The sequence below is a fragment of the Arthrobacter sp. ZGTC212 genome (assembly GCF_002929255.1).
Classification (GTDB): domain Bacteria; phylum Actinomycetota; class Actinomycetes; order Actinomycetales; family Micrococcaceae; genus Arthrobacter_B; species Arthrobacter_B sunyaminii.
Map to the genome: position 1 here is coordinate 224874 of NZ_PJIJ01000001.1, position 55525 is coordinate 280398.

Annotated in this window: 56 protein-coding genes (2 of these 56 only partly in view); 40 read left to right on the top strand and 16 right to left on the bottom strand. The window is 65.8% G+C overall.

What is annotated here, in order from left to right:
• The 6 genes from CXQ89_RS01145 to CXQ89_RS01160 all read left to right on the top strand — a co-directional run.
• Positions 1-290: the 3' end of a CCA tRNA nucleotidyltransferase gene (locus CXQ89_RS01145; RefSeq protein ID WP_104160011.1), read on the top strand. 1273 nt of this gene lie to the left of the window's left edge; 290 of the gene's 1563 nt are visible here — the last part of the coding sequence; its start codon lies beyond the left edge, outside the window; it ends in the stop codon at positions 288-290.
• Between the two features lie 17 nt (positions 291-307).
• Entirely contained in the window at positions 308-964 is a 657-nt protein-coding gene (locus CXQ89_RS01150; RefSeq protein ID WP_104053457.1) for a histidine phosphatase family protein, read from the top strand.
• A 191-nt stretch (positions 965-1155) separates the two neighbouring features.
• Complete coding sequence (locus tag CXQ89_RS18275) at positions 1156-1332, top strand: hypothetical protein (protein ID WP_181032192.1); 177 nt, start codon at positions 1156-1158, stop codon at positions 1330-1332.
• Positions 1333-1919: 587 nt separating this feature from the next.
• Positions 1920-2042: a hypothetical protein gene (locus CXQ89_RS18720; RefSeq protein WP_258059776.1), complete on the top strand. Its 123-nt coding sequence runs from the start codon at positions 1920-1922 to the stop codon at positions 2040-2042.
• 189 nt (positions 2043-2231) lie between these two features.
• Positions 2232-3455 (top strand): D-inositol-3-phosphate glycosyltransferase, encoded by a 1224-nt coding sequence (gene mshA, locus CXQ89_RS01155; protein WP_374952965.1) that lies wholly within the window; start codon positions 2232-2234, stop codon positions 3453-3455.
• 64 nt (positions 3456-3519) lie between these two features.
• Entirely contained in the window at positions 3520-5205 is a 1686-nt protein-coding gene (locus CXQ89_RS01160; protein WP_104160644.1) for a formate--tetrahydrofolate ligase, read from the top strand.
• A gap of 35 nt (positions 5206-5240) precedes the next feature.
• Here CXQ89_RS01160 and CXQ89_RS01165 read toward each other — a convergent pair whose 3' ends face one another.
• Positions 5241-6326: an inositol-3-phosphate synthase gene (locus tag CXQ89_RS01165; RefSeq protein ID WP_104160013.1), complete on the bottom strand. Its 1086-nt coding sequence runs from the start codon at positions 6324-6326 to the stop codon at positions 5241-5243.
• A 175-nt stretch (positions 6327-6501) separates the two neighbouring features.
• On the opposite strand from CXQ89_RS01165, the gene CXQ89_RS01170 reads away from it, so the two are divergent.
• The 4 genes from CXQ89_RS01170 to CXQ89_RS01185 all read left to right on the top strand — a co-directional run bounded on the left by CXQ89_RS01170 (position 6502) and on the right by CXQ89_RS01185 (position 11143).
• Positions 6502-7977, top strand: a complete 1476-nt coding sequence (locus CXQ89_RS01170) for a glycosyltransferase family 87 protein (RefSeq protein WP_181032193.1) — start codon at positions 6502-6504, stop codon at positions 7975-7977.
• Positions 7974-9419, top strand: a complete 1446-nt coding sequence (locus tag CXQ89_RS01175; RefSeq protein ID WP_104160014.1) for an NAD(P)/FAD-dependent oxidoreductase — start codon at positions 7974-7976, stop codon at positions 9417-9419. Before CXQ89_RS01170 ends, CXQ89_RS01175 begins: the two co-directional genes overlap by 4 nt.
• Positions 9420-9486: 67 nt before the next feature.
• A complete protein-coding gene (locus CXQ89_RS01180) occupies positions 9487-10794 on the top strand; it encodes a hypothetical protein (RefSeq protein ID WP_104160015.1) in 1308 nt (435 codons plus the stop codon).
• Between the two features lie 79 nt (positions 10795-10873).
• Positions 10874-11143 carry a hypothetical protein gene (locus CXQ89_RS01185; RefSeq protein ID WP_104053452.1) on the top strand — a complete coding sequence of 90 codons (270 nt, stop codon included), beginning with the start codon at positions 10874-10876 and terminating at the stop codon, positions 11141-11143.
• A 24-nt stretch (positions 11144-11167) separates the two neighbouring features.
• On the opposite strand, the gene CXQ89_RS01190 is transcribed toward CXQ89_RS01185, so the two are convergent.
• Positions 11168-11488, bottom strand: coding sequence for a putative quinol monooxygenase (locus CXQ89_RS01190; RefSeq protein ID WP_104053451.1), 321 nt, complete (start codon positions 11486-11488; stop codon positions 11168-11170).
• Positions 11489-11601: 113 nt separating this feature from the next.
• Between CXQ89_RS01190 and CXQ89_RS01195 the strand changes: the two genes are divergently transcribed.
• From CXQ89_RS01195 to CXQ89_RS01265, 15 genes are all read left to right on the top strand, one after another.
• Positions 11602-13284, top strand: coding sequence for an ABC-F family ATP-binding cassette domain-containing protein (locus CXQ89_RS01195; RefSeq protein ID WP_104102438.1), 1683 nt, complete (start codon positions 11602-11604; stop codon positions 13282-13284).
• A 14-nt stretch (positions 13285-13298) separates the two neighbouring features.
• Positions 13299-14525: an MFS transporter gene (locus CXQ89_RS01200; RefSeq protein WP_104160016.1), complete on the top strand. Its 1227-nt coding sequence runs from the start codon at positions 13299-13301 to the stop codon at positions 14523-14525.
• 85 nt (positions 14526-14610) lie between these two features.
• On the top strand, positions 14611-15687 hold the full coding sequence (locus tag CXQ89_RS01205; protein WP_104160017.1) for an ATP-binding cassette domain-containing protein: 1077 nt from the start codon (positions 14611-14613) through the stop codon (positions 15685-15687).
• Positions 15684-16529: an ABC transporter permease gene (locus tag CXQ89_RS01210; RefSeq protein WP_104160018.1), complete on the top strand. Its 846-nt coding sequence runs from the start codon at positions 15684-15686 to the stop codon at positions 16527-16529. Before CXQ89_RS01205 ends, CXQ89_RS01210 begins: the two co-directional genes overlap by 4 nt.
• A gap of 45 nt (positions 16530-16574) precedes the next feature.
• Positions 16575-17522 (top strand): ABC transporter ATP-binding protein, encoded by a 948-nt coding sequence (locus CXQ89_RS01215; RefSeq protein ID WP_104053447.1) that lies wholly within the window; start codon positions 16575-16577, stop codon positions 17520-17522.
• Entirely contained in the window at positions 17519-18370 is an 852-nt protein-coding gene (locus CXQ89_RS01220) for an ABC transporter permease (RefSeq protein WP_104053446.1), read from the top strand. The genes CXQ89_RS01215 and CXQ89_RS01220 overlap by 4 nt, the downstream gene beginning before the upstream one ends.
• A gap of 187 nt (positions 18371-18557) precedes the next feature.
• Complete coding sequence (locus CXQ89_RS01225) at positions 18558-19526, top strand: ATP-binding cassette domain-containing protein (protein WP_104102430.1); 969 nt, start codon at positions 18558-18560, stop codon at positions 19524-19526.
• A 2-nt stretch (positions 19527-19528) separates the two neighbouring features.
• The gene (locus CXQ89_RS01230; protein WP_104160019.1) at positions 19529-20407 is read left to right on the top strand and encodes an ABC transporter permease; all 879 of its coding nucleotides are present in this window, start codon (positions 19529-19531) and stop codon (positions 20405-20407) included.
• 179 nt (positions 20408-20586) lie between these two features.
• Positions 20587-21861, top strand: a complete 1275-nt coding sequence (locus tag CXQ89_RS01235) for a M18 family aminopeptidase (RefSeq protein ID WP_104053443.1) — start codon at positions 20587-20589, stop codon at positions 21859-21861.
• Positions 21862-22066: 205 nt separating this feature from the next.
• A complete protein-coding gene (gene rpsF / locus CXQ89_RS01240) occupies positions 22067-22420 on the top strand; it encodes a 30S ribosomal protein S6 (protein ID WP_104053442.1) in 354 nt (117 codons plus the stop codon).
• Between the two features lie 33 nt (positions 22421-22453).
• Positions 22454-23023: a single-stranded DNA-binding protein gene (locus CXQ89_RS01245; protein WP_104053441.1), complete on the top strand. Its 570-nt coding sequence runs from the start codon at positions 22454-22456 to the stop codon at positions 23021-23023.
• 147 nt (positions 23024-23170) lie between these two features.
• A complete protein-coding gene (rpsR, locus tag CXQ89_RS01250; RefSeq protein ID WP_003800144.1) occupies positions 23171-23410 on the top strand; it encodes a 30S ribosomal protein S18 in 240 nt (79 codons plus the stop codon).
• 18 nt (positions 23411-23428) lie between these two features.
• The gene (gene rplI / locus CXQ89_RS01255; protein WP_104053440.1) at positions 23429-23878 is read left to right on the top strand and encodes a 50S ribosomal protein L9; all 450 of its coding nucleotides are present in this window, start codon (positions 23429-23431) and stop codon (positions 23876-23878) included.
• Between the two features lie 588 nt (positions 23879-24466).
• A complete protein-coding gene (dnaB, locus tag CXQ89_RS01260; protein WP_104053439.1) occupies positions 24467-25849 on the top strand; it encodes a replicative DNA helicase in 1383 nt (460 codons plus the stop codon).
• 86 nt (positions 25850-25935) lie between these two features.
• On the top strand, positions 25936-26571 hold the full coding sequence (locus CXQ89_RS01265; protein ID WP_104053438.1) for a hypothetical protein: 636 nt from the start codon (positions 25936-25938) through the stop codon (positions 26569-26571).
• A gap of 48 nt (positions 26572-26619) precedes the next feature.
• Here the strand turns inward: CXQ89_RS01265 and CXQ89_RS01270 are convergent, their stop codons facing one another.
• The gene (locus tag CXQ89_RS01270) at positions 26620-28605 is read right to left on the bottom strand and encodes an APC family permease (protein ID WP_104160020.1); all 1986 of its coding nucleotides are present in this window, start codon (positions 28603-28605) and stop codon (positions 26620-26622) included.
• Between the two features lie 376 nt (positions 28606-28981).
• Here CXQ89_RS01270 and CXQ89_RS01275 point away from each other — a divergent pair, with 376 nt between their 5' ends.
• Positions 28982-29701 (top strand): transglycosylase family protein, encoded by a 720-nt coding sequence (locus tag CXQ89_RS01275; RefSeq protein WP_104160021.1) that lies wholly within the window; start codon positions 28982-28984, stop codon positions 29699-29701.
• A gap of 127 nt (positions 29702-29828) precedes the next feature.
• Here CXQ89_RS01275 and CXQ89_RS01280 read toward each other — a convergent pair whose 3' ends face one another.
• Positions 29829-30122 (bottom strand): MoaD/ThiS family protein, encoded by a 294-nt coding sequence (locus tag CXQ89_RS01280; protein ID WP_104053435.1) that lies wholly within the window; start codon positions 30120-30122, stop codon positions 29829-29831.
• Positions 30119-31225: a glycosyl hydrolase gene (locus CXQ89_RS01285; RefSeq protein WP_104160022.1), complete on the bottom strand. Its 1107-nt coding sequence runs from the start codon at positions 31223-31225 to the stop codon at positions 30119-30121. Before CXQ89_RS01285 ends, CXQ89_RS01280 begins: the two co-directional genes overlap by 4 nt.
• 84 nt (positions 31226-31309) lie before the next feature.
• On the opposite strand from CXQ89_RS01285, the gene CXQ89_RS01290 reads away from it, so the two are divergent.
• The 5 genes from CXQ89_RS01290 (at position 31310) to CXQ89_RS01310 (ending at position 36081) form a co-directional block, all read left to right on the top strand.
• The gene (locus CXQ89_RS01290; RefSeq protein WP_258059777.1) at positions 31310-32236 is read left to right on the top strand and encodes a DUF4031 domain-containing protein; all 927 of its coding nucleotides are present in this window, start codon (positions 31310-31312) and stop codon (positions 32234-32236) included.
• Between the two features lie 38 nt (positions 32237-32274).
• Positions 32275-33579 (top strand): MFS transporter, encoded by a 1305-nt coding sequence (locus CXQ89_RS01295; protein ID WP_104160023.1) that lies wholly within the window; start codon positions 32275-32277, stop codon positions 33577-33579.
• A gap of 9 nt (positions 33580-33588) precedes the next feature.
• Positions 33589-34947 carry an MATE family efflux transporter gene (locus CXQ89_RS01300; RefSeq protein WP_104160647.1) on the top strand — a complete coding sequence of 453 codons (1359 nt, stop codon included), beginning with the start codon at positions 33589-33591 and terminating at the stop codon, positions 34945-34947.
• Positions 34948-35005: 58 nt separating this feature from the next.
• The gene (locus tag CXQ89_RS01305; protein ID WP_104160024.1) at positions 35006-35602 is read left to right on the top strand and encodes a hypothetical protein; all 597 of its coding nucleotides are present in this window, start codon (positions 35006-35008) and stop codon (positions 35600-35602) included.
• A gap of 65 nt (positions 35603-35667) precedes the next feature.
• Positions 35668-36081, top strand: a complete 414-nt coding sequence (locus tag CXQ89_RS01310; RefSeq protein WP_181032194.1) for a hypothetical protein — start codon at positions 35668-35670, stop codon at positions 36079-36081.
• Positions 36082-36095: 14 nt separating this feature from the next.
• On the opposite strand, the gene CXQ89_RS01315 is transcribed toward CXQ89_RS01310, so the two are convergent.
• The 4 genes from CXQ89_RS01315 to CXQ89_RS01330 all read right to left on the bottom strand — a co-directional run bounded on the left by CXQ89_RS01315 (position 36096) and on the right by CXQ89_RS01330 (position 40770).
• Entirely contained in the window at positions 36096-36506 is a 411-nt protein-coding gene (locus CXQ89_RS01315; RefSeq protein WP_104053431.1) for a hypothetical protein, read from the bottom strand.
• A 91-nt stretch (positions 36507-36597) separates the two neighbouring features.
• A complete protein-coding gene (locus CXQ89_RS01320; RefSeq protein ID WP_104160025.1) occupies positions 36598-37269 on the bottom strand; it encodes a hypothetical protein in 672 nt (223 codons plus the stop codon).
• Between the two features lie 90 nt (positions 37270-37359).
• Positions 37360-40002 carry a VCBS domain-containing protein gene (locus CXQ89_RS01325; protein WP_181032195.1) on the bottom strand — a complete coding sequence of 881 codons (2643 nt, stop codon included), beginning with the start codon at positions 40000-40002 and terminating at the stop codon, positions 37360-37362.
• A 210-nt stretch (positions 40003-40212) separates the two neighbouring features.
• Complete coding sequence (locus tag CXQ89_RS01330; RefSeq protein WP_104053428.1) at positions 40213-40770, bottom strand: CGNR zinc finger domain-containing protein; 558 nt, start codon at positions 40768-40770, stop codon at positions 40213-40215.
• Positions 40771-40907: 137 nt separating this feature from the next.
• Here CXQ89_RS01330 and CXQ89_RS01335 point away from each other — a divergent pair, with 137 nt between their 5' ends.
• A complete protein-coding gene (locus tag CXQ89_RS01335; protein WP_104053427.1) occupies positions 40908-41879 on the top strand; it encodes a DMT family transporter in 972 nt (323 codons plus the stop codon).
• Between the two features lie 39 nt (positions 41880-41918).
• Here CXQ89_RS01335 and CXQ89_RS01340 read toward each other — a convergent pair whose 3' ends face one another.
• From CXQ89_RS01340 to CXQ89_RS01360, 5 genes are all read right to left on the bottom strand, one after another.
• Positions 41919-43472, bottom strand: coding sequence for a long-chain fatty acid--CoA ligase (locus tag CXQ89_RS01340; protein WP_104160027.1), 1554 nt, complete (start codon positions 43470-43472; stop codon positions 41919-41921).
• Positions 43473-43633: 161 nt separating this feature from the next.
• Positions 43634-44482: a glycosyltransferase family 2 protein gene (locus tag CXQ89_RS01345; protein ID WP_104160028.1), complete on the bottom strand. Its 849-nt coding sequence runs from the start codon at positions 44480-44482 to the stop codon at positions 43634-43636.
• The gene (locus CXQ89_RS01350) at positions 44479-45498 is read right to left on the bottom strand and encodes a glycosyltransferase (protein WP_104160029.1); all 1020 of its coding nucleotides are present in this window, start codon (positions 45496-45498) and stop codon (positions 44479-44481) included. Before CXQ89_RS01350 ends, CXQ89_RS01345 begins: the two co-directional genes overlap by 4 nt.
• A complete protein-coding gene (locus CXQ89_RS01355; protein ID WP_104053423.1) occupies positions 45495-46562 on the bottom strand; it encodes a glycosyltransferase in 1068 nt (355 codons plus the stop codon). Before CXQ89_RS01355 ends, CXQ89_RS01350 begins: the two co-directional genes overlap by 4 nt.
• Positions 46559-47656, bottom strand: coding sequence for a glycosyltransferase (locus CXQ89_RS01360; protein ID WP_104160030.1), 1098 nt, complete (start codon positions 47654-47656; stop codon positions 46559-46561). The genes CXQ89_RS01355 and CXQ89_RS01360 overlap by 4 nt, the downstream gene beginning before the upstream one ends.
• Positions 47657-47803: 147 nt before the next feature.
• On the opposite strand from CXQ89_RS01360, the gene CXQ89_RS01365 reads away from it, so the two are divergent.
• On the top strand, positions 47804-48283 hold the full coding sequence (locus CXQ89_RS01365) for a CinA family protein (protein ID WP_104160031.1): 480 nt from the start codon (positions 47804-47806) through the stop codon (positions 48281-48283).
• A 13-nt stretch (positions 48284-48296) separates the two neighbouring features.
• Here the strand turns inward: CXQ89_RS01365 and CXQ89_RS01370 are convergent, their stop codons facing one another.
• Complete coding sequence (locus tag CXQ89_RS01370) at positions 48297-49181, bottom strand: dihydrodipicolinate synthase family protein (RefSeq protein WP_104160032.1); 885 nt, start codon at positions 49179-49181, stop codon at positions 48297-48299.
• Positions 49182-49470: 289 nt separating this feature from the next.
• Between CXQ89_RS01370 and CXQ89_RS01375 the strand changes: the two genes are divergently transcribed.
• From CXQ89_RS01375 to CXQ89_RS01400, 6 genes are all read left to right on the top strand, one after another.
• Positions 49471-50964, top strand: coding sequence for a SulP family inorganic anion transporter (locus CXQ89_RS01375; RefSeq protein WP_104160033.1), 1494 nt, complete (start codon positions 49471-49473; stop codon positions 50962-50964).
• Positions 50965-50981: 17 nt separating this feature from the next.
• Positions 50982-51491, top strand: a complete 510-nt coding sequence (locus CXQ89_RS01380; RefSeq protein WP_104160034.1) for a methylated-DNA--[protein]-cysteine S-methyltransferase — start codon at positions 50982-50984, stop codon at positions 51489-51491.
• Positions 51492-51588: 97 nt separating this feature from the next.
• Positions 51589-52104, top strand: coding sequence for an RNA polymerase sigma factor (locus tag CXQ89_RS01385; RefSeq protein WP_237688628.1), 516 nt, complete (start codon positions 51589-51591; stop codon positions 52102-52104).
• Between the two features lie 74 nt (positions 52105-52178).
• Positions 52179-52748 carry a methylated-DNA--[protein]-cysteine S-methyltransferase gene (locus CXQ89_RS01390; RefSeq protein WP_104053751.1) on the top strand — a complete coding sequence of 190 codons (570 nt, stop codon included), beginning with the start codon at positions 52179-52181 and terminating at the stop codon, positions 52746-52748.
• Positions 52745-53431, top strand: coding sequence for an alpha-ketoglutarate-dependent dioxygenase AlkB (locus CXQ89_RS01395; RefSeq protein ID WP_104160036.1), 687 nt, complete (start codon positions 52745-52747; stop codon positions 53429-53431). Before CXQ89_RS01390 ends, CXQ89_RS01395 begins: the two co-directional genes overlap by 4 nt.
• The gene (locus CXQ89_RS01400; protein ID WP_104160037.1) at positions 53431-54348 is read left to right on the top strand and encodes a DNA-3-methyladenine glycosylase; all 918 of its coding nucleotides are present in this window, start codon (positions 53431-53433) and stop codon (positions 54346-54348) included. Before CXQ89_RS01395 ends, CXQ89_RS01400 begins: the two co-directional genes overlap by 1 nt.
• A 19-nt stretch (positions 54349-54367) precedes the next feature.
• On the opposite strand, the gene CXQ89_RS01405 is transcribed toward CXQ89_RS01400, so the two are convergent.
• On the bottom strand, positions 54368-54751 hold the full coding sequence (locus CXQ89_RS01405; protein ID WP_237688627.1) for a DUF1304 domain-containing protein: 384 nt from the start codon (positions 54749-54751) through the stop codon (positions 54368-54370).
• A 249-nt stretch (positions 54752-55000) separates the two neighbouring features.
• On the opposite strand from CXQ89_RS01405, the gene pstS reads away from it, so the two are divergent.
• Positions 55001-55525, top strand: the beginning of a protein-coding gene (gene pstS, locus CXQ89_RS01410; RefSeq protein ID WP_237688626.1) for a phosphate ABC transporter substrate-binding protein PstS. Its footprint extends 591 nt past the window's final position; the window shows 525 of its 1116 coding nt (coding positions 1-525); its start codon is at positions 55001-55003; its stop codon lies beyond the right edge, outside the window.

Below are 55525 nucleotides of genomic sequence, written 5' to 3' on the forward strand. Positions count from 1 at the left end.
GCCAGCAGATCATGGCCCTGCTGGGCATCCGGCCGGGCCCCGTGGTGGGCCGCGCCTACCGGTTCCTGCTGGAAGAACGGATGGAAAAGGGGCCGTCCAGTGAGGCTGAAGCGGCGGATCTGCTGCGCAGCTGGTGGGCTTCCCAGCCCGAGAATCCCGACAATTCCGCGGCCGCCGCCGCCGGAGACGCCGATACTGCCGCGGCGCCCGCAGAGCCTTCCGCTGACAGCTCCGGCAATGCCGCTGCCCGCGGCGGTGCCAAAATGGAGTCGGACGGAAATCCGTCCTGACAAGCGGAAGGAAGTAAATGAGTAACGCTGAGGACTTCGGTCCCGCGGTTCCGGATACGACGCCGGCAGGTACCCGGCTGCCGCGCCTGTGGCTGCTGCGCCACGGTGAAACGGAGTGGTCCCGGGAGGGCAACTACACCGGTCTGACGGACATCCCCCTGACGGAGGCGGGCGAGGCCCAGGCCAGGGCCGCCAGGGAAAAGATCGGGGCCGTGGACTTTGATCTTGTCCTGTCCTCTCCGCTGGCCCGGGCGCGGCGCACCGCCGAACTGGTGGGCTACCCCAATCCTCAGATCCTTCCGCACGCCCATGAATGGGACTACGGAGACAACGAGGGCCGAAAGAGCACCCAGGTCCGTGCCGAGAACCCCGGGTACCTCATCTGGAATGACGGCGTACCCAACGGTGAAACCCTGGACCAGGTGGCGGAGCGGGCCGACCGCATCATCTCGCTCGTCCAGGCCGGCTGCGGAACACCGATGGACCGCACGCCGGACGCCACCCCGGTGGAGAAGGTCCTCCTCGTGGCGCACGGACATTTCCTGCGAATCCTCGCCGCCCGCTGGCTCGGTCTTCGGGCGGACCAGGGACGGCATTTTGTCCTCGGAACCGCTGCGGTTTGCACACTGGGCTGGGACAAGCACACTCCCGCGATAGTGCGCTGGGACTATTAGTCGCAAAAAGAATGTAAAAAAGTTTCCGTAAATGTCTTGGCAGGGAACGGAAACCTGTTGTATGTTTTTCCTGCGGCCACCTTTCTTACAGGTGGATACCGCACCAGCCAGTGAATACGTGTTATTCCGGTCCGCAGCTCTGTGACCGGTCCATCCGCAAGTCCATGCACTCATGAAAGGGAGGTGGGGTAATGAACATCCACAAATTCCTCACTGCCACGACGGTTGCCTGCCCGCAGGCCCGCACGTCCATCCCTTCGACTGCAGGGCCGCTGATGCGGCCCCTTGGACGGCGGGTGGCCGGCACCGGCACGGCGGGTTTTGGAGTGTCCTGGCGACGGCCCCCGTTCGACGGTGGCCGCGGGTAATCCCTGGCCGATCATCCTGCGGGTAACCGCAGGCTGACTGCCCCGCCGCTGGCTGCCGAGTCTTTGGTAGCCGCAGTTCGGCGGCTCCAAGCGTGTGCACGCCACCGCCCTGGCTTTGCGCCGGACGGTGTGCGGCGCTGATCCTTCCATCGACAACTCACTGAACTTCCCGGCGTCCGCTGCGCGGTGCTCGTGGTGCGGCCCTGCCGTGAAGCTTCACGTGATGCGCTCGCTGTGAGGAACCGCAGGTGCCCGGCCGGCCGGGGAGGCAGCGTTCCCGTGTATGGACTCCCATTTCCCGCACGTTCTTTTTCAGGGTAATTCTCTTCATTTCCCTGCGGCCTCATTGGGTCATTCCTTCTTCCATTGTTTCCTTTTGCGCACCCAAAAACATGCGCCATTTTCCGGAGTTTACTGTGCCTAAATCCAGCCTGCCCTTTTCAGTTCCGATAAAACCCTTCGCGTCGCCTGAAGCATGCGAAGCAGCTCAAGCACTCGATGCCGCCGACGCACCTAACCCCACCGAGGTGCGCGAATCATCCGGTCCGGCCCGCGTCCCAACACCGCTGCGAAAGGAGGTGTCCGCCATGTTTTTCCGACTGTTAGCGTCCTTCGCCCGTTCCGATGCCGTGCATCAGGCACGCCTGGACCAGTGCTGGAACGGTCCGCACCGGTATCTGATGGCCCACAACACCTGGTCGGCGAAGTAGCCACCCGAACCGACGGGAACAAAACCGGGGGAGTCCGCGCTGCACTGCAGTGCGGACTCCCGTTTTATGTGGTGGGCGCAGCCTGCCTGGAAACCATGCTCTGCGCCGTGTCGTTATAAAGTCAGTAGGGGACAAGGACAGCGGCCGGCCAGGAAGGGAGAGCTGTTGCTTCAGGTAAAGCGTGTCGCCATGCTCTCCCTGCATACGTCACCGTTGGAGCAGCCAGGCTCCGGTGATGCCGGCGGCATGAATGTTTATGTGCGCTCCGTGGCCGTGGAGTTGGCTGCCACAGGCGTTGAGGTGGAGATTTTCACCCGGGCAACCGACCGGCACCAGCGTCCGTCCGTGGAACTTGTTCCCGGTGTGACGGTGCGCCACGTTGAAGCGGGACCGCGCCGAAAGATTGCCAAAGAAGCTCTCCCCGGGCTGGAAGCTGCCCTGGCAGCATCCGTGACGGGCAGCCATCCATTCCCTTCCCACCGGCACTTTGACGTCATCCATTCGCACTACTGGATCTCCGGCACAGCCGGCCTGGCTGCGGCCCGTGCCTGGGACCTTCCCCTGGTGCACACCATGCACACCATGGCCCGGGTGAAGAACCTGCGTCTGCAGGCCGGAGAGAAGCCGGAGCCCCGGGTGCGGATTGACGGGGAACAGGACATCGTGGGCGGTGCCACCCGCCTGATAGCCAATACAAGCACTGAAGCCGCCGAGCTGGAATCGCTGTACGGAGCCAACCCCCGCGCCGTGGACGTCGTCGCGCCGGGAGTGGACCTGCAGGTTTTCTCGAGCCGGAACTCCGGCGCGGCCCGCGCCCGGCTGGGCGTGCCCCGCGGCGTGTTCCACGTCGTCTTTGCCGGCCGTATCCAGCGGATGAAAGGCCCCCAGGTGCTGATCCGGGCCGCCGCGGAACTGCACGCCCGCCGTCCGGACATCCCGCTGCACGTCACCGTGCTCGGCGCCGGCAGCGGCGCCGATGTTTTGGACCTGGCGCCGCTGGCGGATTCGCTGGGGCTGCACGGACAGGTGACCCTTCATCCGCCAGTGGAGGCCGCCGTGCTGGCCGACTGGTTTAGGGCCGCCGACGTGGTTGCCGTGCCCTCCTTCAGCGAATCCTTCGGCCTCGTGGCCCTTGAAGCCCAGGCCTGCGGCACTCCAGTGCTGGCTGCCAACGTGGGTGGGCTGCCAAAGGCTGTGGAACACGGCCGCACCGGGCTTCTGGTGGACGGCCATGAGAGCGGGCGCTGGTCCGCCGAGCTGGAACGGCTGTACGACGAGGAGGGTATGCGGCGGGCGCTGGGCTACGGCGCCGCAGTGCACGCTGCCGCGTTTGGCTGGAAGCGCACAGCCACACTCACGGCGCAGAGCTACCTGCAGGCCGCCGAACAGTTCTCGGCGCACTCCGTGCGCTGATAGCTTGGTGATACGCCACCACCGTCGATGAAGACCACCGGCGGGAACCGGAAGGACCGCAATGATGCGCGCAGCCGCTGACATGTCCAGCGATTTGGAAATCTCCCGCCGGGCCGTGATGAAGCCCATTACGGACATCGCCCGTGCAGCCGGCATCCCCGAAGATGCCCTGGAACTGTACGGACGGTACAAAGCCAAGATTGACCCGGCACTGGTGCCCGCACGCAGCACCCGCGGGAAGGTGGTTCTGGTCACCGCCATGAGCCCCACCCCGGCCGGAGAAGGCAAGTCCACGGTCACCGTTGGACTGGGCGATGCACTGGCCAAAGCCGGAGCAAACACCGTCATAGCCCTGCGCGAACCTTCACTGGGGCCGGTACTGGGCATGAAGGGCGGAGCCACGGGCGGCGGCTGGTCGCAGGTGGTGCCCATGGAGGACATCAACCTGCACTTCACCGGCGACTTCCACGCCATCACCACCGCCAACAACGCGTTGACGGCGTTGCTGGACAACCACATCTACCAGGGCAACGAGCTGGGGATCGATCCGCGCCGGATCACCTTTCGCCGCGTCATGGACATGAATGACCGCTCGCTGCGGGACATTGTGATCGGCCTGGGCGGCCCGGTGCAGGGTGTGCCGCGCCAGGATGGTTTCGACATCACCGTGGCTTCGGAAATCATGGCCGTCTTCTGCCTGGCCCGCGACCTCGCCGACCTCAAGGAGCGGCTGGCCCGCATCACAGTGGGATACACCTACGACCGGCGGCCGGTCACGGTGCGGGATCTGGGCGTGGAGGGCGCACTGACACTGCTGCTCAAAGACGCCGTGAAACCGAACCTGGTCCAAACCCTCGCCGGGACGCCGGCGCTGGTCCACGGCGGCCCGTTCGCCAACATCGCACACGGCTGCAACTCCGTGATTGCCACCGAACTGGCCCGCACCGTCGGTGACATCGTGGTCACCGAGGCGGGCTTCGGCGCCGACCTTGGCGCCGAAAAGTACATGGACATCACCTCGCGGGCCGCGGACGTGGCCCCGGACGCCGTCGTCCTGGTGGCAACGATCCGTGCCCTGAAGATGCACGGCGGCGTGCCGAAGGACCGGCTGAGTGAGCCGGACTTCGCCGCCCTGGAGGCGGGAACGGCCAACCTGCGCCGGCACATCCGCAACATCGCCAGGTTCGGCCTGAGCCCCGTCGTGGCGGTGAACACCTTCACCACGGACACGCAGGAAGAGGTGGACTGGCTGCTGCAGTGGTGTGCAGGCGAAGGCGTCGCCGCGGCCGCAGCCGATGTCTGGGCCAACGGCGGAGGGGAAAGCGGGGGTGATGCGCTGGCCGCCAAGGTCCTGGAAGCCCTGGAGGAACCGGCGGATTTCCACCATCTGTACCCGTTGGACATGCCGGTTGAGGAGAAAATCCGGACGGTGGTCCAGGACATTTACGGAGCCGACGACGTGGAGTTTTCCCTGCCGGCCCTGCGCCGGCTGGAGGAAATCAAGGCCGGGGGATGGGATTCGCTGCCGGTGTGCATGGCCAAGACCCAGTACTCCTTCTCGGACAACGCGGACCTGCTCGGAGCACCGACCGGTTTCACCGTGCACGTGCGGGACCTGATCCTGAAGACCGGAGCCGGATTCGTCGTCGCACTCACCGGTGCCGTAATGACCATGCCCGGACTGCCGAAGGCTCCGGCAGCAATGCGCATGGACGTTGCCGCGGACGGCACGCCCTCCGGCCTGTCATAGCCGGCGGGCGTGCCGAAGCGGGGAAGGCGCGGGGCTTAGCGCTCCACCTCGCCGCGGATGAACTGCTCCACCTTTTCCTTGGCAATGTCATCGTTGTACTGCTCCGGCGGGGACTTCATGAAGTAGCTTGACGCCGAGAGGATGGGTCCGCCCACACCCCGGTCCAGGGCAATCTTGGCGGCCCGGATGGCATCGATGATGACACCGGCGGAGTTGGGGGAGTCCCAGACCTCCAGCTTGTATTCCAGGGACACCGGAGCGTCGCCGAAGTTGCGGCCCTCAAGGCGCACAAAGGCCCACTTGCGGTCATCGAGCCAGGCAACGTAGTCCGAGGGGCCGATGTGGACGTCGTCGGCCTTCAAATCGGCTGAGGTATTGGAGGTGACGGCCTGCGTCTTGGAAATCTTCTTGGACTCCAGGCGCTCACGCTCAAGCATGTTCTTGAAGTCCATGTTGCCGCCGACGTTCAGCTGGTAGGTGCGGTCCAGCACCACACCGCGGTCCTCGAACAGCTTGGCCATCACGCGGTGCGTAATGGTGGCGCCGATCTGGCTCTTGATGTCGTCACCGATGATCGGCACGCCGGCAGCAGTGAATTTATCCGCCCACTCCTTGGTGCCGGCAATGAAAACGGGCAGGGCATTCACGAAGGCAACACCGGCGTCGATGGCGCACTGGGCGTAGAACTTGGCAGCCTGCTCGGAACCGACGGGCAGATAGCAGACCATCACGTCAACGGCGTTGTCCTTCAGTGCGGCAACAATATCCACCGGCTCGGCATCGGACTCCACGATGGTCTCGCGGTAGTACTTGCCCAGGCCGTCGAGGGTGTGGCCGCGCTGCACGGTGACGCCGGTTTCCGGAACATCAGCGATCTTGATGGTGTTGTTCTCGCTGGCGCCGATGGCGTCGGCCAGGTCCAGGCCAACCTTCTTGCTGTCGACGTCAAAGGCGGCGACAAACTGCACGTCATTGACGTGGTAGCTTCCGAACTCCACATGCATCAAACCAGGGACCGTCAGGTCCGGATCTGCATCGCGGTAATACTGCACGCCCTGCACCAGCGATGCCGCACAGTTTCCCACACCAACGATTGCGACCCGAATGGGGTTCTTAGCCACGGTTCTCCTTTGAAGACGAGTTATCAACCGCCGCACCTGCGGCGGCAAGACCGGGCCCAGTCTACGGCCTCTACCCAAGCAATTAGTGTTTGGCATCACAGCTTCGCGCAGCAGCGGAGACTGCGGTGCCGTCCGGCACCCGGAGAAGCCGGGGCGGAGCGGCATACTGGTAACCATGGAGCCCAAGCCCCGACGCCAGCCGCTGCGGATAGTGGTGCCCAGCCGCAATGACCCGCTGCTGCGCGAACTCACCGAGGGCATTGGCGGTCCGTTGGGCCGCCACACCGCCCCGGGCATCGTGACGCCCGGGTTCTTTACAGTGGAGCGGGTCCTGATCCTGCTCACCACGGCAGCAGCTCTGCTGGCGGTGCTGGTGAAAATGCCGTGCCGCACCGGCGGATGGACCGCACCGACCCACTTCTATCAGGCCTGTTACTCGGACTGGCCGGTCCTGTTCGACTCCCGCGGTCTGGCGCAGGGCGTTTTTCCCTTCCTGACCCCGGACGCCGCCTTCGAATATCCCGTGCTGCTGGGGCTGCTGGCGGGCGCCGTTGCCCTGCTGGTGCCCGACGGCGGATCGCAGGAACGCGCGCTGGCCTACTTTGACATCAATGCGGTCCTGGCGGTCCTGGCCTGGATCGGCACGGTCATCGCGACTATGCGGATGGCCAACCGCAGGCCCTGGGACGCTGCCATGGTGGCGCTGGCCCCCGCCATGATCCTGTCGGTGTTCATTAACTGGGACATTTGGGCCGTGCTGCTGGCGGCGCTGGGCATGCTGGCTTTTGCGCGCAGCCGCCCGGTCCTAGCCGGAGTGCTGCTGGGCCTGGGGGCGGCGCTGAAGCTCTATCCGGTGCTGATCCTCGGCGCAGTGCTGGTTCTGGCACTGCGGACCGGGCGGCTGCGCCCGGCCTTCCAGGCAACGGGCGCAGCTGCGGCCGCATGGCTGGTGGTGAACGTTCCGTTCATGGTTGCCGACTTCACCGGCTGGAAGTTCTTCCTGACCTTCACCGGGGAGCGGCCTGCGGGGTATTCCTCCGTATGGTTTGCGTGGAACGTGCTGGCGGAGCGGTGGGGGCAGCCGCAGGCGGATTCAGGGTTCATCAATTTTTGGGCCTATTTCCTGTTCGCAGCGGCCTGCGCGGGCATTGCACTGCTGGGACTTGCCGCTCCGAGGCGGCCCCGGCTGGCGCAGCTGGCGTTCCTGATTGTTGCCGCCTTCATCCTGACCAACAAGGTGTATTCGCCCCAGTTTGTCCTGTGGCTGATTCCGCTGGTGGCGCTTGCCCGTCCCAGGTGGAGAGACTTTTTGATCTGGCAGTTCTTCGAAGTGCTCCACTGGTGGGCCATCTGGATGTATCTGGGCGCGCAAACCTCCGGCGGCTCCGCCCAGAACAATATCGACGCCGCCTACTACGTGTGGGCCGTGGCCGGGCACGTGCTGGCCACGGCCTGGCTGATGTCCCAGGTGGTCAGGGACATCCTGGTGCCCGCCCGCGATCCGGTGCGTCGGCTGAACATCGATGATCCGCAGGGCGGGCCCTTCGACCACGCACCCGACCGGTTCCGGCTGCGCCGCAGGATCAGCGGCACGGCAGCTGGGGAAGCCGGCCCCCGGACATCCACTCCGAAGGAAGCAGGAACACCATGACCGATGTCGCGGTGGTCGGTTCCGGGCCCAACGGTCTGGCGGCTGCGGTCATTATGGCCCGTGCGGGGCTGTCGGTGCAGGTTTTCGAAGCGGGGCCAACGGCCGGCGGCGGCAGCCGCACCAAGGAACTGCTGGAGCCCGGCCACCGGTACGACGTGTGCTCGGCCGTGCATCCCATGGCCCTGGCGTCCCCCTTCTTCCGCCGGTTTGAACTGGCGGACCGCATCAAGCTCACGGTGCCGGAGATCTCCTATGCGCATCCTTTGGACGGGGGCGACGCCGGACTGGCCTACAAGGACCTGGAACGCACCGTCGAGGGGCTGGGGGCGGACGGGCCTGCCTTCCGTAAGCTGATGTCGCCGCTGGTCCGGCGCAGCGAAGCCATCACCGAGCTGTTGATGTCCCCGCTGATCCGGGGCTACCGGCAGCCCGGTGCGGCACTGGCGTTCGGCCGCGCCGCCCTGGACCAGGGCACCCCGTTGTGGAACACGCGGTTCACCGCCGACAAGGCGCCGGCCCTGCTCACCGGAGTCGCCGCCCACCCGGTGGGACGCATGCCCTCACTGCCGTCGGCCGGCGGCGGCCTGCTCCTGGCCCTGCTCGCCCACACCGTGGGCTGGCCGGTGCCCGACGGCGGATCCCAGGCAATTGCCGATGCCATGGTGAAGGATCTGCAGGCACACGGAGGAGAGCTGGTCACGGACCACCGGGTGTCCTCACTCGATGAGGTCCGCGGTGCCAGGACCGTCCTGCTCGATGTTTCCCCCAGGACCCTGCTGGAGCTCGCCGGGCCGGAGCTGCCGGGACGGTATGCGGGAGCGCTGGGCCGGTTCCGGTACGGCAACGCGGCCTGCAAGGTGGACTTCATCCTCTCCGGCCCGGTGCCGTGGGCCAACCGGGAAGTGGGACGGGCCGGAACGGTGCACCTGGGCGGGCGCCGCGCCGAACTTGCCGCCGCCGAGGCGCAGGTCGCGGCGGGAGAACATCCGCACAAGCCCTACGTCCTGCTGTCCCAGCCCAGCACCTTTGATTCCTCCCGGGCACCGGCGGGCCGCCATATCCTGTGGACCTACTGCCACGTTCCGGCCGGTTCCACGGTGGACATGACCGAAGCCGTCACCGCGCAGATTGAACGGTTCGCACCCGGCTTCCGCGACGTCGTCGTGCGCTCGCAGGTGACGACGGCGGCGGACCTGGAGCGCTACAACGAGAACTATGTGGGCGGTGACTTTGGCGGCGGTGCAGTGAACCTGTGGCAGATGGCGGCGCGCCCCGTACCGGCAGTGAATCCATGGCAAACGCCGCTTCCGGGGATCTATCTCTGCTCGGCGTCCACGCCGCCGGGACCCGGGGTCCACGGTATGGGAGGCTTTCATGCCGCCGGGCTGGCACTGCGCCGGCGGCATGCCCTGCCGATGCCGGACCTAGGGGTAAACAGCTGACGCCGCTGCAAGCTTGTATGTTTAAATCCAGCGGAACCCCGCTCACGCTCTGCAGAGGGAATGGACCATGCACAACCAGGACAACGGGGAGCCGGCGAATCCGGACACCCTCGTCCCGCCTCCCGTAACCGGGCGCCTGAGCCCGCGCTGGTGGCTGGCAGTGCAGTCGGCACTGATTGCCTACGGCCTGACCCTGGGCGCCGCCCTGGTGACCATGGCGCTGCTGGTCCTGGGATTCTTCCTGGGCGGGGCAGGTGCCCTGAACGCCATGAACGATTCGGCCGGCAGCATGGGGGCCAGGCTTGACGGCCCCTCGGCCCTGGCGATCTATCCCTTTTTCCTGGCCGCGATGGCGCTGGGCGGAACAACGGTCCTGACAGTGTCCTCCACCGTAACTGACTTCGGCGCGCCGCTGGTCAGCGTGTGGGTGGGGGTTCTTCCCCTGGCGCTGACAGCTGTGGCAACGGCAGCACTCTGGCGTCTTGGCCGCCGCGCGGAACGTAAGGCGGCACTGGAATCAGACGGGGCCCGCTGGCTTTACGCAGGACTCACGGGACTGGCGCTGGCTGCCTTCTCCGTGCTGCTGAGCCTCCTGGTTTCACTGCGCGGAACCACTGACACGGGTGACGCGTTCCTGACCGCTGCCTCACCGAGCCTGGTGGCCGGCGCCGTGCTGCTGGGGACGGCGGCCAGCTGGGCGGGACGGAAACGCGAGGCCGGTACGGAGCTTCGCTGGTTCAGGCGGGCTGAAGCAGCGCTGCCGGGGCTCCGGCCGGCGCTGCGCCTGGCCGGCTGCCACTATCTGGCCTACACCTGCGTGATCGGCCTGGCGCTGCTCGTCACGGCCCTGGTGCACGGCGGGGCTGCGGTGGCCTTCGCCGCACCGCTCTGGCTGCCGACAGCGTCGGCCTGGGCCTTCACCACCGGCCATCTGTCCGCTGTGGCGAACCTGGGGTTGCCGCTGTCGGGACTCTTTCCGCTGACCGTGGGCGACCTGCCCGTCTGGGCCAGTGCCGCCGTCGGAGTCCTGGTGCTGCTGCTGGCCACGGCGGCGGCAGTCCTCTGGTCCCTCAGCCGGGGCCGTAACCGGGGGGAGCCGGCAGGGCGGGAATCATGGCTGACCCTGCCGGCGGTTTTCGGTCTGGGCGGCGCGGTGCTGTCCGTCATCAGCCTCGTGGCGGCGGGACAGGGCACCGCCGGGGGCAGCGGCTTCGGCCCGGGAGCGGGAACCGTTGGCCCCGCCTGGTGGACGTTCCTGGTCATGGCCGCCTGGGGTTTGGTGATCGAAGCGGGCTCGCGGACACTGGCCCCCCAGCTGGGGCACCTGGTGCCGCGGCGGATGGCCGCATTCTTCAGCGGGACCCCCGGGAACTGACACCGTCCGCCCGTGACCTGGCCTGCATCCCTTGCGCTCAGGACCCCGGCATGGGCAACTGGAACCAGGAGGTTTACCGATGACCGTGCACCTGAACAACCACCACCGGGACACCCTGGACGAGATCCTGCGGCATCCCACCAGTTCCAACATTGAGTGGAAGCGAGTCCGCTCCCTGCTGGAGGCCGTGGCCGACACCACGCGGGAACACAACGGCAAGTATGAGGTTACCCTCGCCGGTGAAACCGACTATCTGGAGCCTCCGCGGGGCAAGGACATTGACGAGCAGACCGTTGTGGACCTGCGCAAAATGCTGACCCGGGCCGGATACACGCTGGACACCAAGTAGGATCCGCCGGCCCGTGGCCGGTGGCTACTCGACGGTCAGTTCACCCATCCGGGACCAGTCTTCGCCCTCGATGACCGTGTTGATGATCTTCGGAGTCTCGACCAGCGCCTGGACCATATCCTTCATGGCCTGCTGGAAGTGGTCGCTGCCCACGTGAGCCTCGGCGGCGTCGTCCTTGAAGGCTTCCACGAGGACAAACTCGTTGGGGTTTTCCAGGCTGCGTGACCAGTCGAACCACAGGTTGCCGGGCTCGGCACGGGTGGCGGCGGTGAAATCTTTGGTCAGTTCCGGCCAGCGCTCCACCCATTCCGGCTTGACGTTGAACTTGACGGTAATGAAGATCATCTTCGCTCCTTAGCGGGGTATTTCCGGCGTGTCCCGGGCGGAGACACGCGGCCTTCATCCTAGGCACGTCAGGGCCGCGGCTGTCCATCCCGGCGGGATGGGAGGATGGAAGTGTGGCACACCTCGACGTATCCAACATTGACTATTTCCTCTCCGACGGCAGGCAGCTGCTCAACGGCGTCAGCTTCAAGGTGGGGGACGGGCACAAGACGGCCCTGATCGGCCCCAACGGCACCGGCAAGACCACCCTGCTGCGCATCATCGCCGAGGACATCAAGGCCGACGAGGGCACCGTGTCCAAATCCGGATCCATGGGCATCATGCGCCAGTTCGTGGGCCAGGTCCGCGATGACAGCACGGTCCGGGACCTTTTGGTCTCTGCCGCCCCGCCGGCGCTCGCCGCGGCCGCCAAAGCCGTGGATGATGCGGAGCTGGCGATGATGGAGCACGACGACGAGCCCACCCAGATGCGCTACGCCACCGCTATTGCCGACTGGGGAGACGCTGGCGGCTACGAGCAGGAAACCGTCTGGGACGAGGTCACCATGGCGGCCCTGGGCATGCCCTTTGACCGCGCCCAGTACCGCAAGGCCTCCACCCTGTCCGGCGGCGAACAGAAACGCCTGGTCCTGGAGGCACTGTTCTCCGGCCCGGATGAGCTGCTGCTGCTGGATGAGCCGGACAACTATCTGGATGTTCCCGGCAAGCGCTGGCTGGAAGCCAAACTCGCTGAGTCCAAGAAATCCGTCCTGTTTGTCAGCCACGACCGGGAGCTGCTCGACAACGCCGCCACCCGCATCGTCACCCTGGAACCGGGCATCAACGGCGCGTCGGCCTGGATCCACGGCGGCGGCTTCAGCAGCTATGTCACGGCGCGCGAGGACCGCAACGCCAGGTTCGAGGAACTGCGCCGGCGCTGGGATGAGGAGCACCTCAAGCTCAAAGAGCTCGTGAACATGTACAAGAACAAGGCGGCGTTCCGCTCCGACATGGCCAACCGGTACCAGGCCGCCCAGACCCGGCTGGCCAAGTTCCTCGAAGCGGGTCCGCCCGAGGCCCTGCCGATTGAACAGAACGTCAAGATGCGCCTGCGGGGAGGACGCACCGCCAAACGGGCCGTCGTCGCGCAGAAACTGGAGCTGACCGGGCTGATGAAGCCGTTCAGCACGGAAATCTGGTTTGGCGACCGGGTGGGCGTGCTCGGCTCCAACGGGTCCGGAAAGTCCCACTTCCTGCGCCTGCTGGCCCTGGGCGGCACCGACCCGGACAAGGAACACGAGCCGGTGTCCGAGGTGGAAATCTCTCCCGTTCCGCACGAGGGTTCCGTCAAGCTCGGTGCCCGCATCCGGCCGGGGTTCTTCGCCCAGACCATGATGCGCCCGGACCTGCTCGGAAAAACCCTGCTGGACATCCTGCACCGCGGTGATGAACACCGCTCCGGCCTCGGCCGCGAAGCCGCCGCCGGAGCCCTGGACCGCTACGGCCTGGCGGCGTCTTCCGAGCAGAAATACGACTCGCTCTCCGGCGGGCAGCAGGCGCGGCTGCAGATCCTGCTGCTGGAACTCTCCGGTGCCACGCTGCTGCTGCTGGATGAGCCCACCGACAACCTGGACCTGCACTCCGCCGAAGCCCTGGAAAAGGCCATCGAGGCGTTCGAAGGAACCGTTCTGGCCGTCACCCACGACCGCTGGTTCGCCCGCAGCTTCGACCGGTTCCTGGTGTTCGGTTCCGACGGGAAGGTCTATGAATCCGAGACTCCGGTCTGGGATGAGAAACGCGTGGTCCGCGCGCGGTAGGGGACAATATTGCCGTGACCGAAAAGAACCCGACTGACACTGCCCAAAGAGAGACTGCCCTCAACAAGGCACTCATTGCCGTTTTCGTGGTTTTCGGCCTCAACGGCCTTGTCTTTGCCAGCTGGGCGGCCCGCATTCCCGCCGCGGCCCAGGACCTCGGTATTGGTGCGGCCGGCGTGGGGCTGCTGCTGCTGTTCTCCGCGATCGGCTCGGTAACGGCGCTTCCGCTGGCCGGTTCGGTGGCACAGCGGATCGGCACCGCCGGCACTGTGCGTGCCGGCGGGATCACGACGTCGGCCGCATCCCTGATCATCGCCGCGGGACTGTACCTGGGGTCGATTCCGCTGACGGCCGTGGGTTTGCTGATCTTTGGCGTCGGCATTGCCGGCTGGGACGTTGCGATGAACCTGGAGGGCGCGGACGTGGAGCGCCGGCTTGGCCGGAACATCATGCCTAAATTCCACGGCGCGTTCTCCGGTGGTTCCTTTGTGGGCGCCCTGATCGGCGCCGGCCTGTCCGCTCTGGGTATCTCGCTGTCCCTGCATCTGCTGGCCATCCTGACCGTGGTCTGCATTGCGGTGCTGATCGTGCCGCGCAACTTCCTGCAGCTGTCCCATGCCGTCCACGGCACCGACGGTACCGGCGCGGCTGTGAAACCCTCCCGCTTCGGCGCCTGGAAAGAAGGACGCACGCTGCTGATCGGCGTCGTGGTTCTGGGCGCGGCGCTGACCGAAGGCGCCGCCAATGACTGGGTGGCCAAGGCGACCGTGGACGGGCTGGGAAGCAGTGAGTCCGCCGGCGCCGTAATGTTCGCAACCTTTGTGGCCGCCATGACTCTGACGCGCTGGTTCGGCGCCCGGCTGATCGACCGGATGGGCCGCGTGCCGGCATTGCGGATCTGCATGGGCGCGTCCCTCGTGGGTCTGCTGCTCTTTGTCCTGGCACCCAACCTTCCCCTGGCCGCGCTTGGCGCCGTCCTGTGGGGAATCGGCGCAGCGCTGGGCTTCCCGATGGGCATGTCGGCCGCCGGCGAGGACCCGGCGCACGCTGCTGCCCGGGTGTCCGTTGTCTCCACCATCGGCTACTCGGCCTTCTTCATTGGCCCGCCGGTGCTCGGCTTCCTGGGCGAACACTGGGGAATCCGTAATTCCCTGCTGGTGGTGGGCGCAGCCATGCTGCTTTCCATCATTTTTGCGCCTGCCGCCGCCGAGCAAAAAAAGGTCTCGATCCAGGAGCCCTAATCGGCCGGCCGGGTCTTGCTCCAGCGGACCGGAGCTGTCCGCAATAGGGGTTCCGAACTCTGACCGCACGGTTTACCTTCGGACGATGTCCACTACCCCCAATTCTTCTTCGGGGCTGCCCGGCCCCGTTCAGGGCCTGATCCGGGCACAGGGAGTCACGAAGGTTTATTCCTCCAAATCGGGTCCGGTCCGTGCGCTGGACGGCCTGGATATCTCCGTGCCGGAAGGTACCGTCATGGCCCTGCTGGGCCCCAACGGTGCCGGGAAAACCACGGCCGTCAAAGTCCTCACCACCCTGATCAAACCCGACGCCGGCACACTGAGCATTGACGGTATCGACGTGCTGGCCGACCCCAAGGAAGTGCGCCGCATCATCGGCGTCTCAGGCCAGTACGCCGCCGTCGATGAAAACCTCACCGGCCAGGAAAACCTGCGGATGGTGGGCCGGCTCTACCACCTGTCCGCCAAAGAGGCCCGGACACGGGCCGCGGAATTGATCGACATGTTCGAACTGACGGATGCCGGCAACCGGCCGGTGAAAGGCTATTCCGGCGGCATGCGCCGCCGCCTGGACCTGGCCGGCGCCCTGGTCAACAGCCCCCGGGTCCTGTTCCTGGATGAACCGACCACCGGGCTGGACCCGCGCAGCCGCCTGGCTCTGTGGCAGGTCATCAAGGACCTCGTTGCCGCCGGCACCACGCTGCTGCTGACCACTCAGTATTTGGAGGAGGCGGACCAGCTTGCCGACGCCGTGGCCGTGATCGACCGCGGTGTAGTGATCGCCGAGGGCACCTCGGACCAGCTGAAGTCCCGGATTGGCGGTCACAGTGTTGCGGTGGCCCTGATGGACGGGAACGACGCCGGCGCGGCACGGGAGATACTCGCCCGGCACGGATCCGCTGCACCCCACACCGCTGATGACGGCAGGACCCTGGAGGTGGCGGTTCAAAACGGTCCGGCCTCCCTGCAGCTGGTTCTGGCGGACCTTCAAACCCAGGACATTGGACTGCACGACGCCGGCATCCGGCGGCCCACCCTCGATGACGTGTTCCTGCAGCTGACCGGCCGGCCGGCGGAGGAGGAGGAACAGGAACCGGAGGCCCCTGTCACCGCTGAAGGACACGGCAAGGCAGCCCGGCACAGGGAAGGAGCGCGCCGATGAGTGCCGCCGCAACCAGGCTTCCTGCAGCCGCCGCCCGCGGTAACTCGGCCGCGGCCAACTGGGCCGGTGACGGCTGGACGGTCACCAAACGGAACCTGATCAAGATCAAGCGCTCCCCGGACATGATCATTTTCGCCGTCCTGCAGCCGGTCATGTTCGTGCTGCTGTTCAGCCAGGTTTACGGCGGATCCATCAACGTCGCCGGCACGGACTATACGCAGTACCTGATGGCCGGGATCTTTGCGCAGACCGTGGTCTTCGGCTCCACCTTCTCCGGTGCCGCCATGGCCCAGGACTTGAAGGAGGGAATCATCGACAGATTCCGCACCCTGCCCATGAGCCCCTCCGCAGTACTGATCGGACGGACCAACTCGGACCTGGCGCTCAACGCGATTTCGGTGCTGATCATGATGGGCACGGGGTTGCTGGTGGGCTGGCGGGTCAATACGTCCTTTGCGTCCTTCCTGGCCGCCGTGGGGCTCCTGCTGCTTTTCTCCTACTCCTTCAGCTGGGTCATGGCGCTGCTCGGCATGACCGTGCGCACCCCCGAAACCATCAACAATGCCTCCTTCATGATCCTGTTTCCCATCACCTTCATTTCCAATGCGTTTGTGCAAAGCTCCACGCTGCCCACGCCGCTGCGCATTTTCGCGGACTGGAACCCCGTCTCAGCCCTGGTCCAGGCCGTCCGGGAGCTGTTCGGAAACCTGGGAACCACCCCGGTGCCCGACACCTGGCCCATGCAGCACGCGGTGGCCACGGTGCTGATCGGATCGGCGGTAATGCTGCTCATCTTTGTTCCGCTTGCCGTGAGGAAGTTTGAGTCCGTGAGTTCCCGGTAGGAACCCCAGGCTGCAAGATGGAAACACCAAGTGTGAGGACACACCATGATCGAGGCACGCGAACTCACCAAGCGCTTTGGCGACAAAACCGCCGTCGACGGCATTACCTTTTCGGTTCCGCCGGGCAAGGTCACCGGATTCCTTGGGCCGAACGGTGCCGGAAAATCAACCACCATGAGGATGATCGTCGGATTGGACCATCCCACCGCCGGCACCGTGACCGTCAACGGAAAACCGTACGCCGGGCACCGGTCTCCGCTCCATGAGGTGGGCTCCCTGCTGGAGGCTAAGGCAGCACATCCCAAACGCACCGCCTACAACCATCTGCGGGCCATGGCCGCCACCGAAGGCATTTCCGCGGCCCGCGTCAACGAAGTCATCGAGCTCACGGGCCTCGGATCCGCGGCGCGGAAAAGGGTCGGCGGGTACTCGCTGGGCATGGGACAGCGGCTGGGTCTGGCAGCGGCACTGCTGGGGGACCCGCAAACCCTGATCCTGGATGAGCCGGTCAACGGACTGGACCCGGAAGGCGTGAAATGGGTGCGCTTCCTGGTCCGGGGACTGGCAGCCGAAGGCCGCACCGTCTTCATCTCCTCCCACCTGATGAGCGAGATGGCGGTGACCGCCGACCATTTGATAGTGATTGGCCGCGGCCGGATCCTGGCCGATGCTCCCATCGACGAGGTAATCGCCGGCAGCAAGCAGGAGCGTGTCCTGGTGCGCACGGACGACACAGGTGCCCTGGCCGCCGCCCTCGGCTCGCCGGGAGTGGAAGTGCGCAGACAGGAGGCGGATCAGTTGGAGATCCTTGGTCTGAGCACCCGCAGCATCGCTGAAACGGCGTTTTCCCGGGGGATCCTCATCACCGAGCTCACCCCGCAGCAGGTCTCCCTGGAGGACGCCTACATGGAGCTGACCGGCGGCGAGGTTGAGTACCAGTCACAGCAGAGGACCGCCCCCTATCTGCCGGCCGGAGAAGGACAACAATCATGAGCACAGCAGCAGCGGCCGCACGGGGGCCCCGGAGTTCCGCCGCCGGCCGTGTCACTTTCGCCCGGGTGCTGCATTCCGAGCTGATCAAGACCGCCACGGTCCCCTCCACCGTTATCCTGCTGGCGGTGAGCTTCGCGGTGATGGTTGGGCTGGGCGCCCTGGTCGCCTGGGGAACGGTTCAGCTGGTGAATGACCCGGCGGCCGGCCCTCCCGAAGGATTCGGCACCTCAGCGCAGAGCCTGGCCTATGACATCCCGGCATCGGGGCTGCCCTTCGGCCAGCTGCTGATCGCCGCGCTGGCCGTGGTGCTGATCGGATCCGAATACACCACGGGCATGATCCGCTCCACCATGGTGGCCGTGCCCACCCGTACCCCCGCACTGCTGGCCAAGACCCTCGTGATCGCTGTCATTTCCTTCGTTCTTGGTGTCCTGGCGGCGTTCACCACCTATCTGGTGGCCCAGCCGATACTGTCCGGTTCCGACCTGGATTTTGGGCTGGATGCTGAAGGGGTGCTGCCGTCCATCATCAACACCGGCACGGTGCTGGCCCTGATCGCCGTCATGGGGGTGGCCATCGGTGCCCTGCTCCGCAATACGGCCGGGGGAGTGGTGACCCTCGTCGGAGCACTTTTTGTCCTGCCGATTATCACCGGACTGCTCTCCGGCCTTGCGGACTGGGTGGAAGACGCCGAGCGCTTCCTGCCCAGCAGCGCCTCTGCCGCGCTGGTAGCCACACGGGTTCAGCCGGATGCGTTCAACCAGGCGGAAGGCGGCCTCATTCTTGCCGGCTGGGCCGTGGTGCTGCTCGCCGCCGCCGTCGTCGTTCTCAAGAAACGGGACGTCTAAGCGGGACCAGGGGCGGGGCGCCTGAACGGACTCAGGGTCTTCCCTGAGTCATCCTCCGGGGGGACCCGGAAAAGCACCGAAATCATCCTCTAGGACGGTGCGGGCTGCCGTCCGCTCCTCTAGGGTGGGGGAAGCCCCCCAAGATTTTCTTCCGCCCAATGTATTTCCGCCCAATGTGAGGATCACCATGATTGAGGCACTCGGCCTCTCGAAACGCTACGGTGCCAAAACCGCCGTGGACAACGTTTCATTTACCGTCCAGCCGGGCAAAGTCACCGGCTTTCTCGGCCCGAACGGCGCCGGCAAGTCAACCACCATGCGCATGATCGTGGGACTGGACCGTCCCACCGGCGGTGCCGTCACCGTCAACGGCAAGCCCTACAAGCAGCACAAGGCGCCCCTGCATGAGGTGGGGGCCCTGCTGGATGCGAAGGCCGTCCACACCAAGCGCTCTGCGTACAACCACCTGCGCGCCCTGGCTGCCACCCACGGCATCTCCAACAAGCGGGTCAACGAAGTCATTGAACTGACCGGGCTGGGTCCGGTGGCAAAGAGGCGGGTGGGCGGCTTCTCGCTGGGCATGGGGCAGCGGCTGGGCATCGCCGTCGCACTGCTGGGCGACCCCCAGACCCTGATCTTCGACGAGCCGGTCAACGGACTGGATCCGGAGGGGGTCCTGTGGGTCCGCAACCTGGCCAAGGGGCTGGCTTCTGAGGGACGCACGGTGTTCCTTTCCTCGCACCTGATGAGCGAAATGGCCGTCACCGCGGATCACCTGATCGTGATCGGGCGCGGCCGGATCATTGCCGATGCACCGATTACCGAGATCATTGCCGGGCAGGACAAGATCCGCACGCTGGTGCGCACAGACCAGCCGGAAGAACTGCGCCGTGAACTAGAGAACCGTGAAACCACGTTCACGCAGCTGGAACCGGACCTCCTGGAGATTACCGGCCGGGATCCGCGCAGCATCGCCGAGGCCGCCCTGGCCCGGCAGATCCTGATCTATGAACTGACACCCCGCCAGTCCTCCCTCGAAGAGGCGTACATGGAACTGACCCGGGACCAGGTCGAATACCAGTCACAGGCCATCGAGCAGCCAGAGGCACAGGCCCCCGCAGCCGAAGCCACTTTGATCAGCGGCGGAGGAAAGTAAGCATGAGCATCCAAACAGCACCAACACCTGCTCCGGCTCGAAGCCGGGACGGCTCGGGCCTGAGTTTCGGGCGCATCCTGCGCTCGGAGTGGATCAAGGTCACCACCGTGCCCTCCACCGTGATCCTCCTGGGCATCACGCTCGTCGTCATGGTGGGACTCAGCGCCCTTTATGCCTGGCAGTTAGCAGTGTCCGTTGGGTTCATGGCGGACGCTTCTCCGGAAATGCAGGCCCAGATGGGTGGAGGCATGGACATGCTCCGGGAGCAGGCGCTGATGGCACCGGCCAGCGGCTACATCTTCGGCCAACTGCTGATTGCCTCACTGGCGGTTGTCCTGATCGCCTCTGAGTGGGGCACCGGCATGATCCGGTCCACCATGGTGGCCGTTCCCACCCGCATTCCTGCCCTGCTGGCCAAGAACCTTGTGATTGCCCTCATCGCCTTTGTCCTGGGTGCCGGCGCGGCATTCATCTCCTATTTCCTGGCCCAGCCAATCCTCGCCGCGGAAAATCTGGAGTTCGACCTGGCTGCCGACGGGGTGCTGCGCTCCATCCTGAACACCGGAACCTATCTGGCGTTCATCGCAGTGATCTCCATGGGGATCGGCACGCTCCTGCGCAACACTGCCGGCGGCGTGGTGACGGCCATTGGCTTGTTCTTCGTCTTCCCCGTGATCATCGTGAACCTCATTCAGGGGCTGGCCGACTGGATCCCTGACGCCGCCCGCTTCCTCCCCACCAACGCCGGGGACCGGATGCTCCTGATTCCAGCTGATGAAGCCGGGCAGCTCACCGCCCTCGAAGGCGGCCTGGTTATGGCGGCCTGGGCTGTGGCGCTGTTGATCATCTCCCTGCTCGTGGCCAAACGCCGCGACGTCTAGGGACTGAATTCTTCGGGGACGGAGGATGCGGAAGAACGGCCGCAGCCTCTTTCCCCGGATCCCCGTTGCCGGGCACTCAAACTCCTCCACAGCGGGGAGTTTTTGTGTTTAACAAGTTGGCAGTCCACGGTTTCGGGCAGCCATTACGCGCGCGGAGCAGGCTCTGGTTGAATCGGAGTATGCCTGATGCATTGGATCACATTCATGACCTTGGCGCTTTTGTCAGCGCCTCCCCCTCCAGCTTCCATGCGGCCCGTGAGGGCGCGCGCCGCCTCGCGGCTGCCGGGTTCACCGAACTCGGCGAGGACCGGTCCTGGCCGGCCGGGCCCGGGAAGTACCTCGTGGTGCGGGACGGTGCCCTGATCGCCTGGATCGTTCCGGAAGGAGCCGGACCCGGAACGGGATTCTCGATCCTGGGCACCCACACTGATTCGCCGTCCTTCAAGCTCAAGCCCCGCCCCACCACCGGACGGCTGGGGTGGCTGCAGGCCGGCGTGGAGGTGTACGGGGGACCGCTGCTGAATTCCTGGCTGGACCGCGAACTCCAGCTCGCCGGGCGTCTGGTCACCTTCGACGGCGAGGAGCGGCTGGTGGAAACCGGACCGCTGATGCGTTTTCCACAGCTGGCCATCCATCTGGACCGCGCCGTGAACGAGGGCCTGAAGCTGGATAAGCAGCAGCATATGAACCCGGTCTGGGGCCTGGGGGACCCCTCCGCCGCAGACCTGGTGGGCCTTTTGGCCGCGAAAGCAGGCCTGGCGCCGGAGGAGATCGGCGGCTACGACATCGTGGCCGCCGACACCCAGGAGCCGCGGACCTTTGGCGCCGAGAATGAGTTCTTCGCCTCAGGACGGCTGGATAACCTGTCCTCGGTCCATGCCGGTTTGGCCGCGCTGATTGCCGCCGCGGAGAACAAGACGGACGGCTCCATCGCCGTGCTGGCTGCTTTCGACCACGAGGAGGTGGGCAGCGGGAGCCGGTCCGGCGCTGCAGGCCCCTTCCTGGAAGATGTGCTGAACCGGATTACGGCCGGGCTGGGCGCGTCGGAGGCGGAGCGGCAGCAGGCTTTCGCGGCGTCGTTCTGCATCTCCGCGGATGCCGGCCACGCCGTGCATCCCAACTATGCCGAGCGCCATGATCCGGCCAACCATCCCGTGCTCAACGGCGGTCCGCTGCTCAAAATCAACGCCAACCAGCGCTACACCACAGATGCTCCCGGTGCCGCCCGCTGGGCCCGGCTATGCCGGGACGCCGGAATTCCCTACCAGGAGTTCGTTTCCCATAACTCGATGCCCTGCGGGTCCACCATCGGGCCGCTGACCGCCACCCGTCTGGGGATCCGTACCGTCGACGTCGGTATTCCGCTGCTGTCCATGCATTCGGCCCGGGAGATGGCCGGTGTGCAGGATCCCTTCTACCTTTCACGGGTGAGTGAAGTGTTCTTTATCCGCTGACGCCAACCGGCGCAGATGCCGGTTCCGGGTGCGCGGCGTCAGAAACACCTGCCGCCGTCCGGTAGACTAGCTAAGTCTGTGCTGTCGGCCTTGCCGACGCTTTTCCTGCCCCCTGGTCACCCAGGCCCGGCGGGACGACAACGCAAAAGAACCTCCTGTTACGGAAATGCCGTGACCGTATAGCCCAAAGGAGGTGGGTTCACAAATGCGTGCTTATGAACTGATGGTTATCATCGACCCCGAGGTAGAAGAGCGTACAGTCGAGCCTTCGCTCGACAAGTTCCTCAATGTTGTCCGCAACGATGGTGGAACCATCGACAAGGTCGACATCTGGGGCCGTCGCCGCCTCGCCTACGAAATCCAGAAGAAGACTGAAGGCATCTACGCAGTGGTTAACTTCACCGCGACGCCTGCAGCTGCTGCTGAACTGGATCGCCAGCTGAGCCTGAACGAGACCATCATGCGCACCAAGATCATCCGCCCGGAAGAGCAGAAGATCTCGAAGAAGGATGCCAAGAAGGCCGCTAAGGCTGAAGCTGCAAAGGTTTCCGCAGAGTAATTTCTGCAAACCAAACCGATATCAGGAGGCAACATGGCAGGCGAGACAACTATTACCGTCGTCGGCAACCTAACGAATGATCCGGAACTCCGGTTCACGCCGTCAGGTTCGGCAGTGGCCAACTTCACCATTGCCTCGACTCCGCGGACCTTCGACCGCACGTCAAATGACTGGAAGGACGGCGAAACGCTGTTCCTCCGGGCATCTGTGTGGCGCGAAGCTGCTGAGAACGTGGCCGAATCCCTGACCAAGGGGACGCGTGTTGTTTGCCAGGGCCGCCTGAAGTCGCGTTCGTATGAAACCAAAGAAGGCGAAAAGCGCACCGTAATGGAGCTTGAGGTCGACGAGATCGGCCCCTCGCTTCGGTACGCTTCCGCGAAGGTTACCCGCACCCAGCGCTCCGGCGGCGGTGGCGGCGGCTTTGGCGGCAACAGCGGAAACTCCGGAAACAGCGGCTTCGGCGGCAATTCCAACCCCGCATGGGGCGGCGGCCAGCAGCAGCCACAGGCTGCGCCGGCTGACGATCCCTGGGGTGCTCCTGCAGGCGGCGGAAACGCCGGCGGCTGGGGCAACGGACCGGATTCCAACGATCCTCCCTTCTAATCTCAACCGAGGAGCGGCACGTTTGCCTCGCGGTAAGCGTGCAGCACTTCACCCCTGCGCCTTCGGGCGCAACCTCAGACGGCATTCGCCGTCGAGCCCATCCCGTGGAATGATCCACGGGCTCCACCAGACATAAGGAGCTCCACGATGGCTAAGGCTGAACTTCGCAAGCCCAAACCAAAGTCCAATCCCTTGAAGGCCGCTGACATCACTGTCATCGACTACAAGGACGTAGCATTGCTGCGCAAGTTCATTTCCGACCGCGGAAAGATCCGCGCCCGTCGCGTAACTGGCGTAACCGTGCAGGAACAGCGCAAAATTGCACAGGCAATCAAGAATGCCCGTGAAGTTGCTCTCCTGCCGTACTCCGGCGCTGGCCGCGGCTAAGGAAAGGAACCTAAACACATGGCAAAGCTCATTCTGACCCACGAAGTAACCGGTCTCGGCGCTGCCGGCGACGTCATCGAGGTAAAGGACGGTTACGCACGTAACTTCCTGCTGCCCCGTGGCTTCGCTCTGACCTGGACCAAGGGTGGCGAGAAGCAGGTTGAGTCCATCAAGGCTGCCCGCGCTGCCCGCGAGCACGCTTCCCTGGAAGATGCTCAGAAGCAGGCTGCTGCACTCTCCGCCAAGCCGGTCACCCTGACCGTCAAGGCCGGCGAGTCCGGACGCCTCTTCGGCACGGTCAAGCCCGCCGACGTTGCTGCTGCTGTTGAGGCTGCCGGTCTCGGCACCATCGACAAGCGCAAGGTTGAACTGCCGACTCACATCAAGTCGGTTGGCTCCTTCCAGGCCAACGTTCGTCTGCACGACGACGTTGCTGCTGTCATCGACCTCAACGTCGTAGCCAGCTAGTAATTCGGCCGTCAACACGCCCTGAGGGCGTGTAGCGCGTCAGCGCCCTCCGCGTTAGCGGGGGGCGCTTTTGCATGCCCGGAAGCCTCAGCGGACGTTGTGCACCCCTGGGCGGCCACACCGCGGCGTGTCTGTGGATATCGGCTGTGGAAAATTGCCTGCCCGCCGGGGATAACTTCACCCCATAGGCCTGTTTTTATCATCTGTCAACCTGAAACCAGGTGATGAATGTTGACGAAAAATACCTCCTATACACAGGTGTGGATGAACGTTTCCCCATGTCAGAGCCATGTTTTGAGAGAAATTAATAGTTTATCCACACCCTTATACCCAACCTGTGCACAAGACACGCCCAGTTATGAACACCTTGTCCACAAGGCTTGTGGATAACTCGTTTGGGAGCAGGCGGTTTCAGGACTACGGTTGCGGGTGAATCCCTCCTATTCGACTCCTTGCCCCTTACCGGGACGGTGCCGTTGGACCGGCAGCCGCCGCACACGAAAGTGTCACCGCGGCGGGATAGACCTGAAGCAGCTGCCCACCGGGCAGGGATCGCACCACAGCAGTACCTTGGGAAAGGGTTACACAGTGTCGCTCACGCATACTGACTCACCGGCATCGAGTTCGGGCTCCGACTTTGCGCGGACACCGCCGCAGGACCTGGTTGCCGAGCAGTCGGTCCTGGGCGGCATGATGCTCTCCAAGGACGCCATCGCCGACGTCGTTGAGGTCCTGCGCGGCATTGACTTCTACCGCCCTGCGCACGAGTCCATTTTCGAAGCCATCATTGACCTGTACGGCCGCGGCGAGCCCGCGGACGCCGTCACCGTGTCGGATGAACTCACCAAGCGCGGTGAGATTGGCCGCATCGGCGGGCCCGCGTATCTGCACACCCTGATCCAGTCGGTTCCCACCGCTGCCAACGCCGGTTTCTACGCGGAGATTGTGCGTGAACGTGCGGTCCTCCGCCGGCTTGTGGACGCCGGCACCAAGATCGTCCAACTGGGCTACTCCAGCGACGGCATGGAAGTCGACGACATCGTCAACGCTGCCCAGGCCGAGGTATACGCCGTGGCTGAGCGCCGCACGGCCGAGGACTACGTACCGCTCAAGGACATCATCGAAGGAACGGTGGACGAGATTGAGTCGGCCGGCCACCGCGGCGAAGGCATGACCGGTGTGCCCACCGGCTTCTACGAACTCGACGAGCTGACCCAGGGGCTGCACCCCGGACAAATGATCGTCATTGCCGCCCGTCCGGCTGTCGGTAAGTCCACGTTCGCGCTGGACTTCGCCAGGTCCGCGGCCATCAAGAACAACATGACCACTGTCTTCTTCTCGCTGGAAATGGGCCGCAACGAGATTGCCATGCGCCTGCTTTCGGCCGAGGCAACCATCGGGCTGCAGGACCTGCGCAAGGGAACCATCAAGGACGAGCAGTGGGGCAAGATTGCCACCACCATGGGCCGGATGAATGACGCCCCGCTGTTCATCGATGACAGCCCGAACATGTCCCTGATGGAGATCCGGGCCAAGTGCCGCCGCCTGAAGCAGCGCCATGACCTCAAGCTGGTGGTGTTGGATTACCTGCAGCTGATGTCCTCGGGCAAAAAGGTGGAGTCCCGGCAGCAGGAAGTTTCGGAGTTCTCCCGTGCGCTGAAACTGCTGGCCAAGGAGTTGGAAGTGCCGGTGATTGCGCTCTCCCAGCTGAACCGAGGCTCTGAGCAGCGCACCGACAAGAAACCCATGGTGTCCGACCTCCGTGAATCCGGCTCCATTGAGCAGGACGCCGACATGGTCATCCTGCTGCACCGTGAAGACATCTATGACAAGGAATCCCCGCGCGCCGGCGAGGCAGACGTCATTGTGGCCAAGCACCGCAACGGGCCCACCAAAACCATCGTGGTGGGCTTTCAGGGCCATTACTCCCGCTTCTCCAACATGGCGGTGGAGGGCGGCTCAGGCTTCTAGCCGCCGCCCGACTAGAATTGGTGCTGCCGGTCGGCCCCGTGTCCGCTCACGGTGCCACCCCCGACCAGCCGTATCCAAGGAGTTCCGTGCCCAAGTCCAAGCCCCGCAAGAAGGCAGTCGCCAAGAAGAAGCAGGCCCGCCGCGCCGAGCATGAAACGAACCGGATTTTCGGCAACACCGAATCCTTTACCAGTGACGAGGGTGAGGCTCTGCTGACGTCCCGCGGCTGGATCAGCGAGCGGAACCAGCCCGGCGGCGCGCTCGACGGCGACGCCTGGTACTGGATGCCGTCACAGCTGCCCGCCTATCTGGAGGAGGGCGAGCCCGTGCCGACGTCCGTCTTCCCGCTGGAAACCGGATTCGTGAGCCAGCTGGCGACGCCGGACGGTTCCGTCCCGCCCGAGGCCCAGACCGAATACGGGTCCCTGGAAGAACTCGTTGCCGACCTGGACCGGCTGGAGGCCTACCGCGTTCCGGAGGGAACATGGACTGTCCTTGGCGGCGGCCCCGGCCCGGAGGAAACCCCCGATGACCTTATCGACACCATTGCCGAAGAGTGGGAGCTGATCGCTGAGCTGATCCACTTCCCGTACACGGCCGAATCCGAGCCGCGGTCCTTCGAGAACGTGGTGCAGGCACACGCAGAGAGCCGGCTCACGGACTATGCCTACCAGTCGGTCCTCGCCGGCAGGGGATTGTCCGCCCCCGGCGCTGACAGCTGACGTCCGCAGGAACCGCAGAGGCTGCGGGACGCCCGGTTTCCGGGGGCGTTACAGCCCGGAACCCGGTGTGGGCGTAGCGTTCCGATCCCGGCTGGACGCCAGCTGCCAGGGAACGCTGGCCACCATGATGCCCGGTTCAAAGTGCAGGCGGGCCTTCATGCGCAGCGCGGTCTGGTTGTGTACCAGCTGCTCCCACCAGCGCCCTACGACGTACTCGGGGATGTAGACCACAAAGAGTTCACGGGGAGAATTCCGCCGGGCCTCGCGAAGATACGTGAGTACGGGGGACACAGTCTCGCGGTACGGGGACGACAGCACGGTCAGCGGCACCGGGATCTGCATCCGGTCCCACTGCTCCATCACCCGCTTGGTGTCTTCGGGGTCGATGTCCACAATGATGGCGTTCAGGCTTGAAGGGCGCGACGCGCGAGCGTAGGCCAGCGCCCGCAGGGCGGGTTTGTGGACCTTGGATACCAGGATCACGGCATTGACCCGCGACGGCAGTGCGAGGCCCTGCACGTCGTCATCCACGGCCAGTTCCCGGGCTACCGAGTCATAGTGGGACCGGATGAGGAACATCAGCAGGTACAGCATGCCCATGGCCAGCAGGGCAATCCAGGCGCCGTGGGTGAACTTCGTGACCAGGACAATCACCAGAACCAGCGCGGTCATGCCGAACCCGACGGCGTTAATGATGCGGGAGCGCTTCATGCCGCGCCGCGCGTCCCGGCTTCGTTCCGTACGCAGCCGGGCCGTCCAATGCCGGATCATGCCCAGCTGGCTGGCTGTGAATGAGACGAACACTCCGACAATGTAGAGCTGGATCAGCCGGGTGACATCGGCGTCAAAAAGCAGGATCAGAACCAGTGCACCCAATCCCAGGGCCACGATGCCGTTGCTGAAGGCGAGCCGGTCTCCGCGGGTGCGCATCTGACGCGGCAGGAAGCCGTCCTTGGCAAGGATGGAGGCCAGTACGGGAAATCCGTTGAAGGCGGTGTTTGAGGCAAAGACCAGGATCAGTCCGGTGGCGGCAATCACGATGTAGAAGGCGAGGCTGCCGTCACCGAAGATCGTTTCCGCGAGTTGGCTGATGACCGGATGCTGCACGTATTCAGAACCGACCGCGCTGCCGTCATAGATCAGCTGGGTGGCCGGATCCTGTACGACGCGGACGTTGGTGGCGTTGGCCAGCGCCAGGATTCCCGCCAGCATTGCCGCCGAGATTCCACCCAGGAGCAGCAGGGTACTGGCCGCATTGGTGCTTTTGGGCTTGCGGAAGGTGGGAACTCCGTTGCTGATTGCTTCCACCCCGGTCAGGGCCGCCGCCCCCGAGGAGAAGGCCCGCAGAAGCAGGAACGCGCCGGCCAGTCCCACCAGGCCGCTGTCCAGTCCCGATTCCGGCACCAGGTCAAAGCCTGCCGACGGCGCCTGGCCCAGGCTGCCGGTGGCTGCCTGAAACGCGCCAATAGCGCACATGCCCAGCACCGAGGCCATGAAAACGTAGGTGGGCACCGCGAATACCGCTCCCGCTTCACGGATGCCGCGCAGGTTGACCAGGACCAGGACGGCCACGCCAACGGCGGCAATCGGTGCCTGGAGTCCGTTCAGGGCAGGCACCGCCGTTATCAGATAGTGGGAGGCCGAGGACATCGAGACGGCGACCGTCAGCACGTAATCCACCAGCAGTGCCGAAGCAACTGTCAATCCGGCGGGCTTGCCCAGGTTGGTGCTGGCAATTTCGTAGTCCCCGCCGCCGGAGGGGTAGGCATGGACGTTTTGCCGGTAAGACGCCACTACCGTCAGTAGGACGATGATCACAGCAAGACCGACCCACGGTGAGAGCGTTACCGCAGTGACACCGGCGAGGGCCAGGGTAAGCAGAATTTCGTCCGGAGCGTAAGCTGCGGAAGAGAGGGCATCGGAGGCGTAGACCGGCAGTGCGATGCGCTTGGGAAGCAGGGTGTGCGCCAGCCGTTCATTGCCGTAGGGGCGCCCGACCAGAACGCGTTTGAGCGCATTGAAGAATGTCAGCACGAGGTCAAACCCTAGACCTGCCGCTGGCACGCTGTCTAGAAACGGCAGGTGGAGCGGCCTGAAGCAGGCGATCAGCCGTCGATCGCGGTGCCCCGGGTCAGACAGTTTTGCGTGACCGATATCAATTTGTTATCTAAGGGCAGTTGCCCTAACGTGGTTAACGGTTCAAAAAACGAACCCCGCCGGGCATCCAAGTCCCGGCATCAGGCGGGCGCCGTTCCAGGTGCCGCCGCAGCGCTCGGTGCCTCGAGCCATCTCACGTCGCCACATCGTCAGGCACCGTACCATGACCTCGATTCGTCAGGGGGTTGGCGACGGCGTAAGGAAGCCCTGGGAAGGGTGGAACGCAGGTGGGCCCTAGGAGCAGCCAATACCAATGACCAAGTCTAAGATCAGCCGAACCGTGCGCCGGGGACTCGCAGTAGCAGCCATCTCAGGTGCAGGCGTAGCACTGACCGCAGCACCGTCCCAGGCTGCCGACGCAAGTACATGGGATGCACTGGCACAGTGCGAGAGCGGCGGTAACTGGGGCATCAGCACCGGTAACGGATTCTCCGGGGGCCTCCAGTTCCTTCCGAGCACCTGGGCAGCCTACGGCGGCACGGGTGACCCCGCCTCCGCCAGCCGCGAACAGCAGATCGCCGTGGCAGAGCGCGTTCTCGCCGGCCAGGGCTGGGGTGCATGGCCCGCCTGCTCCGCCAAGCTCGGCCTGTCCGGCGGTGCCACCGGCTCGGTGAGCACCCAGAGTCAGACCACCGTTCCGGAGCAGACCCAGCAGTACACCGCGCCGCAGACCACGCAGGAATACGTAGCCGAAGCTCCGGTCCAGCCGGAAACCCAGGTTGCCCCTGAGGCTGTCGTGCCTGAGACTCCGGTGCTGCCGGAAGCCCAGGTCCAGGAGCTCGCACCGGTGCAGACCCCTGCTCCGGCGGTGAGCGGTGAGACCTACACCATCCAGCCCGGTGACACGCTCTCCGCCATCGCGGAGAAGCTGGGTATTGAAGGTGGATGGCAGGCGCTGTACAACGCCAACGCCGACTCGCTCATCCACCATGACCTGATCCTCACCGGCCAGGTCCTGCAGTTGCCGGCCTAATGAAGGTCTAAGCCGGATTCCCGGCATCGCTAGGGAACCGGAAAATGACAGTGTGAAGGCGCTCCGCCATCGGCGGGGCGCCTTCACACGTTATATAGGGATGATGCATCAGGGATGTCTCCGCCGTTCAGCCACCGGCCACGGACGCCAGGATCAAAACCTCGCAGCCCGGGGGCACCTGGCTGTCCAGGCCGTTGAGGGCACGCAGTTCTTCGCCGTCGAGATACACGTTCACGTAGCGGCGAAGCTTCCCTGCCTCATCCCGGATCCGGCGTTCCAACCGCGGATAGTCGGCGGCCAGCCCGTCCAGCAGGGCGGCTGCAGTCAGTTCCGGGCCCGCGGGGCGGACGAGTTCGCGCTGCCCTCCGGCATCGGCTGAGAGTGCGGCAGGAAGAACCACGCGGACCGGCGGCGCTGTCATCCCAAGGAACCCGCCGGCACAATGCCGGCCCGAACACAGAGCACGTCCGGAAGATTGCCGGCAATGAGAGAGAAGCTGTCCCCTTCGTCGGCGCTGCCGAACACCTGCCCGCCGCGGGTGCCGAAGTACACTCCGGCAGGATCGGCGCTGTCCACAGCGGCGGCATCACGCAGCACCGCGTTGAAATCGGTCTCGGGAAGACCGTCGTCGAGCCGCGTCCAGGAATCCCCGGAGTCCGTGCTGCGGTACACCGCCAGATGTCCCTCAGGGGCAATGCGCTCGCCGTCGGCCTTCAAGGGGATAGTCCAGATGGTGCCGGACCTGGTGGGATGCGCCAACATGACAAAACCGAAATCCGCCGGCAGCCCGTCCGCAATGGATTGCCACGAATCGCCCGAGTTGTCAGTGCGGTACACGCCGTGGTGGTTCTGGGCGTACAGCCGGTCAGGATTACCTGCATCACGAGCCACTTTATGCACGCACTGGCCGTACTCCGGATTAGGATCGGGAAGAAAATAGGCGCTGATGCCGGTGTTGCGCGGTATCCAGGACGCTCCGCCGTCGTCGGTCCGGTAGACGCCCGCGACGCTGATCGCCACGTGGACGGTGTCATCGTCCGGGCTGGGCAGAACGGTGTGCGCGGCTGCTCCGCCGAACCCGGCCCCCCACCCGCTGCGGTGCGGGTGGTCCCAGAAGGGCTGGTTCATCTCGAAGTGCTCTCCGCCATCGGTGGATTTCCACACGGAAATGGGTTCGGCACCTGCCCAGACCACGCCGGGGCGCCCGGCACTGTCCGGCTGCAGCTGCCAGACCCGCGTGAGCCCTTCTCCGGTGTCCGGCGGGAACCGGACCGCGCCGTCCTCCGGCTCACTCCAGGTCTGCCCAAGGTCATCGGAGTGGACCACGCACGGGCCCCAGTGCCAGTCCATGATGCCCGCGAGGATCCGCGGAACCGGACCCCGGGTATCCAGGGCCACGGAAGCAACCTCTTCCATCAAAAAGTGCGGCCCGGTCAGGTTCCAATCACGCCTGTCGGTACTGGTCGCCAGCCACAAACCCTTGCGTGTTCCGATGGCCAGGACGGCAGTGTCCCCTTCATTCATGCAGGTATTGGACCATGGACCCGCGGCACGGACAAGGGCATGCCGAAAGGTTCGCGTGGAAATCCGGGCGGGGGTCCGGTAGGTATGGGATATGGCTTTCCTGTCTCCGTCCCGGCCCGCAGCGCGATGATCTATATCGATCCGCCGCGGTGGCCCGCCCATGGCACGGTGTTTTCACATCTGGTTTCGGACACGTCGCTGTCTGAGCTCCACGCCTTCGCCGCAGCCGCCGGGATCAGCACCCGTGCCTTCGACCTGGACCACTATGACGTACCGCGGCACCGCTACCGGGATCTGGTGGCCAGCGGGGCGGTGGAGGTCGACGGCGGCATGCTGGTGCGCGTGCTCATCCGCAGCGGTCTGCGGATCAAGGCGCGGGAGCGCAATTCCTCACTCGTGCATCCGCTTCTGGCCCGCTGGGACGTGCTGGTTCCGGGTGTGCGCGAGGTTGGCATGGAACTGCTCAACCGCTGGGGCGAACCGCACCGCCGCTACCATGACCGGCGGCACCTGCTCGCGGTGCTGGAAGCAGCGGAACAGCTCTCCGGGGAGCCGCCGCGGACGGTGCTGCTGGCCGCCTGGTTCCACGACGCCGTGTACCGCGGCGCCGCCGACGACGAGGAGAACTCAGCTTCCCTCGCCGGAAGCCTGCTCGCTGAAGCCGGAAGCCCGGCGCGGGAAATCCGTGAGGTCCAGCGCCTGGTCCAGCGCCTGGTCCGGCTGACGGCCGGCCACCGCCCGGAACCCGGGGATGTGTCGGGTGCGCTGCTCTGCGATGCAGATCTGTCGGTCCTGGGCCGAAGCCCGGAGGCTTACCGCCGGTATCTGGCTGATGTTCGGCTGGAGTATCCGCATCTGAATGATGCAGCCTTCGAAGCGGGCCGCCGCCGCGTGGTGGCCGACCTGCTGAAACTCGATCCGATCTTTTCCGCACCCGTTGCCCGCGCCCGCTGGGAAGAGCAGGCGCGCAGCAACCTCATGTCCGAAGGGGAACTGCCGCAGCGGGTCTGACCGCGGTGCAGGCTGGGAGGGGGAGGGCCTACAGTTTGATGGTGCGCAAGGGGACAGAAACAGGAGCGGGAAGCAGCAGGGACCAGCCGTGGGCCGGGCACGCCAAAGGCAGCCGGGGTTACCGGGGTGTGCTGATTGGTCTGGCCGCGGCCGGCATGGCCACCTTCGCGCAGCTGTACTCGGTGCAGGGGATCCTGCCCGGAATGGCCCGGGACCTGGACATCACCGCATCGTCCGCCGCGCTTACGGTCTCGGCTGCAACTTTGGGCCTGGCTGCAGCAGTCATTCCCTGGTCAGCTGCAGCGGACAGGTTTGGCCGGTTGCCCGTGATGCGGCTGGCGATCATCGCGGCGGTGGTGCTGGGTCTGGTGGTGCCGTTCAGCCCCGATCTGCCCGTGCTTTTGGTGCTGCGGTTCGCCGAAGGGGCGGCCATGGGCGGGATTCCCGCTGTTGCCCTGGCTTACCTTAACGAGGAAGTATCACGCGTCCACGCCGCCGTCGCGGCCGGAAGCTACGTTTCCGGCACCACCATCGGCGGGCTGGCCGGGCGCCTGGTTGCCGCTCCGGTGGCCGATGCGGCGGACTGGCGCGTCGGCGTCGGCGTCGTCAGCCTCCTGGCCGCCGCCGCCGGTATCGTGTTCATGCTCACCGCTCCGAAACAGCAGGGATTTGCTCCGCTTCGCCGGTCCGATCCGGGTCCGGGACTGGGCGGGCGCCTGCTGGCCAATCTGCGCAACCCGCGGCAGCTGAGCCTGTATCTGCAGGGGTTCCTCCTGATGGGCGGCTTTGTGGCGGTCTACAACTATCTGGGCTTCCGGCTCGGTGCCGCGCCGTTTTCGCTGCCGCAGAGTGTGGCCAGTTTCCTGTTCCTGGCCTACCTTGCCGGTACCTGGTCCTCGCGGTCCGCCGGAGTTCTCGCCGGCCGGCTTGCCAGCCGCGGCGGCCGCAAAACGGTGCTGCTGGGTTCCATTGCCGTCATGGCCGCCGGGCTGGCCTTCACGCTTACTGCGTGGCTGCCCGCAGTGATTGCCGGGCTGGTGGTGTTCACGGGCGGATTCTTCGCTGCCCACTCCATTGCCTCCGGCTGGGCGCCGTTCCTCGCCACTGCGGGCCGGGCCCAATCCTCGTCGCTGTACAACCTCTTTTACTACGCCGGATCGAGCCTGCTGGGCTGGGTCGGCGGCATCTTCTTTCAGACCTGGGGCTGGGCCGGACTCAGTGGATTTGTGGGCGCCCTGATGGCTCTCGCAGCCGGAACCGCTGCCGTGGTGCTCACGCCGGAGTCAGGCACGGGTTCCACTGCTGATTCAGCCGGCGCGGCCGGGCCACCCGGAGGACCGTAAACTTTGAAGGTGGGCACTCCAGCACAAACCTCCGGCTCCTCCCTGGGCCGGCGCATCCTTGCCTTGGCCGTACCCGCACTCGGTGCGCTGATCGCCGAGCCGCTGTTCCTGATCGCGGATTCCGCCATCGTGGGCCACCTGGGCGTCAATGAGCTGGCCGGCGTGGGCCTGGCATCCACCGTGCTGCAGACCGCCGTCGGCCTCATGGTTTTCCTGGCCTACTCCACCACCGGCACCGTGGCCCGGCACCTGGGCGGCAACCGCCACCGCGAGGCCGTGGCCGCCGGCCGGGACGGCATCGGGCTGGCCCTCATCCTGGGGGTGCTGCTCTCCGCCGCCGGCATCCTGGCTGCGCCCGCCCTCGCCACCGCGTTGGGGGCAACCGGGGAAGTGCACGCCTTCGCCGTGGATTACCTGCAGTATTCGATGCCGGGCCTGACAGCAATGCTCGTCGTCCTGGCCGCCACCGGAGTGCTCCGCGGCCTGCAGGACACCCGCACTCCGCTGGCGGTCGCCGCCGTGGGCTTCGGCGTCAACATCGGGCTGAACTATCTGCTGGTGTACGGCTTCAACCTTTCAGTGGCCGGGTCCGCGCTGGGCACCAGCATCACCCAGTGGGGAATGGCCGGCGTCTATCTGCTTCTGGTGGGACGGATGGTGCGCCGGGCCGGGGTGCCGCTGCGTCCCTCGGCCGCCGGAATCCGGGCTACCGCCCACGTTGGCTCCTGGCTGATGCTGCGCACGCTTAGCCTGCGCCTGGCCGTGCTGGCCGCTGTGCTCGTCGCCACCGCCCAGGGGCCACAGTCCCTCGCCGCCCACCAGCTGGTCATGACCATGTTCACGTTCCTGGCCTTTGCCCTGGATGCCCTGGCGATAGCCGCGCAGGCGCTCATCGGGAAGGAACTTGGCGCCGGCAACCGGGCACTGGCACGGGAGATGACCCGCCGGATGATCCGCTGGGGTGTGGGCTTCGGCGTCATCACCGGAGCGCTGCTGGCGGCCGCCGCTCCCTTTGCCGGATGGATTTTCACGCCCGACGCCGGGGTGCAGTCCGCGCTCACCGCGGGATTGTGGGTGCTGGCCGCGTCCCAACCAATCTGCGGGCTGGTTTTTGTGCTCGACGGCGTACTCATCGGTGCCGGTGACGCCCGGTACCTGGCGGTCACGGGGGTGCTGAATCTTGTGGCCTACCTGCCGCTGCTGTGGTGGGTCCACGCGTCGGGGCTGGAGGGCCCGGGCGGGATTGCCTGGCTGTGGGCGGCCTTTGCCCTCGGCTACATGAGTGCACGTGCCGTGACCCTGACCTGGCGGGTGCGCCAGGATGCGTGGATGGTCACCGGGGCGGCACCGGGCGCCGTAAGCGACTAAGCTTGTGGATGGCCAACCGGCCACACGATTGCGCAGACATGAAAGCGGAGGCTCGGCAGTGGGCGATTCCAACCACGGCACCCCGTGGGTACCAATCCTCCTACGGTCCGCAACGGCGGCTGCCTTTGCCATCCTTACGGTTTTTTGGCAGTCACCCGGCGTGGGCGTACTCTCCGTTGCCGGCGGCCTGTACCTGCTGTTGACGGGGGTGTCCGTCTGGCGGATGGCCGTCCTCGCGGGCACCAGCGGTGAACCGCGGATCCGCAGCCTGCAGCTGCTGGAAGCCGCCGGCTACGCACTGGCAGGCCTGGCCGTCCTGGCACTTCGGTCCGTTGAAGCGTTCCTTGCAGCTGCCGGCCTGGCCCTGGTGGTGGGGGGCGTCGTCGAACTCTACCTCTGGGCCAAGTCCCGCAAAACGTTCCTGCCCGCACGGGACTGGCTGATCACCGGGGCAGTGAGCCTGGGAACGGCCCTGATCCTGGCTGTCGTCCAGCTGATGGGCCTCGGGGCACACGCAATGCTGGGGGTCACCGGCGGTTCGGCGATCATCATTGCCGTGATGCTGGCAACGTCGGGACTCGGTGCCCGGTGGGATGCCCGGTCACATGGCAGCGGCCAGCCGAGCCAGTCGCCCGCCATCCGACAAAAGCCGTAAACTAGACAACTCCGGTTCTACCTACTGTAGAACTGAGAACATTCAACGCAGCAGGAGGAACAATAGTGGCGAACAGCTCATCCGGAAGGCCGCAGAAGCGGAACTCCGTGAAGGCCCCGCTCATTTTCTCTGCCGTGCTGGCTGTGATTGCGGGTGTTGCCACCATGATCTTTGCCACCGGCGGCGCCGAGAAGGAACTGCGGGTGGATCTGGGTCTCACGGCTGCCGGAATCGCGTTCATCGCCTCGCTCCTGATCTGTTCGCTGCTCCTCATGACGGAAAAGCCGAACCCGGACCACCTCAGCGAAGGATCCGGCGTACACCGCAGCTCCGCCAAGATTCCCGGTGGGGCCGGTTCCATCGGCGCCCCCGGCTCAGCCACCGGGCCAAAGGCCGGGGAGGGCACCGCCCGGGAGAGCAGCAAAAGCACGCAGCCGGAAGCCGGCGGCGAATCCCGGCCTGCTGACCCCACCGCCTAGTCAGTCGCCGCCCCTTAGCGGCGCCGCTTACGCTGCTTTCCTCCGGGGTCTTTAACCGGGGGAGCGGGGCTTTCAGATGCCCGCAGGTTCTCGGGACCATCAAGCATCCTGCCGAGTCCGGCGAGCTGGTCCCGGTCCTCGCGATCCGTCACCCCTGACCCGGGCTGTGCGGCGGCGGATACAACAGTGCCGCGCCGGCCCCGTATGACAAGCAGGCCTCCAAGCGCGACGGCGGCAAGGCCGGAGGCCAGGGCCAGCATCAGCATGGCGTAAAACCAATAGAGCGCGAGGTTCGGAGGCGCCGATAGGGGAGGCGTCAAAAGGCCGGTAAGGCAGGCGAGCCAGTACGCTGCGCAGCTGCCGATGATGATCCAGGCGGTCCGGGATGGAAGGGACAAGAACAGGTTCTGCAGCTTCTGATCCATGAACAGGTCCTAGGAAGAGGCCGTGGTGCCGTCTGCTCGACGCCCTCAAGTCTAGGCAGGCCCAACCGGACCGGACCAGCCAGTTGCCCGTTTACGGTCCGTTTGTGGCGAGGGGGGTTGCGGGGCCGCTGGACTCCTCCACAATGACCTTTACCGCCCCGGTAGGCTGCTGGGTAGCTACGGCATCGGTCAGGGGGTGGACCTGGTCTGCCGGAACTCGGACCGTGATGCTTCCGGTCCGTCCGCTGGTGCCGAGCCAGTGCAGCTGGACCTGCGGAGCCGAGTCCGTGCCCAGCCAGGTCTTGAACGCATCCACAGCATCCCTGAGCTGGTCAGCCGTGAACTGGGCCAGGTGGGGAACGGCTCCGGCTTCCGTCACTGCCGCTTCGGCTTCCGGGGTGGTAACGGCCACGTGAAGTTGGTTGTCCTCGATCCAGGCATCGGAATATGCGGAACCAAGATCGGTTTTCAGCTGTGTGTGCAGCTGCAGGAGCTGGGTCATGTTTTCATCCATTGCTGTGTCGGGGCCAGAGGGAGTGGCCGGAACGGCGCCCGTCGTCCCGGCGGCGGTGCTGTCCGGTGCGGCAGCGGTTGCCGGGGTTTTGGAATTCGCTGATGAGTCTGCGCCCGCGGAAGCCGGGGATGCAGAGGGCCCCTGAGACTGTGGATCCTGCCCGCAGCCGCTGAGGAGCAACAGGACAGCGGTGGCCAGCGCCGCAACCGGTGCCGCAGCCGCGCCGCGGGTCTTTTTCGGGATGGACATCTTGCCTCCTGGGTTTCCAAGTACGAAATACCAAAGCGGGCCCCGGCACAAGGCCGGGACCCGCTTTGGTATTTTCACGCTAGCCGCAGATTAGGCGTCCTGCATCCGGCGGCGGTTCATCAGAAGGGCGCTGATGCCACCGATGGTGAGCAGTGCGCCTGCTCCGGCAAAGAGACCCATGCCGGCAGCGCCGGTATCGGGCAGGCCGTCACCGTTGTTGTCCGGTGCGGGTACCGGTGTGGGGTCGCCCGGCTGGGGAGCTACGGGCGGTGCCTGCTCTTCGATGACAACTGCCTTGACCGTGAAGGCCATGTCAGTGGAGGCAGAGGTTGCACCTGAGAGCTGCTGCACGGCGGAAACCGTGTAGTCACCCGCAAGCAGGGCGGGGAAACCGTTGACGCTCCAGCTGCCGTTGTCGGCAACAGTTGCAGTCAGTGTGGTGTCACCGATCGTTACGGAGATGTCCGCCTGGGCGGTACCTGTGCCGGACAAGCCGCTGGGGGTGGAGCCCTCAGCGAACTCCTGGCCGTTTTCGATCGAGGTGATGATCGGCTTGTTCAGGATGACGGAGAAATTAGACGTCGCCGCGGGGGATGCAAGCTTGCCCGCGACTCCGTCCTGCGCCGCGGTGACGGTGTAGTCGCCGTAGGACAGTGCGTCCTCGAGCTTGTACTCCCAGTTGCCGTCGGCGTCGACGGTGGCGGTTCCTTCTTCGTCAACGGCTTCGACGGCGAGTGTTTCCGCGGTGTCTGTTTCCTCGGCGTCTTCGACAGTCTTGTTGCCGGAGACCTTCACAGTGACCTTGGCGGTCGCAGCGCCGGTGCCCGTGATGGTCGTGAGCGAATCGGCGATCTGTGCGTCGGCAGCCGGGTTGGTGATGACCGGAGCAGCCAGCGGGGCTTCCTTAACGGTCAGTTCGTAGGAGACAGCCTTGGACTTGTTGTGGCCGTTGATGGCCTGGACCTTGAACTCGAACTTGCCGCCTTCGGGAACGGTGGCCGGAGCCGGGAAGCTCCAGGTTCCGTTCACGACGTCGAGGTCCGCGGTCTCACCGTTGACGGTGAGCTTGACCGTGCTGCCCGCCGGAGCCGTGCCGCTGATGGCCGCGTCGGTCAGAACGGTGCCCTTGTCCTCATGCGAAGTCAGAGCCGGCGCGTCAACGAACACGGCAACGGAGTAGCCGGGCAGGCGCAACATGCCGTCGGAAAGAGTGGTGGAGAAGAAGTAATTTCCATCCTCGGGGCCGGCACTGACGAGGCCCATGGCATTGGAACCGGAAATCACGGATCCGCCGGAGTCACCCGGTGCCGCGTTCTTCTCATGCATAGTTGATTCAAAACCCCATACGCCGCGGGCTCCATCTGCGGCGCCCACGTAGAACTCGCCGATGGCGGAGACGTCACCGCAGCTCCAGCCGGTGGTGCGGCCGGACTTGCACATCGGAGCGCCGACAACGGGGTCGGTGGTTCCGGTGACCTTGACGGTGTCGGCCGTCAGGTCCTGCGGATTGGTCCACTGGGTGACCTCGGGCAGCAGGTCAAGGTCACTGTTGATGCCGTTGATGACACCAATATCGGTGCCGATGTTCTCCGTGGAGCCGACCTCGGTGGGTGAATTGTTCTCGCCGCCGAACTGAGAGAATCCCCAGGTGCCCAGGTCGGAACCCAGCGAAGGCTGGGTGCCGTTGCCTGCGGGGTCGTCTGCCGGAATTGTAAGGATGGTGTCCGTGGCCTGGCCGTCATCGGCGCAGTGTCCGGCGCTGATCACGGCGGGAGCACCTTCGGCATTGAAGGCGTTGAAGCCAATAGAGCACGATCCGCCGGAGTTGCCGGTGAAGGTGGCGTAGCCGTGACCGTTAACAACGTCCTCCAGGGCATTGGCCGGACCGGACGCGTCGATGACTGTAACGCTGGGATTGTTCTTGGCGAAGGCATCGGCCGGAGTGGTTCCGGCTGCTTCGGCAAGGCGCTCGGCGAGCAGCGAACCATCAACAACAGCGGGCGCAGCTTTCTTCGCCTTGATGACATAGCCCTCAGCCGTCAGCATGATGGACTGCAGGCCTTCCACACCGACGCTGGAGATGTATTCGGTGCGAAGGTTCCTAATGACTTCGCGGGGGTCGCCCGCGAGGCTTACCGGAGCAGCGATTTCTTCCTCTGCCGCCGGTTCTTCGGCAGCTTCGGTCGGCTCGGCACTGGGAGCCCCGGTGGCTGCCTCGGTGGCCTCAGCCTCCGGCTCGGCGGCCTCAACATCGCCTTCTTTGGCTGCGGGGGCCACCAGAGTGGCATCCAGCTCGAGGGCGAGGGCCTCAAGGGCCTCTCCCGAACCGGTGATGACAATCTTGCCGTCTTCGATGACAACGCTTACGAAGCCTTCGGTGGCCTGGAGCCTGGGAAGGGCATCTGCTGCCTTTTGGCCCAGCTCGCCGGCTGCCTCGAATTCCTCGACTGTCATGCCGAGGTCGCGCAGAAGGGCTTCGGCCAGGCCGGGAGCCAGGGTTCCTGCCTCTTCGGCGGGAGCTTCTTCAGCGGGAACGGCCTCTTCGACAACCGTTTCTTCAACGACGGTCTCGTCAACCGGCGCTTCGGCGGTTGCGGTGGCTGGTGTGATGTCCGGCTCTGCGGCCGGAGAGGCGATGGCCGGCGAAGCGATAAACGCTCCGCTCACCGCCAGTGCTGTTGCGGCGCCCAAGGCGCCCACGCGTTTGTAAAACGCGCTCGAGTTGTCCTGCAATTGAAACCCCCATTTTGTACTGGCACAGACCGCATCTCCGTAATTGGCACAGGGGTAACCCTGGCCGGAACATCGCGGAATCGAGACTGTGTTGAATAGCCGTTCGCCGAGACGGCGGACGAAGCTCAACGTGATCATAGCTTCAGGTGACTAAACTAACAAGACCACTTACCAGTTTTGGGGAGAGTGGAGGCAAGAAAGCTGCGGGCGTCAGCGGGCGGCCTTCTGTGTTGCCGCCCGCCGGCTGCGGTAGGAGCGAACATGCTCTCGGTTTCCACAGTTTCCCGTGTCGCAGTAACGCTTGGACCGGTTGCGGGTCAGGTCGAGGATGACCGCCGTGCAATCCGGAGCGGCACAGGTTCCGAGCCGGTCCAGCTCGCCGCCGCGCAGGACGTCCGCCAGCGCCATGGCAGCCTCTGTGGCCAGCCGTTCCTCCAGGGGCGCCGCGGGCGAGGTGCAGTGCAGATGCCATCCCCACTCGTCGTGGCGAACCACCTGCGGCAAAGCGCGGGCGTTGCGCAGCAATTGGTTCACGCCGACTGCCAGGCGCTCTTCGTCCGCGGTCCACAGCTGACGCAGTCCGGTCCGGAGATGCCGGACCGCTCGCAGTTCCGCAGCGGTGTGCGTGCGGGACCCGCTGAAACGCTCCCGGGCCAGGAACACGTCCAAATCGGCAGGGGTGAGCAGGGCATCGGGACCGGTTGCTGCGGTGTTGATAAGCGCTGCCGCCGTGCTGAGCGAGTCCGCAGTGTCATGTCCTAAAGCCATTATGATTCCTGACATGTTGGTAACAGGTCTTCTCAGTGTAATGGTCTAGGGGTCAGAATGAACCTGACAGGTCCCGAGGGACTCTCTTCTGCTCTCTTGGAGGCATCGTGAAACGTTACGCGGGCAAGGAGCCCACGATGGCTGACAGTTCCGGGAGCACCGGAGGGAAGCCGGGCAGCACGGGCATTGCGGTTGCCCTCTTGTCCTCTGCCGTCTTTGGTCTCTCGGGGTCGTTTGCCAAATCTCTGCTGGAAACGGGGTGGACGTCCACTTCGGCCGTTGCTGTCCGCATGGGCGGTGCCGCCCTGGTGCTGTTCATCCCGGCGCTGCTTGTGCTGCACGGCCGCTGGCATCAGGTCCATGAGAACTGGAAAACCATCCTTGCGTTCGGATTCATTGGCGTCGCGGGCTGTCAATTCTTCTACTTCAATGCAGTGGAAAGGTTGTCAGTAGGTGTGGCGCTGCTCCTGGAGTTCCTGGCACCCGTGCTCATGGTGTTGTGGATCTGGGCCGCCACGCGGCGGCGGCCCGGGCTGAAGACCATCGGCGGAGCCCTGGCGGCAATCGCCGGACTTGTGCTCGTACTGGACATCGGCGGGGAGGTGCAATTGGATCCGGTGGGTGTCCTCTGGGGCCTGGCGGCGGCAGTGTGCCTTGCCATCTACTTCTTCCTTACCGCCAGGCAGAACGACTCCCTGCCGCCGCTCGTGCTGGCCACCGGAGGGATGATCGTGGGGGCGGCCACCATGGTGGTGCTGGGCGCCGTGGGCATTCTTCCCACCGGTTTCAGCACCGGCGACGTGGTGCTGGCCGGCCGGGTGGCCCCGTGGTGGGTTCCACTGGCGGGTCTGGTGCTGTTCTCGACGGTGCTGGCCTATGTCACCGGGATTGTGGCAGCACGGACCCTCGGATCCCGCGTGGCCTCCTTTGTGTCGCTGACCGAAGTGCTGTTTGCGGTGCTCTGGGCCTGGCTGTTCCTGTCCGAACTGCCCGGCACCGTGCAGCTGATCGGCGGTGCCCTGATTGTGCTGGGTGTGGTGCTGGTTCGCTCCGACAAAACCGCCGGTATGCCCGGGGAGGCTTTGCCGGAGCCGGACCCGTCGGCCTGAGGCCCGCCGCCCGGTTGCACGCTGCGGCGGGCCCGTCGACTAAACCTGCGGTTCGACCTGCGCCTCGTTCGCACCCGCTGCAGCATCCACCCGGATCTCGCGCTTGAGGATCTTGCCCGTGGGCCCCTTGGGCAGGGCGTCGGTCAGCAGGACCCGCCGGGGATACTTGTAGGCTGCCAGCCGGTCCTTGGCGAAGTCACGGATCTCAGCGAGCAGCGCTGCCCGGGCACCGTCGTCGGCAGGCAGGACGTCCTCCTTCAGGCCCACCACTGCCACAATTTCCTCACCGTGCAGTTCATCGGGGACACCAATGACGGCAGCTTCCGCGACGGCGGGATGCTCGTACAGCACCTCCTCAACCTCGCGGGGATAGACGTTGTAACCTCCGCGCAGAATGACGTCCTTCTTGCGGTCCACAATGTAGATGTTTCCGGCCTCGTCGACCCGGCCCAGGTCTCCGGTGCGGAACCAGCCGTCCGGAATGGCCGCCTGCGTTGCCTCGGGGTTGTTCCAGTACCCCTTCATCACGCCGGTGCCCTGAACGGCAAGCTCGCCCACTTCCCCCACCGGCACATCAGCGCCGTCCTGGTCCACCACGCGCACCAGCATGCCGTCCACCGCCTTGCCGATGGAGCCGGCCATGCGGTCCGGGCCCGGCAGATTGAAGGAGACCACGGGTGAGGTCTCGGAAAGGCCGTAGCCTTCCAGCAGCTGAGTGCCGAAAACCCGTTCGAACTCATGCAGCACCTCCAGCGGCATGGCCGAGCCGCCCGTTATCGCTCCGCGGAGAGTGGAAACATCAGTCGCAGCCAGGTTCGGATGACGCAGCATGCCCACGTACATGGTGGGGACGCCCTCAAAGATGGTGACGCCGTCGCGCTCAATGATCTCCAGTGCCTTTCCGGCATCGAACCGCGGGAGCAGGCTGATCGAGGCACCGGCCATGACCGCGGAATTCAGCGCTGACGTCTGACCGAACACATGGAAGAACGGCAGTCCGCCGAAGATGACGTCCGATTCCAGGGTGTGCAGCAGGTTCCGTGAGATCTCAGCGTTGCTGACCAGATTGTTGTGTGTCAGAGCGGCGCCCTTCGGCCGTCCCGTGGTGCCCGAGGTGTAGAGAATGACGGCGATGTCCTCCCCGTCCACGTCCTGCACCTCAATCACCGGGTCAGCCTCAGCCAGCAGCTGCAGAAAGCCGCCGGCATCCACGGGGATAACCTCGATGCCGCCGGCTTCCTCGGCGCCGCCCACTGCTTCGGCGGCAATACCCTCCCAGGCAAAAACCAGCTTCGCGCCGGAATCCTGCAGGTGATAAGCCACTTCGCGTGCTTTGAGAAGCGGATTCATGGGCACCACCACGGCGCCGTAGCGAAGCACCCCGTAGTATGCGAAAGCCATTTGGGGAATGTTGGGCATGATCAGGGCAACCCGGTCTCCCGGTTCAATCCCGCGGTCCGCGAGGACGCCGGCGACTTTTGCGCTCATGGCATCGAGCAGCGAATACGTGACCGTGGTGTCATCGAGTTTCAGGACCGGGAGGTCCGGAATCCGGGCTGCCGTATCGGTGAGAATTCCGGCGAGGTTTTGCATGAAGATCTCCTTTGACCAGACATGGAACGCAGGTCAGCATCCAACTGGCCAAATGGGTGACCAGCATCACATACTGAGCGGTATGTACGCAGTGTAACCTGCCCGGACATCTTCCGACGGGGTGAAGCGGTGAAATTTTCCGCCGCCGGAACACGCTCCGTTCAGGCTGGTTGTCCCATCTGATCGGTGAGGGCGCAGGGCGTTGTCCCGTGCCCGCCCTTGATGAGTCCCAGTTCACGGAATCCCTGCAGCCAGCCGCCCATCGGCCAGGTGCCCCAGCGGGCGTGGAACAGGTTGGCGTTCCGCACAATGTCCGCCAGATGCTGGACGGGTGGATCCTGAGTGGGATGGAACTGGTGGTAGGCCCGTGCCGCTCCGACCCAGGCCAGACCGGCCCCGGCCCGCCCGGCCAGGCGTGCATAATCGGTGTCCTCGCCGCCGTAGCCGGTGTAGTCCTCACAGAACCCGCCGATCCGGTCCCATGTTGCCGCCGTGACGGCAAAGGACAGGGACCAAAACAGATCCGGGTTGTCCTCAGGGATGATCTCGTCCGGTTGCGGGGCAGGCCGGGCGGGGTGCGGCGAGTCCAAATCCTGGAGCCGGTCCAGGCAGTAGCCCCCAGGTCCGGGCGGCTCCAGATAAGTGACCGGGCCGCAGAGCAGCCGCGCTGCGACGGCGTCATCCTTGGCTGCCGCTGCGTAGCCGGCCACCAGGTCCGTTCCCGGGAGACAGTCGACGTCCAGGAAGAGCAGCAGATCAGCGCCGCGCTGCAGTGCTGCACGCGCCCCGGCGTTCCGGGCCTTGGCCAGCGGCAGCGCCGTGCCCGTCCGGGGGAGTTCGACGACGGTTCCGGGCAGGCGCGGGTCCGGGAAGGAAGCGGCAATTTCGGGGTCATCCATGGCGACGAGCACGTAGTCATCGGGCAGCTGCGAGGAGCGAAGCAGCGCCTGCTGCTGCGCCGCCAGATGGGCGTGCCGGCCGTGCACCAGGGTGATGACAGTGACCTTCACGGCGCCGCTCCCGCCGGGACGGTTCTTGGTGCGGCCACGTCCGCGATGACCTGCGCGGCGCGGGCCGCTCCCTGACCGTCGTTCCAGACAGCCCAGCCGCGGCCGTCCAGTTTTTCGGCAGCTGCCAGTACCTGGGCCCAGTCACCCCGGGCGAAACTGCGCGAGACGATGACGGGGAGTCCGGGCATCCGGGACAGTGCCCGGCCGGTGGTGAACTGTTCCTGATGGGGCCGTTCCAGGGGGACGACCACTGCGGGTACACCGGCTGCCGCAGCATCCGCCACTGCACCCTGCCCGGCGTGGGTGACCACCAGGGAAGCATCCCTGAGATGCGGGAGAGGATCCGCGGTCCGGTTTCCGGGGTTTGTCCCCAGCGCAACCCACTCCACACCGGGTGTCTGGCGCCGGGCGTCCTCGATGTCGGCGTCATTCATCCCGCCGCCGCCGGCGCCGCCCAGCACCAGGACCCGGGTGACAGGCCCGGGCGGGCGTCCGGGCCGGACCGGGATGCCGGAGATCGCGCCGACAGGGACCAGTTTTCCGCTGAGGCAGTCATCCGAGACGGCGAGCATGTCCGGTGCTTCAGGTGGCCAGGCCGAAATCACGGCGTCCGAAATTCCAAAACCAAGCGTGTGGGCAGGGTCCCCGCGCAGCCCGGGCAGCGCCACGGAGACCACGGGAACGCCGTGCAGCCGTGCCAGCAGGGCGGCTTCAACCGAGACGTCGGCAACCAGAACAGCCGGAGCAGCCTCCCGCAGCCAGGCCGAAAGCTGTCCCATGCGTTCGCGCAGCCCGGCGTCGTGCAGCGGCACCCAGTGCAGCCGGCCGTTGGCATCCACGGATGCCGGTTCCGAACCGGTGTCATCCCGGTCCAGCTGGATCCACGGGTTGTCCCAGCCGCCGGGCCGGGGGAGAGAGGACAGAGCCGTCACACTTCCGGCCGGCAGATGCGCTGCGATTGCCTGGGCCCGGCGCAGGTGCCCCATGCCCTGATGATGGATGTAGTAGCCGATCATGCTGTGACCATCTGCCGGCTGGCTTCAAGAAGCAGTGCTTCGTACTCGTCCACCATCCGCTCATGGGAGCAGAACGTCTCAGCCCGGCGCCGCGCGGCGTTCCGGTCCAGAGCGGACGCCTCGCGCAGGGCCACGGCGAGGGCGCCGACGTCGTCCGCCGGTGCAAGGCGACCGCAGTCCGGAGTGAGGATTTCGGGCAGGGCGCCCCGCTCGAAGGCGGCAACCGGGGTGCCTGCCGCAAGGGCTTCGGCCGCCACCAGGCCGTACGGCTCATCCCAGCGCGGGGTAACGAGCGCTGCGCAGGCGCCCTGGACGGCCCGGCGCAGATGGGAATGGTCCAGGTGTCCCAAGTAGCGGATGTCCGTGCCAAGATGCGGGCGGACTTCGGATTCGAAGTAGCTGCTGTCGAAGACCGGGCCGGCCAGGTCCAGGGGGATTCCCGCCGCTTTGGCCGCTTGGATGGCAAGGGCCGTTCCCTTCTCCGGCACAATCCGGCCAAACCAGATGGCGGAGCCGCCGCCGGGGCCCTGCTGCCAGCGCCCGGTGTCGATACCGTTCAGGATGGCCGTGCTGTCCACCAGGTCCGCCCAGGCATTTCGGGTGTGGGAACTAACGGCAATAAACCGTGTGGCGTCGCCGCGCACACGGATTGCCGACTCGATCCATCCCACCGGAGGCGTGTGCAGGGTGGTGATCAGCGGGACGCGGAGCATTCGGGACATGGCAATGGGCAGGTGGTGGATGCTGGTATTCAGGACGGCGTCGTACTTTTCATGCCCGTGTTCGGCCAGGTCGAGCATGAGCGAGAGATACGCATGATGTTCTGCCATCCACTGCTCGGGGAGGGCTCCGACGTCGTTCCGCGCCGTCTGGCTCATTTCGAAGACCGGGATGTCGAGGAAGTTTACCCGGAGCTCCGGGTCGGAACCGGCCGCTGCGAAGAGGGTGATTTCATGCCCGCGGGCCGTCAGGGCGGAGACCAGGGCGTGGGTGTGCGCCTCCAGGCCGCCGGCGAACGGTTCGCTGATGGGGAAGCGGGAAGGGCCGATGATGCAGAGCCTCATTGCAGCACACCGCTGCGCTCGAGGAGCTCCGCGTAGAGTTCCGCGTGACGGGCGGCAATGGCGTTCCGCTGCTCGGCCCGGGCGCGGGGCTCAAGCGGCGCGGGCGGGCCGGCGTGCCGTGCGGCCCGGACGGCTGCTTTCAGGGAGGCGGCGTCCAGTCCGTCCTCATTGTGGGAGTAACCGAACACCGGACCTTGATCTGCATAGAAACCGCAGTCGGGTGCGGCCACCGCGGTGCCGAGGTCCCGGCAGGCTTCCAGCCAGCCCGAATGGGTGCCGAAGCGGTAGGGGAGCACTGACAGATCCAGTCCGGCGAGATAGTCCCAGAGCTGATCATCCGGCAGGAAGTCGTGGATGTGCAGTTCGAGTTCGCCGGAACGGGACTTTCGTTCCAGGAACTGCGCCAGCTCGGCGTCGTACCGTGCGCCGCCGGGCTCCAGGACATCGCAGTGCCCGTTCACCTGAACCACCATGCCGCCGTCTTCCCGGGCGAGTTCCAGCAGCACCCGGATCACCGGCAGGGGGTCCATGCTGGCCCTGAGGCTCTTGACGTGCACTCCCACGCGGTAGGGGCCGCCGCTCCCGGCTTCCTCGGCGCGCCGGGCATACTGCGCCATGGTTTGGGGTTCGACGACGTGCGGGTGGGCAATGACGTCCGGGCGGCGGCCCCAGCGGTGTTCAATTTCCGCCGCGGCACCCTCGGTCAGGGTAATCAGCGCGTCAGCGCCGGGAATCAGGACATCCAGGTGGGCGTCGTGGGCGGCGGGGGACTCGTGGTGCGGATTGCGCAGATCATGCACGGTGTAGACCAGCGGCTTGCCGTTCCGCCGGAGCGCCGCCACCACCTCCTGCAGGTCCCGGGGGTCCAGGGCGTCGAAGCCGAAGTGGATGTGGAACACATCGAAGAGATCCGCGTTGGCGTCAATCCACTGGGCGGAGAGCATCACCGGCGGCCACCATTTGCCCGTGGCCGGGTTGTCCGGTGAGTCCGGGTCCGGATCCGGGAGGCGGACAATCTCGGGGATTTCCGGCGCAGTTCCCGGCAGGGGGTCCAGATGGCGGACGTAGACGTGTCCGGAAGGAATACTCGCCACCCGTATGGAGTTCCGCGGCTGCAATCTGTGACCCCGCTTCTTCAAGGCGCCGTGCCCGGTAAGAACCGGGAGCGGCGCGGGAGATGAAATAGTAAGTACCGTTAGTAATCAATAGCATACGGACGCTGGAAGGTGGCAAAGCTGTATATGGACGCGGTGACAAACCCCCTGGAGGAACTCCCGCAGCTGATCGCTGATGAAGTGGAGCGGGCCGGCCTGACGGTGGCAACCGCCGAGTCGCTGACCTGCGGCAACCTTACCGGCGCCCTGGGCCGCGGAGGGGGCACCGGCGAGTGGCTGAGCGGCGGGATCGTTGCCTACCTGACGGAAATCAAGCAGACCGTGCTGGGTGTCAGTGAAGGCCCCGTTGTGACTGCGCGGTGTGCTGAAGAAATGGCCGCGGGAGCTGCCCGGTTGTTCAACGCCGATTTGACCGTCTCCACCACGGGGGCGGGCGGCCCGGGACCGTTGGAAGGGAAACCGGCCGGAACCGTTTTCATCGGCTGGAGCCTGCACGGGAAAACAGGCCACGCCGAGCACTTGTTTGACGGAGACCCGACGGAAGTGCTGGAAAAGACCGAGGCCGCGGCGCTGCAGCAGCTGTACGACCTGGCCCGGAAGGTTTAAGACTGCGGGGCGGTTACGCGAGTTCCAGCTTCTCGACGACGCCGGCAAGGTGCCTGCGTTCCAGTACCCCCAGCCCGTGCACCGGCAGGGGGAGGCAGTTTCGGTGAGCCAGGCCCAGCTGCTCGGCGACGGCCGCAATGACGCGCAGGCTCCCGTGTTCGGCAAAGAGCTCCCACAGCGGAGCCATCCGTGCAGACTCGGCTGCCGCGTCTTCGTACCGGCCTTCCTGTGCGGCACGCATGATCCGCACCATCTCGCCGGGCAGGGTGCCCGCGGCGGCTGAGTACCACGCGTCGCACCCGGCGGTGAGTCCGCCGGCGGCAGCAGCATCCCCGGAGATGCCGACGGTTACATGGTCCGGAATCACGGCACGGACGGCTCTGACCCTTTCCGGTGCGGCTGCGGCGGATACCGGAGGGATTTTGATCGACGCTATTCCGGGCAGCTCCGCAATTCTGCCGTAAAGTGCGGTGCTGAAAGTGAAATGGGTCGTGCCGGGATTGTCATAAACAATGACCGGCAAATTGGAGGAGTCCGTGACTTCCCGGAAAAGGCCGTAAACGTCGTCGTCCGTCAGGGCCTGGTAACTCACCGGAGCCAGCAGGATCCCTGCGGCGCCTGCTTCTTCCGCAGCCCGGACATGGGCCAGGACCTCGGAAGTGCGCAGCGCCCCGACCCCGACGATCAGCGGCTTCGATCCAGCACTTGCCGCGGCCAGCTGCACCACGCGCCGGCGCTCCCCGGCGCTCAGATAGGGGTAGGAACCGGTGGAGCCCAGCACTGCGATCGAATCGACGTCGGACTCGGCCAGCCGCACCATCAGGCGGACAAAAGCACTTTCATCCACGGCGTCATTGTGCAGCGGTGTCAGGGGAAAAGCGCTCAGGCCGGTAAACAATGCACGCTCCCTCCGATTATGTGCAGCGAACACACTTTCCTCTGCGCATTAGTATGCATTATGTTCCCAGACAAAGACGTTCCGGAGAGGTCAGGTCCTGTCAGCAGAACATCACCGCCCTCCTCGCAGAGCCCGGGCCAGTGTGACATCGGCCGCCCGCGCCGCGGAGCCGGATCGGAGGGTGCCTGCGCGGCGGTAATCTGGAAGCGGATTCGACGCACGGCCCCGCACACCCCGTCCCGGCCACCGGATCCTCCCAGCACATCCGAACGGAACAGCCTTGCCCGCTATGACACCAAGTGCACCTGCCCCGGCCGCCCGGCAGTCTGTCCTGTCCACGCTGCGCTCGCCGCGGCTGCTGAAAACCGAGGTCCTGGCCGGACTCGTGGTGGCCCTGGCGTTGATCCCCGAAGCAATCGCGTTCTCCGTGATCGCCGGCGTGGATCCGCGGATGGGTCTTTTCGCGTCCTTCACCATGGCAGTCACCATCGCTTTCGTGGGCGGCCGCCCGGCCATGATCTCCGCTGCCACCGGCGCCGTCGCCCTGGTCATCGCCCCGGTGGTGGCCAGCCACGGCGTGCAGTATCTGGTGCCAACGGTCATCCTGGCCGGCATCCTGCAGATCCTGCTGGCGCTCGCCGGCGTCGCCAAGCTCATGCGCTTCATCCCTCGCTCCGTGATGGTGGGCTTCGTCAACGCCCTGGCCATCCTGGTCTTCTCCTCCCAGCTGCCCGAGCTGATCGGCGTGCCCTGGCTGGTTTACCCGGTGGTCGCCGTCGGACTGGTGATTGTTTTCGGCCTGCCCCGGCTGACGACGGCGGTGCCCGCACCGCTGGTGGCGATTGTGGTGCTGACCGTTGCCGCCGTTGCCGCGGGCTGGGAGATCCCCACGGTCGGGGACAAGGGTGCGCTGCCCGACAGTCTCCCCGCCCTGCTGTTTCCCGACGTGCCGCTGACCCTCGAGACGCTGCAGATCATCGCTCCGTACGCCCTCGCCATGGCCTTTGTGGGCCTGCTGGAATCCCTCCTGACCGCCAAACTGGTCGATGACATCACCGACACCCGGTCCTCCAAGCCGCGTGAGGCGGCCGGTCAGGGCATCGCCAACATCGTCACCGGCTTCTTCGGCGGCATGGGCGGCTGCGCCGTCGTCGGGCAGACCATGATGAACGTCAAGGCCTCGGGTGCCCGCACCCGGATTTCCACTTTCCTGGCCGGAGTGTTCCTGCTCATCCTGGTGGTGGCACTCGGGGACATCGTGGCGCTGATCCCCATGGCGGCACTCGTGGCCGTGATGATCTTCGTCGCCTGGGCGGCCTTTGACTGGCACAGCATCTGGCCCTCCACCCTGCGCCGCATGCCCAAGTCCGAAACAGCCGTCATGGTCATCACCGTCGTGGCCACGGTGTTCACCCACAATCTGGCCATCGGCGTCGGAGCGGGAACCCTCGCCGCCATGGTGCTGTTCGCGCGCCGGGTGGCGCACTTCGTCACCGTGCAGCGCGCTGCGGCGGACGACGGCGGCACGGTCACCTACACGGTGCGCGGCGAGTTGTTCTTTGCCTCCTCCAATGACCTCTACACCCAGTTTGAATACGCCCTGGATCCGGATGACGTGCTGATTGACCTCAGCGCCTCGCATGTTTGGGATGCCTCGACCGTGGCCGCGCTGGACGCCATCACGGAAAAGTACCGGAGCCGGGGCAAGACCGTCCGCATTACCGGTTTGAATGACTCCTCCGATGCCATCCGTTCCCGGCTCAGCGGCCAGCTGGGCGGCTAAGGCGCTACGCTCGGCTCATGAGTGCCGTGCATGCCGTCATCCCTTCGCCCATCGGGTTACTGACCCTGGTGGCCGACGGCGGTGCCCTTACGGCGGTGTACATGGAGAACCACCGGCGCGGACCTGCGCCGGACACGCTGGGCGCGCAGGTACCCCTGGACGCTGCCGCTGTCCTGGCGCGGACGCGGGACCAGCTGGGCGAGTACTTCGTCGGTGACCGGCGGGAGTTCGATCTGCCGCTCGCCCCGGCGGGAAATCCGTTCCGGCAGCGGGTCTGGGCCCTCCTGCAGGAGATTCCTTTTGGTGCAACGCGGTCCTACGGCGACCTGGCCCGCGAGCTGGGCGATAAAAACCTGGCCCAGGCCGTCGGTTCAGCCAATGCGCGCAATCCGGTTTCCGTCATCATTCCCTGCCACCGGGTCGTCGGCGCGGCCGGTGCGCTGACCGGCTATGCCGGCGGGCTGCAGCGCAAGCACTTTCTGCTGGGGCTGGAGGATCCCCGGCGGGTCCAGGACATGCTGTTCTGAAACCCGCGGGCGCAGGCCGGGGAGCCCGTGCGGTGAGACCATGGGAGCTGAAACCGGAGCCGGCTCACAAAAACTGTTTCGGAAACGTCTACCGGGTGTGGAAGTGAAACCGTTCGAAGCCATTGTCAGGGAGCACGGCCCGGCCGTGCTGCGGGTCTGCCGTGCCGTGCTGGGCCCGCAGGACGCCGAGGACGCCTGGTCGGAAACGTTCCTGGCCGCTCTGCGCGCTTATCCCGGGCTGCCGCCGGGGGCCAACATCCAGGCCTGGCTGGTGACGATCGCCAAGCACAAGGCCATAGACGTCCACCGTGCCGCCGGCCGGCGGCCGGTGCCCGTCGGTGAACTGCCCGAGACCGCGTTCCGCCCGGGGCCCGTTGCCCGTGCCCCTGGAAACGGCAGTGCACCGGAGGGCTCCGAGTGCTTTGACCCGTTGTGGGAGGCACTCAAAACTCTGCCGCAGCGCCAGCGTGAAGCCCTTGCCTACCACCACCTGGCGGGCCTGCCCTATGCCGAGGTGGCAGTGCTGCTGGGTGGAACCGAGGCAGCGTGCCGCCGGTCGGCAGCGGACGGCATGAAGAAACTGCGCAGCCTGAACCTGGAGGAGTCCCGATGATCCCGCTGCAGGACAACCCAATGCAGGAAAGCCCGCTGGAACGCCTGATTCAGGAGCCGGGACCCGGACGGGAGATGGCCGACCGCGACACCCTGGACCGGCTGCAGAAACGTCTGGGGGCTGCCGCCGAGCAAGCCGGGCTGCTGGATGTGGGGTACACAGTTGTTGAGACCCCGGTGGGGAAGCTGCTGCTGGCCGCCACGCATGCAGGCCTGGTACGGGTGGCCTTTGACTGTGAAGACCATGACGCCGTGCTGGCCCTGCTGGCCGAACGCATCAGCCCCCGGATCCTGGCTGCACCGGACCGGCTCCAAGCCGCCGCCGCTCAGATCACCGAGTACTTTGACGGAACCCGCCGCACTTTCGACCTGCCCCTGGACCTGCGGCTAACGGCAGGGTTCCGCCGCTCCGTCGTGGAGCATCTGCGGGACATTGGCTACGGATCCACTGCAACATATTCGGCCGTTGCCGCCCTGGCAGGAAGCCCCGGCGCGGTCCGAGCCGTCGGGACCGCCTGCGCCCTGAACCCGCTGCCCGTGGTGGTGCCCTGCCACCGGGTGGTGCGCTCGGACGGCAGCACGGGCGGCTACCGCGGCGGCCCTGCTGCCAAACGGCTCCTGCTGAACTTGGAGGCAGCCGCATGAACAATGCACTCTTTCCGCCCGAACGTACCGAACCGGGGCCGGGCGCCGTCCACGTACCCGGGTGGCTGGACCTGGCGGCCCAGCGGGAGATTGTCCGGGCCTGCCGGCAGTGGGCGGTGGGACCGGTGCCCATGCGCGCCGCCGTCATGCCGGGCGGGCATCCGATGTCGGTGCAGACGGTATGCCTGGGCTGGCACTGGCAGCCGTACAAGTACACCCGCACTGCGGACGACGCCGGCGGCGGACGGGTGGCCGACGTGCCCGACTGGCTGATCACCCTGGGCCGGCGGGCGTTGGCCGAAGCGTACGCCACCCCCGGCCGGCCCGGTTACGCCCCGGAGCTGTGGAAACCCGAGGATTACACCCCGGACACGGCGCTGATCAATTACTACGCGCACGGCGCCCACATGGGCATGCACCAGGACAAGGACGAGAAGTCCAGCGCCCCTGTGGTTTCCCTGAGCATCGGCGACACCTGTATATTCCGCTTTGGGAATACGTTGACCAGGACCCGGCCGTTCACCGATATTGAGCTGAATTCCGGTGATCTTTTCGTGTTTGGCGGCCCCTCCCGGTTTGCATACCACGGTGTGCCGAAGACCTTTCCGGACACCGCCGACCCCGCTTCCGGACTTGCCCGGGGCCGGATCAACATCACCCTGCGCATGACCGGTTTGTCCTGATGCCGGCGCTGACCCGGAGTGTCCGGCACGTTCTGCCCTGCGCCGAACCGTTCGCCTGGCAGCCGCTCTTCCGCGCGCTTGCGGCCCACGCAGTGCCCGGGGTGGAGCGGGCGGAATACGACGACGACGGGGCCTGGGTGGAGCGCCTGGTGCCCGCGCCGTCCGGGCCGGCTCTGGTCCGCGTCCGGTTCGGCCATCCGGGCGCCGTGGAGGCAGAGCTTTCCCTGGATGGGGCGACTCCGGCGAAGGCCCGGGGGCAGGAAGAAGCCGCGGTGCTCGCATTGGTTCGGCGCTGGCTGGATCTGGAGGCGGATCCGGCCGTCATTGATCCGTTTCTCTCCGGTTTTGACCTTCTGGCTCCGCTGGTGGCGGTGTCCCGGGGTTTGCGGGTGCCGGGATCGGTGGACGGCTTCGAGACCGCAGTCCAGACGGTGCTGGGCCAGCAGGTCTCGCTGGCGGCTGCCCGTACTTTCGGCGCCCGGCTCGCGGCATCCTACGGCGGTGCCGAACGGGACGGGCTGCGTGCCTTCCCCTCGCCTGAAGAGCTGGCTGCCGTGCCGCCGTCGGAACTGCAGCTGGCCGTGGGGCTGACACACGCCCGGGCACGCACCGTCACCGCGCTGGCCGGAGCAGTGGCTTCCGGGCTGGAGATCAGCCCGGAAGCTGACGCCGGATCAACCCGGAGCGCACTGCTGGCGCTGCCGGGAGTTGGGCCCTGGACCGCCGATTATCTTGCGGTGCGTGTCTTCGGTGACCGGGACGCGTATCCGGCCGACGACCTGGTGCTTAAGCGGGCGCTGGGAGTTGCGACGGCGCGTGCGGCGGCGGCGCTCTCCGAACCTTGGCGGCCGTGGCGTGCCTATGCCCTGTTCCACCTGTGGACTGCAGCTGCCTACGGGGCTGCCCGAACGGAATAGCCAAGCGATAAGAGCACCGTCAGGCACCGAGCAGGGTGAACGCGAGGCAGACAAGGGCCGGCCCGCCCTGAATAAGGGCCGGACGGATCATCCGGCGGTTGCTGAACACCAGGACCAAAGCGGCCAGCACCATTGACGCAGCGGCAAAACTCATCAGGGTCAGCCCGGCCACTCGGCTGCCGGCCCCGAGCAGAACTACACCCAGCATCGCTCCCACGGCCAGGAAGAGGTTGTAGAAGCCCTGGTTATAGGCCAGGCCCTGGGTATAGGCAGCTTCCTGCGGAGTGGAGATTCTAAACACCGCCATGGTTGCCGGCGCAGTCCAGCGCAGGGACTCCAGCACAAAGATGTACAGATGAATAGCCGCGGCAATCACGGCAAAGACGGCTGCGGTAATGAGCACTTTGACTCCTCCTGGGCCGATGACAGCTGATTCCGGGTCCGGATTTCCGTCCGGGAACAAAAGAGGCAGCCGTCGCGGTCTTTCCATCGTTTCACCGGCACTGCGGGCGGCCAAGGGCCGGAAGGTCTTTCGGTTGGCGGAGGAGCGGGAATGGCCGCTAGCCTTGAAGAGGCGCCCGGTCTTTCCTCCGGGAGCTCGTGTGGGCACTTAAACCGGCCCACAGTCACAGTCCCCGGAAGGACAGCCTCCGTGCCGAAACCCCGTCCCGCCCGCACTCTTGCCGTGGTTGCCGCCGCCGCGCTGGCGTTGTCCGCCTGCGGATCGGACTATCCACTGGGCGACGCGCAGCGCGAAGCAGCGGAAAACAGCACCTCCACTCTCTCCGGCATTCTTTCCGGCTCCGGGTCCAGCGCCCAGGGACCGGCCATGGACGCCTGGATTGGAGGCTTCGGCCTCCTTCACCCGAAGGTTCAGCTGCAGTATTCCCCGGACGGCTCCGGCGCCGGCCGCAGCGCCCTCCTGGCCGGGGCCGTGGATTTTGCCGGCTCGGATGCCTATCTGCAGGAGGAGGAATTGGAGCAGGCCCGCGAAGTCTGCGGCCCGGGAGGCGCCCTGGATATTCCGGCCTACATTTCACCGATTGCCGTGGCCTTCAATTTGCCGGGCATCGATTCCCTCAACCTGGACGCCGCAACCATCGCGCGGATCTTCCGCGGCGAAATTGTCAGGTGGAATGATCCCGCCATTGCCGGGCAGAATCCCGGGGTTGATCTC

What these genes read in the sequence shown, in the direction of transcription:
- CXQ89_RS01180 (WP_104160015.1), top strand. Translation starts at nt 9,487, where the DNA reads ATGCACAACCAGGACAACGGGGAGCCGGCGAATCCGGACACCCTCGTC.
- CXQ89_RS01315 (WP_104053431.1), bottom strand. Translation starts at nt 36,506, where the DNA reads ATGGATCAGAAGCTGCAGAACCTGTTCTTGTCCCTTCCATCCCGGACC.
- CXQ89_RS18720 (WP_258059776.1), top strand. Translation starts at nt 1,920, where the DNA reads ATGTTTTTCCGACTGTTAGCGTCCTTCGCCCGTTCCGATGCCGTGCAT.
- CXQ89_RS01390 (WP_104053751.1), top strand. Translation starts at nt 52,179, where the DNA reads ATGGCCGACCGCGACACCCTGGACCGGCTGCAGAAACGTCTGGGGGCT.
- CXQ89_RS01355 (WP_104053423.1), bottom strand. Translation starts at nt 46,562, where the DNA reads ATGAGGCTCTGCATCATCGGCCCTTCCCGCTTCCCCATCAGCGAACCG.
- CXQ89_RS01215 (WP_104053447.1), top strand. Translation starts at nt 16,575, where the DNA reads ATGATCGAGGCACGCGAACTCACCAAGCGCTTTGGCGACAAAACCGCC.
- CXQ89_RS01290 (WP_258059777.1), top strand. Translation starts at nt 31,310, where the DNA reads ATGGGATATGGCTTTCCTGTCTCCGTCCCGGCCCGCAGCGCGATGATC.
- CXQ89_RS01230 (WP_104160019.1), top strand. Translation starts at nt 19,529, where the DNA reads ATGAGCATCCAAACAGCACCAACACCTGCTCCGGCTCGAAGCCGGGAC.
- CXQ89_RS01185 (WP_104053452.1), top strand. Translation starts at nt 10,874, where the DNA reads ATGACCGTGCACCTGAACAACCACCACCGGGACACCCTGGACGAGATC.
- CXQ89_RS01175 (WP_104160014.1), top strand. Translation starts at nt 7,974, where the DNA reads ATGACCGATGTCGCGGTGGTCGGTTCCGGGCCCAACGGTCTGGCGGCT.
- CXQ89_RS01365 (WP_104160031.1), top strand. Translation starts at nt 47,804, where the DNA reads ATGGACGCGGTGACAAACCCCCTGGAGGAACTCCCGCAGCTGATCGCT.
- CXQ89_RS01375 (WP_104160033.1), top strand. Translation starts at nt 49,471, where the DNA reads ATGACACCAAGTGCACCTGCCCCGGCCGCCCGGCAGTCTGTCCTGTCC.
- CXQ89_RS01210 (WP_104160018.1), top strand. Translation starts at nt 15,684, where the DNA reads ATGAGTGCCGCCGCAACCAGGCTTCCTGCAGCCGCCGCCCGCGGTAAC.
- CXQ89_RS01170 (WP_181032193.1), top strand. Translation starts at nt 6,502, where the DNA reads ATGGAGCCCAAGCCCCGACGCCAGCCGCTGCGGATAGTGGTGCCCAGC.
- CXQ89_RS01380 (WP_104160034.1), top strand. Translation starts at nt 50,982, where the DNA reads ATGAGTGCCGTGCATGCCGTCATCCCTTCGCCCATCGGGTTACTGACC.
- CXQ89_RS01190 (WP_104053451.1), bottom strand. Translation starts at nt 11,488, where the DNA reads ATGATCTTCATTACCGTCAAGTTCAACGTCAAGCCGGAATGGGTGGAG.
- CXQ89_RS01350 (WP_104160029.1), bottom strand. Translation starts at nt 45,498, where the DNA reads ATGATCGGCTACTACATCCATCATCAGGGCATGGGGCACCTGCGCCGG.
- CXQ89_RS18275 (WP_181032192.1), top strand. Translation starts at nt 1,156, where the DNA reads ATGAACATCCACAAATTCCTCACTGCCACGACGGTTGCCTGCCCGCAG.
- CXQ89_RS01395 (WP_104160036.1), top strand. Translation starts at nt 52,745, where the DNA reads ATGAACAATGCACTCTTTCCGCCCGAACGTACCGAACCGGGGCCGGGC.
- rpsF (WP_104053442.1), top strand. Translation starts at nt 22,067, where the DNA reads ATGCGTGCTTATGAACTGATGGTTATCATCGACCCCGAGGTAGAAGAG.
- CXQ89_RS01245 (WP_104053441.1), top strand. Translation starts at nt 22,454, where the DNA reads ATGGCAGGCGAGACAACTATTACCGTCGTCGGCAACCTAACGAATGAT.
- CXQ89_RS01335 (WP_104053427.1), top strand. Translation starts at nt 40,908, where the DNA reads ATGGCTGACAGTTCCGGGAGCACCGGAGGGAAGCCGGGCAGCACGGGC.
- mshA (WP_374952965.1), top strand. Translation starts at nt 2,232, where the DNA reads ATGCTCTCCCTGCATACGTCACCGTTGGAGCAGCCAGGCTCCGGTGAT.
- CXQ89_RS01295 (WP_104160023.1), top strand. Translation starts at nt 32,275, where the DNA reads ATGGTGCGCAAGGGGACAGAAACAGGAGCGGGAAGCAGCAGGGACCAG.
- CXQ89_RS01220 (WP_104053446.1), top strand. Translation starts at nt 17,519, where the DNA reads ATGAGCACAGCAGCAGCGGCCGCACGGGGGCCCCGGAGTTCCGCCGCC.
- CXQ89_RS01275 (WP_104160021.1), top strand. Translation starts at nt 28,982, where the DNA reads ATGACCAAGTCTAAGATCAGCCGAACCGTGCGCCGGGGACTCGCAGTA.
- CXQ89_RS01285 (WP_104160022.1), bottom strand. Translation starts at nt 31,225, where the DNA reads ATGAATGAAGGGGACACTGCCGTCCTGGCCATCGGAACACGCAAGGGT.
- CXQ89_RS01235 (WP_104053443.1), top strand. Translation starts at nt 20,587, where the DNA reads ATGCCTGATGCATTGGATCACATTCATGACCTTGGCGCTTTTGTCAGC.
- CXQ89_RS01150 (WP_104053457.1), top strand. Translation starts at nt 308, where the DNA reads ATGAGTAACGCTGAGGACTTCGGTCCCGCGGTTCCGGATACGACGCCG.
- CXQ89_RS01160 (WP_104160644.1), top strand. Translation starts at nt 3,520, where the DNA reads ATGCGCGCAGCCGCTGACATGTCCAGCGATTTGGAAATCTCCCGCCGG.
- CXQ89_RS01225 (WP_104102430.1), top strand. Translation starts at nt 18,558, where the DNA reads ATGATTGAGGCACTCGGCCTCTCGAAACGCTACGGTGCCAAAACCGCC.
- rpsR (WP_003800144.1), top strand. Translation starts at nt 23,171, where the DNA reads ATGGCTAAGGCTGAACTTCGCAAGCCCAAACCAAAGTCCAATCCCTTG.
- CXQ89_RS01330 (WP_104053428.1), bottom strand. Translation starts at nt 40,770, where the DNA reads ATGGCTTTAGGACATGACACTGCGGACTCGCTCAGCACGGCGGCAGCG.
- CXQ89_RS01280 (WP_104053435.1), bottom strand. Translation starts at nt 30,122, where the DNA reads ATGACAGCGCCGCCGGTCCGCGTGGTTCTTCCTGCCGCACTCTCAGCC.
- CXQ89_RS01205 (WP_104160017.1), top strand. Translation starts at nt 14,611, where the DNA reads ATGTCCACTACCCCCAATTCTTCTTCGGGGCTGCCCGGCCCCGTTCAG.
- CXQ89_RS01400 (WP_104160037.1), top strand. Translation starts at nt 53,431, where the DNA reads ATGCCGGCGCTGACCCGGAGTGTCCGGCACGTTCTGCCCTGCGCCGAA.
- CXQ89_RS01320 (WP_104160025.1), bottom strand. Translation starts at nt 37,269, where the DNA reads ATGTCCATCCCGAAAAAGACCCGCGGCGCGGCTGCGGCACCGGTTGCG.
- CXQ89_RS01340 (WP_104160027.1), bottom strand. Translation starts at nt 43,472, where the DNA reads ATGCAAAACCTCGCCGGAATTCTCACCGATACGGCAGCCCGGATTCCG.
- rplI (WP_104053440.1), top strand. Translation starts at nt 23,429, where the DNA reads ATGGCAAAGCTCATTCTGACCCACGAAGTAACCGGTCTCGGCGCTGCC.